The following is a 55028-nucleotide window of genomic DNA, read 5'->3' on the forward strand; positions in this document are numbered from 1 at the left end:
AAGGCGGCTCGCTGACGATCATCGCCACCGCGCTGATCGAAACCGGCTCGCGCATGGATGACGTGATCTACGAGGAATTCAAGGGCACCGGCAACATGGAAGTGCACCTGGAGCGCCGCCTGGCCGAGAAGCGCGTCTACCCGGCGATCAACCTGAACAAATCCGGCACCCGCCGCGAGGAACTGCTGATCAAGCCGAACGAGCTGCAGAAGATCTGGATCCTGCGCAAGCTGCTGTACTCGATGGACGAGATCGAAGCGATGGAGTTCATCCTCGACAAGATGCGCGCCACGAAGACCAATACCGAGTTCTTCGACATGATGAGGCGCGGCGGCTAACGCCCCCCGAAACCGGAGCCTGGCGCTCCGGTTTTTTTTGCGCATATCCCGTCAGATCCTGGGGTCAGCCCCCCGACACCGCTGGCGGCCGAGCTTGCCGCCAACGGCGTTGGGGGTCTGACCCCGATTCCTGCCTTTGGTTTCTCAACCGCCATTTCCACCCAAGCAAATCCTGGGGTCAGACCCCCGACACCGCTGGCGGCCGAGCTTGCCGCTAACAGCGTTGGGGGTCTGACCCCGGCAACTGTTGCTGGGAAAAACATCTTCGCTAGCCCGCGTCCGCAAAATTCCGGTATAATCCCCGGCTGTTTTTAACCCCGGCAAGTGGGCGGCAATCGGGTCGAGAAGCTGTTGGACCGCCGAAGTGCTGTTTGGCTACCAAACTTTAGAGAGTAAGCACCATGAAACAAGATACCCATCCGGATTACCGCGAAGTCGTCTTCCACGACCTGTCCTGCGACTTCAAGTTCGTGACCCGTTCCACGATCCAGACCCGCGACAAGATCACCCTCGACGGCAAGGAATACCCGCTGGTCAAGATCGAAGTCTCGTCGGAATCGCACCCGTTCTTCACGGGCCAGCACAAGATCGTCGACACCGCCGGTCGCGTGGAAAAGTTCCGCCAGAAGTTCGGCAAGGTCGGTTCCAAGACCGCCGTCTCGCAGGGCTAATCGCCTCGTGCGCGAAAAAAGGCAGCTGCGGCTGCCTTTTTTTATTGTTATCGCCGATACTCCTGTTTCCAACGTCAGCAATACCGATTAATGAAGCCAGTCCGCCTTCCCGCCTCTGCCGTCCTCGCCCTGCCCCGCTGGGCCCTGATCGCCCTGGCCATGCTGTACATCCTGCCGGGCGTGATCGGACGGGAACCGTGGAAGAACGACGATGCCGCCAGCTTCGGCATCATGTGGACGATGGCGCACGGCACCTGGCAGGACTGGCTGTGGCCGAACATCGCCGGCATGTCGATGCCGGAAGAAGGCCCGCTGATGTTCTGGCTGGGCGCGCTGTGCATCAAGCTGTTCGGCGGCCTGTTCGGTGATGTGCTGGCGGCCCGCATCGCCACCATCGGGGTATTCCTGCTGGGCGCGCTGTCGCTGTGGTATGCCACGTTCAACCTGGGCCGGCGCCCCGAGGCGCAGCCGCTGAAGCTGGCCTTCGGCGGCCAGCCCGAGCCGGACGACTTCGGCCGCACGCTGGCCGATGCCGCGCTGCTGATCTATCTCGGCTGCCTGGGCTTCCTGCAGCACGGCCATGAAACCACGGCCGAGCCGCTGCTGACGGCGCTGCTCGCACTCACGCTGTACCGCTCGATACGCTACATGGAAAAGCCGTGCTGGCGCAATGCCGCGCTGATCGGCCTGGCGCTGGGCCTGATGACGCTGGCCCGCGGCTGGGTGCCGCCCGCCTTCGTGCTGGTGGCCCTGTTCATCTGCACGCGCTTCCTGGCGATCCCGGCCGGCAAGGCGCTGCCGCACTTGCTGGCTTCGCTCGGCGTGGCGTGCGCCGTCACGCTGCCGTGGCTGGTGCCGGCGTTTGCTGCGCGGCCGTATGGCCAGGCGCCGCTGGTGGCCTGGAATACGTGGAACATGGCGCAGCTGGCGCTGCCGAGCCTGCGCCCGCTGCAGATCTTCTTCCGCGACGGCGTGTGGTTCTTCTGGCCCGCCTGGCCGTTCGCCCTGTGGGCCGCCTACGCGTGGCGCCGGCAGAACGACCTGCTGCACATCGTGGTGCCGACCACCTTCGTCACCGTGTCGATGATCATGCTGCTGATGCACCCGGCGCCGGAACATGCCCAATTGCTGATGCTGGTGCCGCCGCTGGCCATCATGGCCGCGTTCGGCCTGCTGACGGTGCAGCGTGGCGCGATCAACGCGATCGACTGGTTTTCCGTGATGGTGCTGACGCTGTGCGCGGCCATGCTGTGGCTGTTCTGGTATGCCCAGCTGACGGGCTGGCCGCCGAAACCCGCCCGCAACGTGCTGCGCCTGGTGCCGGGCTATGTGCCGGAAGTGAACTGGCTGGCGCTGATCGTGGCGGCCGCCGCCACCCTGGGGTGGTTCCTGCTGGTGCACTGGCGCGTGTCGCGCCGGCCGTCGGTGCTGTGGCGCGCCGTGGTGCTGTCCTCGGGCGGCGTGATCCTGATCTGGATCCTGTGGATGACGCTGTTCCTGCCGCTCACCAACTACAACAAGAGCTATGCCACGGTGGCACGCCAGGCCGCGGCCGTACTGCCGCCCGATACCGATTGCGTGACCAGCAACGCCGGCCCGGCCCAGCGCGCCTCGTTCGCCTACTTCGGCAAGCTGCCGTTCAACAGCGTAGATCACGCGCAGTGCCGCGTGCTGCTGTGGCAGGACTACACGCGCGGCGTGCGGCGCGACCCGCCCGGCAACTGGACGCTGCTGTGGGAAGGCCGCCGCGTCAGCGAGCGCAGCGAGCGTTTCCGGCTGTTCCGCCGCGACACGCCGTGACCGGCATGCGCACCACGCTGGCAGGTGCCGCGCTGGCCGTTGCCGGCACCTTCGGCCTCGCCCTTGCCCTTGGCGCCGGCCAGCCGGCCATGGCGGCCGCCACGTCCGCCACGTCCTCCGCCGCCGCACCGGTTGCCTGGCCGCGCCTCGCCATCACGGGCGAACATACGCCGCCCACCAGCATGCTGGTCGACGGCAAACCCGCCGGGCGCCAGACCGACAAGGTGCGCGAAATGCTCGAGCGGGTCGGCGTGCCGCACACCATCGACTTGCTGCCCTGGAAACGCGCCTACATGAAGGCGCAGCGCAATCCGCTGACCTGCGTGTATTCCACCACCCGCACCGCCGAGCGCGAAGCCGGCTTCAAGTGGGTGGGCCCGATCGTGCAATCGGACTGGGTGCTGATGGCGCGCGCCGACCGCCCCTTGCGGCTGCGCACGCTGGAAGATGCGCGCCCCCTGCGCATCGGCACCTACGCCGGCGACGCGCGCGACGAATTCCTGCGCAGCCGCGGCTTCACTGTCGAGGCCGTGCAGGACGATGCCGTCAATCCGGAAAAGCTGCTGCTGAACCGGATCGACCTGTGGGCCGTGGCATCGCGGCCGGAACTGGACACCATGCGGCGGCTGGGCCGCGATGGCCAGCTGGTGCCGGTACTGGTGTTCAACCGCGTGGGCCTGTACCTGGCCTGCCATCCCAGCGTGCCGGACCGGCTGGTGGCGCGCATGAACGCCATGCTCGACACGATGCGCCGGGACGGTTCGCTGGACCGCATCGACCGCCGCTACGATGGACGGATCAACAACGGCATGCGCACGGGTAAAAACAGCGGACAAAACACAGAAAAAAACGCAGAAAAAAACGCTGGGAAACAGCCTTTGTAAATCAGGCTAGACAGACCGGAATCAGCCGTTGCCTTGCTGTTGCATCTGGGGATTTTTTCTTCAGGAAACTAAAGACAAAGCTTGTGGAGCCCGGTATAGTCCACATATACGCTACGTTGCCGCTCGGCATTAAAGACCGTCCACAGGTCATCAGATACAAGCTGCCGCCCAGGCAGCGCCCGTGCCCCGCCCAACGACACCTCCGGCAGTGCCCCATTCGCGTGCCGGATTTCCAGCTGGTGCTGATGTGCCCCACAACCGCATATCGAGCCCCGGTGAACGACAATCATCCGTGTATCAGTAACAGTCGAGTCTGCCTACATGTTCAATCTCTACAAACTTCAGCTTGCGCTCAAGAACACCTGGGTGCGCCTCGCCCTCGTCGTGCTGGCTGTCGCGGCCGTCGTTTTCGCCGTTATCCGGACCGAAGTCGCGCAAGACACGAGCCCGGTCGTCCGTTCGCAGAACATCTCGGAAATCACGGCCCTGGTTGGCCAGCGTGCGCGGCTCGATTACCTGCTGATCGCCCGTCCGCTGTCGGATTCGCCGCGTTATATCTACAAGTTCAAGGATTCTTCGCAGTTGCACGTGGTGAAGGTGCCCAGCACTTCCCACCTGAGCCTGGAGCGCGAAGTGCTGCTGCGTAATGGCCTGCCGTACGCGATCGCCAAGGAAGACTACCTGTCCAAGCACAAGGCCGTGCTGCTGGACGATGGCGGCACGATGGCGGGCGTGACGGCTTTCGTGCAACGCCACGCATTCGACATCTTCCTCGTGGTACTGCTGCTGTTCGTGCTGAAGTTCGGCATCCCCGGCATGGGCGGCGCTTCCGCTTCCGTGATCACCCCGGACAAGCTGAAGGGTTCGATGGACGACCTGATCGGCATGGAAGACATCAAGCAGGAAGTGCTGCACCTGGAAGACATGATCCGCAACCGCGCCGTCTACAAGCAGCACAACATCGACAAGCCGTTCAACGTGATGCTGACGGGCCCTGCCGGTACCGGCAAGACCAAGCTGGCCGGCTACCTGGCCAAGCGCCTGGGCTACCCGCTGATCTCGGCTTCCGGCTCGGCGCTGGAGTCGGGCTACATCGGTGGCGGCTCCAAGTCGCTGAACGCGCTGTACCGCAAGGCTGCCGCCCGCGGCAACTGCATCATCTTCCTCGACGAAGCGCAGGCGCTGTTCATGCCCCGCGGCCGCGGCGAGAAGAAGTGGGAAGACGATACCGCCAATACCCTGCTGGGCCTGCTGGACGGCGTGAAAAGCGACGAAGGCAAGGGCGTGATCTGGGTGGTGGCATCGAACTTCGACGACAACAATTCGCAGATGGATGAAGCGATGCTGCGCCGCTTCTCCGTGAAGATCAACTTCCGCCTGCCGAACAAGCAGGAACGCAAGGAACTGCTGAGCTCGTTCCTGAAGCGCAAGGAAGACGGCCTGGTGGACTGGAACGACATGAACCTGGACCAGATCGCTGAAATCACCCAGAACCTGTCGCCGGCCCTGCTGGAAACCGTGGTCGACCGCGCTTCACTGCTGTCGATCCAGGACAAGACGGTGATCAATACCGACCTGATGTTCCGCGCCTTCGAGCGTGCCACGATCGGCCTGACCGACCGCGCCACCACGGCCGAGAAGACCCGCCAGCGCGAGCGGATTGCCTTGCACGAACTGGGCCACTTCTTCATGCAGATCGATCCCTACCTGCGTGCCGGCCTGACGCTGGACGAAGTGAAGGAAAAATCGCACCTGCTGAAAATCAGCACGGAATCGGTCTCGAAGCTGAACGCCCTGGGCTATGTATTGTCCGCCGGTGACGACATGTCGCTGCGCACGCTGGAAGAACTGGAACGCGACGTGATGCAGCTGTACGGCGGCGTTGCGGCGGAAGAGCTGTTCTACGGCGCCCGCGGCATCTCGGTGGGCAGCCAGAACGATATCCAGAAAGCGACCTCGATGCTGCACACGATGGTCAACAGCCTGTCGATGTATTCCCGTTCCAAGCTGGACTACAGCCAGTTCAAGAACGAGATGAGCGGCGAGCACACGCTGGTGCAGGTGGAAGCCAAGGCCGACGAGCTGTACAGCGAGACGCTGAAATCGATCGGCGATTACCGCGACGTGATGGAATCGCTGAAGGACGTGCTGATGGAACGCTACGTGCTCACCAAGGACGACGTGTTCAAGCTGCTGCATGAACGCCTCGATCCGGTACCGCTGCGCCTGGCAGCCTGAGACCGGCACCTCCCCCAATGACAAAAGGCCCGCTGATGCGGGCCTTTTTCCGTTGATGCTCATCGCATCAGCGGCGCGCGATCATCTGCACATTGGTCAGGTTGGCGGCCACGCGGGCAGCCGGCAGCCGCTCGAAACCGTTGATGGTGACTTCGTCGCCATGGTCGCGGAAGCTCAGCTCGGCACCGCTGTCGGTCACGAAGGCGCCGGGGCCAATCGCACGCAGCCGGGTGGACACCATGCGCTGGGCGGTACCGTCGGCACGTTGCTGCGAGCGATACGAGTCTTTCAATTGCACGAAATAGTGATTGCCGCGCTGGGTGAACTGGGCCACCTGGCCATTGCTCAGGACGTAGGTATTGGCGAACTCGTCGAACTCGCCGATTCCCAGCGTGTACGACTGGCGCGGCGCGGTGACGGCGACGCTGGCCTGGTCCGGCTGGGCCGGCGCTTGTGCCTGGGCCGAGAATGGTGCCAGGATGCTGAGGGCGAGTGCTGCTGCGCCGATAAACGATTTGTTCATGTGAATCTCCGAAGTGGTTTGCCAGGTGGTCACCGCCTCTTCTGTAATGTGCGGCGACCTATGCAAGGTAACAAAGACAACTTCGGGAGGGCAGCGAGAAGCGATGAAACGTCGAATATGCGGGATGAAACGCATTCGCCCCCGTCTGGAACGGCTTTCATCCGGGCACCATGTCGGGCTAACTTGACGCGAACTGCGCAGTTGCCATTCCGCTCCGCCGCGCGGTCGGGATCGCGCACCGGGTCGCTGCAAAGCGGCTCGGATCGTGCGTAGAACTGCCTTTTGCGGCTCCGCGGCGGTCCATGCCCACCTGCTCTACAGCGGCGCCCTCGCGCTCCCCGCACAAAAATGACTCTTGGTAAGTTTTGTTTTGGTAGCGTGACAATTGGCGAGAATGATTGCATTAATTACATGTTATTCTGCCAACTTACCCATCCACTAATTACTCAGGAAGAGTCATGTTGAACAAGAATAAGGTTGCGCTGGCGTTGGCATCGGCAATGTTTGCAGGCAGTGCATTCGCAGCACCCGTGGTACTGGATTTCGAAGGTATCGGCACTCAGGCGCAGATCCTGGATTTCTACAATGGTGGCACGGATAGCGAAGGGAACAGCGGCACCAATTACGGCATTTCCTTCGGTCCCGACGCGCTGGGCCTGATCGACGAGGACGCGGGCGGCACCGGCAATATCGCCAACGAACCTTCCGGCGAAACCGTGATGTTCTTCCTGACCGGCAGCGCCATCCTGAACAATGCCGCAGGATTCGACACCGGCTTCTCGTTCTATTATTCGGCGGCATATGCCGCCAGCGTGGACGTGTATTCCGGCTTGAACGCGACCGGCACCCTGCTGGGCACGATCCACCTGTCGGCGCAGCACACCAGCAATTGCGTGGGCGATCCGTACGGCCAGTATTGCAACTACACGGCGGCTGGCTTGAGCTTCGAGGGCGAAGCCCGTTCGATCGATTTTTCCGGTACCGCCAATTACGTCGTCTTCGACAACATCACCTTCGGCGCGGCCACTCCGCCTCCTCCGGTACCTGAACCCGGCACGTACGCCATGCTGGGCCTGGGCCTGGCCGGCATGGCCGCGTACCGCCGCCTGGCGAATCGCAAGGCTTGATCGTCCATCCAGCGCCGCGCAGGCGGTGCCGCTACTGACGGCACCGCCTGCCAACGGGAAGTCTCGTTTCCCGAACGGGGATCCAGTCCATGCGACTGGACACCCCGGAAAAACCTGATACCTTCCTCTGCAGGATCACCATCTGCAACCCTTTCAGGTGCAGCCGCCGCGCAGCCAGCGATGCCTGTCGTGCAGCATGCGGCTGAGCCCGTTGTCTCTTCACCCAGCCAGCTCACCTCTTCCACCAAACCGGTACCGAAGTCCTGGCGAGTAATGGCGGATGCAGCTTGCCAAAATATAGTTAATGAGATTCATTCTCATCTATAATAAGCAACCAACTTCGCTCACCGCCAACACCGACGACACCCATGCCGGCCGCTTCTTCCACCCACGCGCCTGCCGGACTGCCCGCACAGGTGCAGCAGCTGTATGCCGGGCACCACCAGTGGCTGCTCGGCTGGCTGTCGCGCAAGCTCGGCTGCACCTTCCATGCCGCCGACCTGGCCCACGACACGTTCGTGCGCCTGCTGTCCAGCGAGCGAGCGGTGGCGATCGACGAGCCGCGCGCCTTCCTCACCACGGTGGCGAAGCGGCTGCTGCTGAACCACTACCGCCGTGAACAGATCGAACGGGCTTACCTGGAGACCCTGGCCGCCCTGCCCGAAGCGCTCGCCCCGTCGCCGGAAGAGCGCGCGATGGTGCTGGAAGCGCTGTGCGCGATCGACCGGTTGCTGGACGGCCTGCCGGCACCGGTCCGGCAGGCGTTCCTGTATGCGCAGCTGGAGGGCATGCCCCAGGCCGAGATCGCCCAGCGCCTGAATGTGTCGCAGACAACGGTCAAGCGCTACCTGGTGCGCGCGATGACGCAGTGCTACTTCGCCGGCGCGGCCAACTGATGGCGCTGGACATTCCCGTTCCGCCCCAGGTGGCGCCGGCGATCGCCCGCCGTGCGGTCGAGTGGCTGGTCGAACTGCAGGCCGGCACGCCCAGCACGGACCTGCGCAACGCATGGCAACGCTGGCGCGCCGCCCACCCCGACCATGAGCGGGCATGGCGCCATGTCGAGAGCGCCCATGCGCACTGGCAAGGCGTGGCATCGCCGATGGCGTCCGCGACGGCCCAGGCAGTGCTGGCCAAGCCCGGCTCGCCTGGGCGCAGGCACGCTGTCAAGACGCTCGCGCTGCTGGTGTTCACAGGCAGCGGGCTGGCCACCGGCGCGGCGACGGCACCGTGGGATAACTGGCTGGCGGACGAGCGAACCGGCATCGGCGAACGCCGCACGCTGCGGCTGGCGGAGGGCAGCACGGTCATCATGAACGGCGACAGTGCGCTCGACATCGACGGCCACCTGCATCGCCTGCGCCTGGCCGCCGGCGAAATCCTGGCATCCATGCCCAGTGCGCGCACGCTGCCGCTCACCGTGGAAACCGCGCATGGCACGCTGCGCGCCCTCGGCGCCCGTTTCGCGGTGCGCCTGCTGGCCAACGCCTCGCGCATCGCGGTGTTCGATGGCACGGTCGACCTGTTCGCGGCGGACGGAGCGCACATGCGGCTGCATGCCGGCCAGGGCACCAGGATCGGCCACGGCGGCATCGCACGGCCCGTCGCGGCGGACGAAGCCCTGACCGCATGGGCCGACGGCATGCTGATCGGCGGCCACATGCGGCTGGATGAATTCCTTGCCGAGCTGGCGCGCTACCGGCGCGGCACCATCCATTGCGACCCGGCCGTGGCAGGCCTGCGCGTGGCCGGCACCTTTCCACTGGCCAACACGGACCGGGTGCTGCGCGCCATCGCCGGGGTACTGCCCATCGAGGTCGTTCATTTCACGCGCTACTACGTGGTGGTGCGTCCGCGCCAATGATGTCCGGCGCCGCCGCGAAAAAATAACTCCCGCAAGGTGGTCTGTCTGGCCGGCTCGCGTGTCAAGGGTATGAATACCCCTGTTTACTTCGACCCGAGAACACCATGCATGACTATTCCCCGCTGGCGCGCGCGCGCCTGCACCTGACCACGCTGGCGCATGCGCTGGCCCTTGCCTTGCTTGCACCCGCTTGTGGCGCGCTGGCCGCCGGGGCGCCCGCCACCGCGGAAACGCGGCGGCAATACGACTTGCCCGCCGGCCCGCTCGATCCCGCGCTGAACCGCCTTGGCCGCGAGACGGGCATCCTGCTTGCCTACCCCGCCAACCTGACCACCGGCCTGCACACCGAGGGCGTGCGCGGCGCCTACACCGTGGCCGAGGCACTGGCCAGGCTGCTGCGCGGTACCGGCATCGTGGCGGTGGCGGGAGCGGACGGCGGCTACACGCTGACCCGGCAGTCTCCTGCCGGCAGCGTCCAGGAAAGCGGCGCGTCGCGCGTCATGCCCAGCGTGATCGTCGACGGCCTGCGCGAAACGGCGGACGGCCCCGGCACCGGCTATGTGGCGCGGCGCAGTGCCGGCGCCACCAAGTTCGACGTGCCCGTCACCGAAATCCCGCAATCGATCTCGATCGTCACGGCTGACCAGCTGGCCACGCTGAAGCCGGTCAGCCTCGGCGAAGCGATGGCGTACACGCCGGGCATCGTCGTCGATCCCGGCTACACCAATTCCTTCGACGTGTTCTACAGCCGCGGCTTTCGCCTGTCCGACACCAGCGGCGGGATCTATCGGGACGGCCTGAAATTCGGCGGCGCCGGCTGGGCCTCGGGCCAGCAGGAAGTGTATGGCCTGGAGCGGCTGGAACTGATCAAGGGCGCCGCGTCGGTGCTGTATGGCGCGGCCGCCCCGGGCGGCGTGCTCAATACCGTGACCAAGCGGCCCACGGCCGGCATGGTCAACGAAGTGCGCGCCTCGGCTGGCTCGCGGGGCCGGCGCGAGGCGGCCGCCGATCTCGGTGGCGCGATCGGCCCGGCATGGAACTGGCGCGTCACGGCGCTGGCACGCAACGACGAGACACAGGTCGACCATGTGCCCAACAACGGCCGCTACTTCGCGCCGGCCGTGAAGTGGCAGCCGTCGGCCGCCACCTCGCTGACGCTGCTGGCCCATGTACACGACCGCCGCACCGCCTACCAGTATTCGCTGCCCGCCGAGGGCACCCTGATCGCCTCGCCGTACGGCAGGCTGCCGCGCGGCCGCTTCGTCGGCGAGCCGGAGTTCGACCGCCAGGATGCGCGGCAGTACGGCGCCGCCCTGCTGTTCGAGCACGCCTTTTCGGACAGTACGCGGCTGCGCCACGCCACGCGCTACCTGAAATCGGAGAACCACGTGCAGTTCATCGGCCTGGACGGCGCTCTGGCCGACGATCCACGCCGGCAGGCACGCACCGCCTACGACGAGTGGGAGCGCACGCGCGGCATTTCCAGCGACACCTCGATCGAACAGCGCTGGCAGGGCCTCGGCATGACACACACGCTGCTCGCCGGCTTCGACTACGCGCGCCACAAGCCGGAGAGCCAGTGGTCGCTGGCGGCGGTGGCACCGCTCGACCTGTTCGCGCCGGTATATGGCGCGCGGCCGGAAGCCATGACGCTGGTGCCTTCCTACAGCACGCGCGCCATCGCCACCCGCAAGGGCATCTACGTGCAGGACCAGGCCAAGCTGGGCGAGCGCTGGGTATTCCTGCTGGGTGCGCGGCACGACTGGGCCAGCGATGCCCGCTCCCCGCTCGGCGGCACGCCAAGCTGGTCGACTGAACGCACCGAGGCAACCACGGGCCGAGCGGGCGCGGTGTACCAGGCCGGCAACGGCTTCGCGCCGTTCGCCAGTTTCAGCCAGTCGTTCGAGCCGCAGGCAGGCGTCGACGTCGTGGGCAACCGTTTCAAGCCGACCCGCGGCGAACAGGCGGAGCTGGGGCTGCGGTGGGAAGTGCCGTCCACCGGCGTGCTGCTGTCGGCCACGGTCTATACGCTCACGCAGCAGAACGTGATGACCAGCGATCCGCGCATGCCGGCGGTCCGCATGCAGACCGGCGAAGTGAAGTCCGAGGGCGCGGAGTTCGAGGCGAAAGGCCGCGTCGCCAGGCACGTCGACCTGATCGCTTCCTATGCCTATACGAACGCCCGCACCACGCGCAGCCTGCGGCCCACCGATATCGGCCTGCGCCAGCCTTCGGTGCCGCGCCAGCAGGCTGCCCTGTGGAGCGACGTGGCACTCGCCGCATTCGGCTGGCCGAAGTTGCGGGCCGGCCTGGGCGTGCGCCATACCGGATCGATGAGCGATGTGCAGGGCACCAATGCGCGCGTGCCATCCACCACCACGGTCGATGCGCTGCTCGCGTGGGAAACCGGCCAGTGGCGCACCGCCCTCAATTTCTCCAACCTGACCGACCGCGACTCGCTCACCTGCAGCTACGCAAGCTGCCTGTACGGTGAAGGACGCCGCGTCACGGCCACCATCGGCTACCTCTGGTGATGCGCGCCGCGCTGGTCCTCGCCCACCGCTACGTGGGCCTCCTGCTGGCGGGCTTCCTGCTGCTGGCGGGCGTGACCGGCAGCGTGCTGGCCTGGTACGAAGAGCTGGACGCGGCGGTCAATCCCCGCCTGTCCCACGTGGCGCCGCCAGGCGATGGCGCGGTGCCGCCCGATCCGCTGCGGCTGCGCGAACTGGTCGCCGAAGCCCTGCCGGCGGCCCGCGTGGATTTCGTGCCGCTGCTGCGCAGGCCGGGCGAGGCGGTGTTCTTCCTCGTCGCGCCGAAGCCTGGCGCGCTACTGGAGAACGACCAGGTCTTCGTGAATCCCCATTCAGGCGAACTGCTGGGCGGCAGGCGCTGGGGCGATATCGGCCAGGGCAGCACGAACCTGCTGCCTTTCATCTACCGGCTGCATTATTCGCTGGCCCTGGATACGGCAGGCACCACGCTGCTGGGCATCGTCGCGCTGCTGTGGGCGATCGATTGCTGGGTCGGTGCCGTGCTGACGTTTCCGGCCCGCCGGCACCGTTCAGGCAAGCCCTGGCTGGCGCGCTGGTGGCCGGCCTGGCAGGTGCGCCGCGGCACCAGCGCCTACAAGCTGCAGGTCGACCTGCACCGCGCCGGCGGCCTCTGGCCCTGGGCGATGCTGTTCATCATCGCCTGGAGCAGTGTCGGGTTCAACCTCCAGGTCGTCTACGACCCGGTCATGCGCGCCATGTTCGCGCACCAGCCGGCGGAAGACCTGCTGCCGCGCCGCGCCACGCCGCAGGCGCAACCGGGCATGAGCTGGGAAGCCGCCTTGGCCAATGGCCGCCGCCTGATGCGCGACGCGGCGGCCGCGCGCGGTGCCACGGTGCTGGAAGAAACGCTGCTGCGCTACGACCCGGGAACCGCCACGTTCCGCTACGTGGTGAAGAGCAGTGCCGATATCCGCGACCGCTATGGCAGCACCGCCGTGGTGTTCGATGCGAACACCGGCGAGCCCCGCTTCCACTGGTGGCCGACAGGCGGCGCCGCCGGCGATACCATCAGGACATGGATCACCAGCCTGCATCTCGCGGCGCTGTGGGGCATGCCGTTCAAGGCGTTCATGTGCGTGCTGGGCCTCGCTGTGGCGGTGCTCTCCGTAACCGGCGTGGTCATCTGGCAGCGCAAACGGCAGGGGCGGCGCGCCACGCAGGCCAAGCCCTCGCCAGCGGGCATCAGCAATGCGCGCTAGTTGCGCCGCTCGTTATCACATCGGCAAGATACCGGCGGCGGCGTGCAGGGTGTCGGCGGCGTGCAGGGCGGCGTGCAGGGTTGCTCCTGCTGGGCAAATCAGTGATAATGCACGGCGCGTTGCCGGGATGGCGGAATAGGTAGACGCACGGGACTCAAAATCCCGCGCCGCAAGGCGTACCGGTTCGATTCCGGTTCCCGGCACCAAGAACGAATACAAGAAAGTCCAGCAGCATCCAGAACCCGCATGCCTACCAGGTATCGCGGGTTTTTTGTTGTCCAGCAGTATCCAAGGCGGTAGCATGACAGCCAGCACAAATACCGTCATTTTTGACGGTATCTGGCGATACCGACATTTGAGATACCGACAGAAGACAAGATGGCACTTACCGACACATTCGTCCGACAGGTGAAAGCAAGCAGCGAGGCCGGGAACAAGCACGCCGATGGCGGCGGTATGTACTTGTTCGTCAAGGGCGGCGGGAAATACTGGCGCATGGACTACCGCTTCCTCGACAAGCGTAAAACGCTGGCGCTGGGCGTCTATCCCGACGTCTCCCTCGCCAAGGCCCGCAAACGGCGGGACGAAGCGCGCGAACTGCTGGCGGACGGAATCGACCCCGGCCAGCACAAGCGTGACAAGAAGCTCGAACAGGTCATTGCGGCAACCAACACTTTCGAGACGGTGGCCCGTCAGTGGCTCGCCAAGACTGCGGCGAACCGGGCAGCGATCACCCAAGAGAAAGTAACGGCTTGGTTGGAGCACAACGTATTCCCGTTCATCGGCAGCAAACCTATCAGCACCATCGGCCCGCGCGACGTGCTTGCCGCCGTCCGGCTTATTGAGGAGCGCGGCGCGTTCGATTCGGCGCACCGGGTCAAGCAGATTTGCGGCCAGGTTTTCCGGTTCGCCGTTGCCGAGGGCGTCGCCGAGCGCGACGTCACCGCAGACCTGCGCGGCGCACTGGCGGCTGTCCCGAAAGGCCACTATGCCGCCATCACCGAACCGCGAGAGTTAGGCGAATTGATGCGTTCGATCCATGGCTATGCGGGCCATCCGTACACCGTTGCGGCACTCAAGCTGTCGCCCCTGCTGTTCGTTCGGCCTGGGGAACTGCGCGCGGCGGAGTGGGCCGAGATCGACCTCGACGCGGCCGAATGGCGGATTCCCGGCGCCAAGATGAAGATGCGGATCGATCACATCGTACCGCTCGCAACGCAAGCGGTAGAGCTGCTACGTGCCGTTCACAAGCTGAGCGGCCACGGACGCTACGTCTTCCCCAGTATCCGAACCGGTGAGCGATGCATGAGCGAGAACACGATTAATGCCGCGTTGCGCGGCTTGGGCTACAGCAAAGAGGTAATGACGGCACACGGCTTCCGTGCGACCGCGCGAACCATACTTGACGAAGTGCTGAGTGAACGGGTTGACCTGATCGAGCACCAGCTCGCCCACGCGGTACGTGACCCTAACGGCCGCGCCTATAACCGGACCTCGCATCTTCCTGCCCGGCGGGAGATGATGCAGCGCTGGGCCGACTACCTTGACGTGCTCAGGCAAGGCGGAGACGTCGTGCCCGCTGTATTTGGCAGAAAAGCAGCATGAAGATTGACCTCAAAAAAATGGCCGTGGAAATGGCACTTGCGAAACGGCGCCATAAGCACCAAGAAGAGTTGGAGGCCATCAGAGATGCGCACTTGGCGGAGGTGCGAACGATAAAATTCTCAGCACTGGCAAAATCGAAGAAAAAGCCGAGGAAAACTAGCCGGGACGAGGTGTATTTAGCAGCAATTAGAACCGCTAGAACGGCAGATGACCCGCACAGTATTCTTGACGCACTTCGCAAACTAGCGCGCGAGCCACGCCCTTACCCACAATTGCTGGATCATGTCGCCGATGAAAAGCTATTCAAGTGGGAAGCCGGTGCAGATCAACCACCGGATATGCAGTCCGAAAAGGATGCGTTAGCTTCCATAAGGCGGCATCTAACCAAACGATCGCAATAAGGCGCATTAAGAAGCGTCAAGGTGCAATATATGGCGGTATTCATTTGACTCTCGTATCGTTCGCATCGATCCACAGCACACCGCAGTGGAAACTAGCGAAAGACTCCAGACCATGTATACAACCCTTTCTTCCCTCCCGTCTGTAACGGGTGACAGCATCCTCCGGCTTCCCCAAATTAAGGCGCGTTGTGGCCTTTCTCGCGCCAGCATCTACGCTGGCGTGAAAAACGGCACCTTTCCAGCTCCCGTCAAGCTGGGCGAGCGCGCCGTAGGTTGGCTTGCTTCTTCTATCGACGCGTGGATTCAATCGCGGGCGCAATCCGTCCGTCCGGGAGCATCGGCATGAACGCGAAGCACGTCCATAATCCGCTAAGCGCAGAGCATTTCCATGCCGTCGATTCTGCCACCTGCAAACAGACGATTGCCGAGTCGCAGCTCGAATACTCCATCGACATGGGAAGCATGACGGTGCATCATGGCACACGCTACGGCTCGCCGATTGTTATCGTGGAACACCATAATCAACGAGCTGACGAACTGTCCGGCATCTGGTTCGACGAGGGGCAGCAATGATCCATCGTATTGACCTTGATGACGACACCTCCGAACTGTTGCAAGCGCATTCCAACCTGACCGGACTGACCGTCAGCGGCCTGATCGACCGGCTGTTGAGTATTCACCTCCCTGAACTGCATGAGGTGCTGGCGCTGGCCGCCACATGCCCGGAATTGCGTGACGAAGCCGCAAATCTTATCGTCAGCTTCGGCCCAGAGCCGTTGGAGGCAGGAATCAAGCGCATCGCTCCCGCCGACTACCGCACGCTGGGCGAACAGTTCGAACGCGAGATGAGGGCGCCCGGTACCGCACGGGTTACGCATTGATGGCAGGCCAAAGCCTCGTAGCAGATGCTGCGCAGGGCTTTGCGCCACTCGGCCCACTGCTGCGTGCTGTCGGACCTTCAAAGCTTTACGAAGCGCGGCGGCGAGTGCTGAGTTTGCGCCGCGACGAACTGCTCGATCACTACCGCCTGGCGTTCGCGGCGGGCCAGCGCATGCGCGCATTCTTGATGGCGGAAGGGCTGGCGCTGCGAGGCGTGCCGCCGTTTGTAATACATGATGGCTTGACGTCGGGTAGCCTGGACGTCAATCAGCGTTACGGCTTGTTTCTGATCGATCTAGTGTGGCTTCGCCACCAGTACCCGGAACATGCTGACGTGGTGCGATATCAGCGCGGGAAGGCGATGTTGACCGGCGCCGAGGCAGTGTTCCATAGGGAGGCGGAGTTTGCGTTCTATCGAGGCATTCGCCCAGCTTGGAAGCTGGTTGGCTCCCTCTCGCTCACCGAGCGTCAGCAGTGGGATTGCGCGTGGCTGCGTTCTGCTCCGATCAAGAGGCGCGCGGCGGCGACCAATGCGGCGAGCGGCAGCGTGCGCGAGGCATTGCAGCGTGAGCTGCGCAAAGTGCGGCGGACAGCCACGTTCGGCGAAGCCGAAGCAGAGGCCGCGATACATCGCCGTCATGCGTTGTGGCTCTGCTCCCGTATTGGCAGCACTGTTGGCCCAACGGAAGTGGCAGAGCGTTACGAGCAATTGACGGGTCTGTCGATCACTCGCCAAGCGGCAGCGCAACAGCTAGAAAAAGTACGCGCGGCTGTGGGGAAAATCGAGATGAGTTCGGGCCTGCAAGCGAGATGACTAAGGGGGGCATAGACCCTTTTCGAGAACGTAGTTCTCGATTGGCTCTGTCACCCCTCAACGCGCGTGCTATGCCCCGAGAAATACATCCTCTGACCCATGACGGATAGAGATGGCTTTTCCGGAAATCGACCCATGACGCCGTCATGGGTCAACTCTTCACCGCTGTCACGGGTGTTTTCACACCGAGAGAGAGAAAACGCGCAAGCAAAGCGCAAACGAAATCGATCCTAATTCCAATCAACACTCCTTCGCAATAACTCACAACACTCTATGGACTTTTCACTTCTATCTCGGCACGGCAGCCGGGTAGGGTATATCTAAAGGAATTCACAGCAATATGCAACACGTTTCACTTGAACAAGCAACTGACCTTCTCAGCGTTATGACCGTCAACCAAACCGTAGACAGTGGCTTCGCTATTTCCCATTACGGCAACATCGGAGGGCGCCCGACGATCATCATCTACCCATGCTGGAATAACGGCGACTGTTACGTCGTCCAGTAACCGCGAAAGCAGGGCCACAGGAAAGCGGACACCCGTCTTCCTTCGCGCTTGCGTGGTCAGTTACTAGTAATTGATCTTACCAAAAGACGAAGTCCTAGATATAAGCGCAGTCCGCTATGCGTTACCGTTCATCGTTTGGGGCGTGTAAACGCGAAACCTTATAGGGCCTTTGAAAAACCTCCATAAAATCATTTACTTTCACCGCCACGGGAAGAACCTTGAAAGCCTAAGTTTGCACATTCGACGTTTTTTAAGCGCGTTAACCGACAGCGCGCATTACGAATTTACTTCTGGACATTGCAGCGACAAAAGTTACACGCAACAGCCGGAGCAGGGATATAAAACACGCCTACTTCGCTTCTTGCGAATTTATCCGAAGCTTCGCATCAAGTTCATTCCATTTTTTTTCTACTTTTTCATAGTGTACAGCTGGAATGTTCGGGAAGGCACTTCTAATGAAAACGTCAACCATCCATTCGTTATATTGCTCGCTATTTTTTTTCATAAAGAATTCTTCTATTCCTGTAGCGCTGAGCACGGCCACCATTTCCTCAAATTCCTGGCATGACACGACCGTTATAGGGGAAGATACCATTATGGCCTTTTCAAGCCCCTCCCTCTCCAACAGCGCTTCCAACTCGGCATTAAACTTATCTTTGATCGGCGGCCCGAAAAGAATCCAATCCTCCAAAGTAACGATTACTGGGTAGGATTTCCTATCGTTTTTATCCCAGTGAGGCAGGCCGTTCTGAGCCTCGATCATATTCTTGTATAATTGCACTCCAGCCTGTGCGAGCACATTCAGTTGTCTTCGCAATGCATCTTCAGCAGAAAGCTGTATAGCATCGAGAGTCATTCTCTTTGTCTTGCACTCGATAAATATATTAGAAAAACCATCAGTCACAATCCAGTCAGTTCCGTGCTTTAGATTTCCGTCCATGTGGTAAGGTGTTTCACCAACAATCGTAAATCGGCCTTCCTGCAAAGTAGACTCCAACAGCTCACCAATATATCCTTCAAATGCAGAACCGTAGTGATTTCCGAAATTCTTGAAATCTTTCAAATCATAAAATAGACCATGCCCTAATCTTCCCCAAATAAAAGATGGCATTGGGCAATATAGCCGCTCCGGATGAGCATGCTCAAGAATAATGAATGGTGTTGCTGAAACTGCGTTCCAAGTGTACTCCCAATTATCGTCGTACCGCTCTAACGCCTTTAGTTTCTCTTTAATTTCTCTGATTGGAGATGACAGCTTTCGGAAGAATTGGCCAGACTGCTCAGATGATATCCCAAAGGTTTCCAGTTCTTGGGTAGCGAGGAATCCTGGCTGTGACTGCAAACTGGCAGTAGCATAAAGAGCTAGATAATAGCACTCAACAATGGGCACCCCAAACTCTTCCACGATGAATTTATTAAGCTCTTCTTTTCCATATATTTGAGCATATCGCAGGATATAGGAGGCTCGTTCGTTCCTTCTATTCAAAGACCATTGAGTGTGTACTAGGGGATGCAAGTCATCCACAACCTGGTCCGGATTCCCTCTATCTATCCTGCCCTGAGCAATGAAGCCCTGGATATCTCTAATCGCATTCATGCTCGAAGCCAGAGTCCCATAGGTAAATTCAACTCCCCCAAACTCCTGGCAGTTAAGAATTACTTCGCGGGTAAGTGTGGAAAGCTGGTGTAGATGGACAAACTTCTTTATGTTTTGCCCGCCATGCAGCTGGGGACTTAACGGCCGCTTGTTCATGATATTCTGGGAATACGCCCATATTGCCATCAACGCACTGCGCAAGTTAACTTTTGATAACAGGTTTCTTAATGGCTTATATTTATGGTACATTGTTTCTTTTCAATTCTGATATTTCAGATTTATAGTCAACATGTAGCGATGCAGCACATCCAGATATCTCTATGTACGCGTCACGCGAAGAGCTTGGCGATGGCATTGGGTCGATGAAAGCGCATTTGAGTGGATACACTGCTGCTGCAGATTGCTCATCCGTTATGAACGACTGGCCGCATACAGAGCTGTTCCTCACTTATGTTCACCCATCTATCGAAGACCCGTCGAGAGTTTTTGTTCCGTACTGTTAGTTCAGTCACCGGTGACTGAACTAAAACAACAGTGGAGGCATAACGCTTGACGGGCGGAGGGTGAAGTCTTAGTAATTTCACCGCCCGCTGATGGCCCTGCCTTCCTCAACTTCCGACCGGAAAAGACCCCTCCTTATAGAATCCGGGGTGGCCGCAAATGCTCATCCTTACACATAGCTGTAGCTGGAACGCACCATTCCTGTTCTTCCATCTTTCCCCGGAGACGGCTTGAGGTTAATCTGAGGGGACGAGGTTCCTCGGGAGGGCGCTGTAATGGAAAGCATTCTGCACTGGTGGCCATGGATAGTGATAGTCGCAGGCATATCGCTGCTTTTCTGGACATATCATCGTCAACGAAAGCTGGCGGCGCTAGAAGAGGAATTCCGAGCTACCTTGGAGTACCCGCTTCCTACTGAATGCCGTGGGTATCTGCCATTCGGGGAAGACGATGTAGAGGCGCCAGCCGCAAGCCAGATCTCCCCACCCGAAGAAGGCCCTCATCGTTACGCGCCAAGCGTGTCTCATCAAGTGGTCATGTCGATAATAGTCACGCTGGCAATACTTGCAGCTGCTCTGTACGTGGTGCTTGCGCAGCAGGCATATTCTGATGCTCATCAGAAATGGGCATTTGGCGCCATTGGAACCATCGTCGGATATTGGCTGAAGAAGTGACCAGTACGTTCCTGCCCTAATTTCCGACCGGACAGATCCATCTATCTGCTTAGCGTAAGCTCATCCTCAACACCAAAGTTTTCCTTCATAAACGCTTGGGCCTCTTCCCGCGTAGCGACGACATGCTCGTAAGTGTGGGCCACGGTCTCCAACTTGATGACGACTTTCTGGCTGAACGTTGCAAGGCTACAAGTGACTGAGCGCACGTGATCACGGTTGAGAAAGAAAGTCGCTCGTCCACCTGGAACGGGCAAATTGATCAGCTTCATCGTTGGTGGACTCCTGAAAGCGGCTGAGTGTAACCCACGGGGTGTCTTTTGACCATGTCGATGGACTGCGTTTGCCCGATTGCAAACGCGTGATTGCAAACGCTCCATCAAAAACTTGATGTCGTTGATTCGGCGCGCCGCGCAGGCTACTATCTTTTCTCGCCAGCGCAGCTGGCTCAACAAGGATATGCAATGCGAGACCCAAGGGACGTTGGCAACAAAGTGTACACAGTGATCGGCGACCTCATGCTTAAGTATGCAGGAGAGCACCATCCACACATGGTCATGTGCGGGCAATGCGCGGAAGAGAAATCGAAGGACATCGTCGCCACCGGACCGTGGGCAACAGCCGAATGTGAAATTTGCGACTATCATTCCGAAGCTTAAAATCATGAAGATCGAGATCGAAATTCCAGACACTCCAGAACTGGAGGGCATTCCTGACGATGATATGGCGCGCATTATCGACGAGGCAGTTCGTGGCTTGCACCTGTACGAGTACAGTGGTGAAGATGTGGATCTGACCGACGCCCGCGCTCGCGTTACCGAAAGCGCGTGGACGCGGAAGCCAGCCGGATCATTCCGTCAATGGCTGAGGACGCAGAAAAACCGGGATGACATCGTCGGTGATCTGGCGAGGGATGTTCTTGACGACAGCAAGGCGCCGTCTGGCCGACTCTCGAAAGGAGAGTGGCGTGATTACCTTGGAGGCCGGGACCACCTTGTCAACGCGTTGGATGAAGCTTGGGCGCAATTTGCCGCTCTCACTGCCAAAAACCCTAACCCCAAGCTCTGACAGCTCGCAAAATTTCGACAATATCGGTTGATCTCAACGTGCTTGCTCAGGCCTGCGCGCCGAGATCAATGGTACACACCCGATATCGACACGTATAAATCATGAAATCTTTCGTTTGGCCGAAAGACGGTGCATCGCGTTACACTGGCCGCGCTGCAATATTGTGAACTACGTTGTCGGTGACTTGATATGGAACACGCATAAGTTTTACGTCCCTAAAGTCGCCTGGATTGCGGGTGATCAAAGTGCGCCCGGTCACGTTCGCGGTCGCCATGATAATGGCATCAGGTGTTTTCAGCTTGTCGCCTGTGCCAGCCTTCTTTCTGGTAATGCTCATCTTCCGAAGTCTAACGCTCTCCTTAATGATACTGTCGTCAGTATGGAGGATATAGATCGGCAAGTTGCTGACAACCTCTTCAAATTCCACGAGCTGTGACGAGGTTAAACCCACTGCCACCTCTGCCCATGTGATGGCGCTAATGGCGATGTTTGCGTGATAAGCGATCTCAACTTCAGCTACCCCGATACCGTTAAAAAGGTCAATGAGAATATTACTATCCAGTAACACTAATCCCATTCAGCACGTTCCCTGAGCTGATATTCCACGCCGTCCGTAATTTCCCCTCCATCCCTTTTCAACATTCCACGGACCTTTTTCAACACCTGTCTACGACGTTCTTCATCTGGATCAACCGAGTACGACAGTGAGTGAGCCTTAGCATAAGAAGGTTCTGATGAGTGAGCTTTAGCATAAGAGGGTGCTGACTTAACTGCATGGCAGAACTTCGACACTGCCGAATTTAAAATAGCGTCGTATGAACTTGACAAATAGTTCAAACGCAAAATATCGACTTTCTTCGCAAATTGCGGCTCGATTCGGCACAACGCTTGATTAGAGAAAGACGCCTCAATTGCTTTAGTAAGGGCGAACTCGTCGAACTTGTACCCCGAAGCGATAGCCTCCAGCGAGCTCGCTTGGCTCACCAATTGTTGAAGCGATAGAAGGCGCTTGAACTTCTCAAGTTCAGCCAAGTCCCACCCATGACCGCCGTTTTGGTGACTCTTGAGGATCGGTTTGTAAGCTTTCATGGTCGTTCTCCCGGCTCGCGGCACTTTACTCAAGTTTGATACATCAGTTTAACGCAAGTAGGCGGGCGTGTCGCTGGATGCATGAGTGTTGCTAACTGGAAAGCCAATTCAGTTGCCTTAAATATAATATCTTGTCGGCAAAATGTATTGCCTCAAAATCGCATTCAAGGGAAAACATGGCCGTCGTTGGACTGCTCAATCAGAAGGGCGGCGTCGGCAAGACCACGCTCGCCATCGCACTCACCGCATGCTTCGCCCAGCTCGGATTCCGCGTGCTGCTCGTTGATATGGACCTGCAGGGCAGCGCCTTGGACTGGGCTGCCGCGCACCAAGGCGACCCGCTGTTCACCGTCGTGGGCTTGCCGCGGGCGTCCGTCCACAAGGACATCGCCCAGATCGGCGCTGGGGCGTTGCAAGAGCACCACAGGGTAGTCCCTTTGTAAATTCACGGCACTTTTGTCGGTATCTTTCTATACCGGAATCGCAGAACGTAGCATCTATGCGGCTTACAGACCAGCTTTTGATTCCGGTTCCCGCACCACCCTTTGGTATCACTCGGCATTAAAAAACTCTGAACCCGCATGTTTTCAAGACATTGCGGGTTTTTTGTTGCCTCACGCTGTCTTTCCAGCTGGGCACCAAGAGGCGATCCTCAATCCCTGCCTCCCGCGGCGCACCGGCGGTACAAGGCCGGGATCGATCACCCTACCGCTCGGCGCGCATCCGCTTGAAGGCCCCCGTCGGCACTTCCCGCGGCACGTCCCGCGTATCGATGTCGAGCTGCGTGACGGTGCCGGCGCCCGTGGCCGGGTTCAGCAGGTGCACGCCGCCGAGGTAGTGCTTGCCCTGCTCCAAGCCGGTCCAGCTGACGCCCACCTGGTACGAGCCGCCCTGTGCCACGGCGGCCGGCAGCGCCAGCTTGACGCTGCCCCTGGTATCCCTGGGAATCGCCGTGGCATACGACAGCGTGAAGCTGGTGCTGCTGCCGTTCTTGAGCTGGTAACCCAGCACGCAGATCTTCGCCACGCCCATGCCGGGCTTGACCAGCGTGACGCTCTCGTTCGAATCGGCGTGGCCGCTGTAGCCGACCAGCTGGTTGTACTGGTCCAGCACGGCCAGGTCCAGGTCGTTGTCGGCGCCGCCTTCGGTGTCCCGGTTGGCGATCTCGAACCGCGCGATGACGGTATTGTTCGGGATGCCGATCGACACCGCCTTCACGCCCGCGCCGCGCGCCTTGCAGGCATTCACCACATCGTCCATCGATTCGATCGAGCCGGCGGGCGCCTGGGTCACGGTCTGCGCCAGGCGGGTGTATTCGCGCATCCCGCCCCGCTCCGCCGTCATGACACCATCGAAGCCCGCCTGCACGTCGATCTGGCGGGTGCCGCTGGTGCTGGTGGCGGAGACCACCGCCGGGGCTTCCACGCCGCTGTTATAGCGCGCCTGCAATGGGCTGCGCACCTTGCGCTCGCCATCCTCCCACACCAGTTCGCCCAGCTTCCATGCGCCGTGCGCGGCATCGGTGCGCGCCAGGCTGACGGAGTAGCTGCCGGTCTCGCCCGGCGCAAGCTGCAGCGTGGCCGGCGTGACCGTCACATCGAAACCATCGAGGCTGGTGCTGGCGTTGTAGAGCGCGGTCGTGTCGCCGACGTTGGTGACACGGCGGGTGACGGTCTGGTTGCCGACGACGCCGGGCAGCGCGATGGAGGCCAGGTTCAGCGCATGGCCGGGCAGGCTGCCTTGCCCGCAATCGACGGTTTCGCCGCTGGCGCCGCATACATAGCGCTGGTAGTCGGCGGGGGTGATGTCGTACACCAGGCCGGGATCGGCGGAGACATTCGGCACCACCAGGCCGGCGCCCTGGCCCCACGGCAGCGTGCCGTCCATGTCGCCTTCGAGCGATGTCGGCAGCACGGTGCGGGCGCTGGTCATCAGCGCCGACTTGATGGCGGCCGGCGACCAGCCGGCATGCCGCTGCTTCAGCAGCGCGGCGATGCCGGCCACGTGCGGCGTGGCCATCGAGGTGCCGGACATGTACATCGACAGGCTGTGGGCCCGCCCGGTGCCCGTCACGACGGCGCCGCGCTGCGCGGGGCTCAGGCTGGGCGAGATGCCGGCCAGGATATCGACGCCCGGGGCGGTCATGTCGGGTTTCATCACGCCGGGATCGAAAACGTTCGGGCCGCGCGAGGAAAAGTCGGCCAGCGCAGGGCCGTACATCTGCGTCAGCTCGCTGGCCGACAGCGCGGCGCGGGCGCCGGCCGTGCCCGCGTAGGCGTAGATCGCTTCGCCGTCCGCCTGGCCGACATAGATGGTGGGCAGGCTGTACAGGCTGAGCGTGGGACCGGAACCGTTGTCCAGCAAGATCACGCCCGCGCCGCCGGCGGCCTTCACCACGTCGACCTGCCGGGCCGGTTCGATGAAGCCGCGCGAGCACGCCACGATCTTGCCGGCCACCTTGGCGGGGTCGAGCTGCACGGCACCGGCTTCCTCCGCGCCGAAACACTGCTGCGCAAACGAGCTGTCGCCGCCCGCCACCACGGCGGCGCCAGCGCGGATCACCGGCGTCGCGGGCAGCACCTTCGCGTTGAGCGAGCTGCCGTGGAAGACCTGGCCGCTGGCCAGCGTGACCGCGGCGGTGTGCGTCCGGTCATGGGTGGCGGCGGCCACCGTGGCGAGCCACGGCCCCATGTGGTTCACAGTGTTGCCGGGACCGTAGTTACCGCCGGCGGCAGCCACGAACACGCCGGCCGTCACCGCATGGCGGAACGCCTGTTCAACGGGCTCCAGCGGGCTCAGGCCGCCCGTGATCGAGTAGTTCAGCACGTCGACGCCGTCGGTCACCGCGGCCTCGATGGCGGCGATGCTGTCGCTGTCGTAGCACGTGTTGCCCACCTCGGCGTTGGTCGGCCGGAAGCTCCAGCACACCTTGTACGCGGCGATGCGCGCACGCGGCGCGATGCCGCTGCGCAGGGCCAGCATGTCCCCGTTCGGTGCGAGGGCCGGCACGTTGGCGTTGCCGGCCGCCGTGGTCGACGTGTGGGTGCCATGCCCGCCCATGCCGGCCGGTCCGCCCAGCGAATCGCGCGGCGACTGGAATTCGGTCCAGTGCAGCGCGTTGCCGCTGGCCCGGAACCCACCGTCGAAGTAACGCGCACCGATCAGCTTGTTATTGCACTGCGCTTCCGTGAAGCCTTCGCCAGCCTGGCAGGCGCCTTTCCAGCGCGCGGGCGGCGCACCGTATGCCAGGGTGGCGCCGCCGTCGAAGGTGGGCCGGCCCTTGCTGTCGACCCGGTCGGCGTACGACAGGTTTTCCGGCCACACTCCGGTGTCGATCACGCCGACGATGATGTCTTCGCCGGCCTGCTCGCTGCCGCCGAGCTGCTCCCACAGGCCGCCCGGCTGGTCGAGGCCGAGGAAGGCCGGCGTGTAGTTGGTAATCACGCGCTGGCGCTGGTCGGGCACGATGCGCAGCGTCTTGCCGCTGGCTTTCAGCGTGCGCACTTCGGCATCGGTGAGGCGCGCGGCAAAGCCGTTGAACACCACCTGGTACTGGTGCGTGATCGCGGCGGCCGGCAGGAGGGCCTTGACCTGGTCCTGCCTGCCGCTGAGGTAACCCTGGTATTGGCGCGCAGGCGTGCTGGAGACATCGAGCCGCTGGCCGGTGGCGACCATGGTCGCGCGCAGCCCGGTGATGTCGCCCCGATAGCTGGCGACCGGCGGTTCGGCCAGCTGGACGATGTAGGCCCGGCGCAGCTCGGCGGCATGGGCCACATGGACGCATGCCAACGCTGGTAGCGCTCCCATCAACAGCCGTAAAAATCGGTGTTTCCGAACCCTGGATTTCGTCATTGCAGCACCCTCCCCGTGTGGTTTGCGTTACTTCCTGACCAATAGTCGACAGGCGAATATAGCAACCTCGCCGGCAACAAGGTATGGAATTTTCGGCAAAAAAATGCTTCCGTTAACAAATTCCAACGGAATAAGGGAAACGTTCCCATCGCGTTCCGATCAATATCCCGGCGATAAAATGCGGCTTCGACGATGCAATTTCATTCTGCAGAGCTGGCTGGAACGGCGGCAAAAAACGCGGCTTTTTTACCCGCTGTAAAAATAAAAAAAATGCACCGGGTGATGGACAAGCCGCAAGATCCTCAGCATATTTGACTTCATGACAACCCGAGGAGGTTCAATGAAATTTGTCGCTTCCCATGCGGCGGCGGCCGTTTGCCTTGCAGTTGCAGCCGGTCCCGCGCTTGCTGACGCGTTCAGCACCCTGGCAGTCAACCACGTCACCGTGACGGTGATCGACCTCGATCCGAACGATGGCATCGCAGCCGGTATCTCGTTCCTGCCCGACCCGGCAATGTACATGGGAGGCGCCCTCGTGCGTGGCGAGGCGCTGAACTATCGCGACAGCATCAACGAGCCGGGGGCCCAGTACAAATCGTATTTCAACCGTGGCGCCTGGCCGGCCACCAATGTGGCGGGCAACGTGCATACCGACCTGGCGACGCAGGCCGGCAGCGTGACCGGCTCCAGCGAAGGGGTCGGGTTCACCGCTGCGGACATGTCTGGTAGCGCTCACAGCGGCGCCGGCCAGCGCTCGCATTTCTGGGGCTATGCCAGCCTGCCCGGCAGCCCGAGCGGCCTGCTCGACTTCACGCTGACCGCCAACACGAAAGTGGTGTTTTCACTGGATGCGTCGATGAGCGCCAGCACCACCATCGCCGCGCCATGGCAGGGCAACAGCGAAAGCGCCTCGGCCATGCTGAAGCTGTTCGCCGGCGGCCTGGCGGCGGATGGCGTGACGCCGCTGGAAGACCTGGCCGAGCAAGGCATCAGCGTGCTGGCGGGCGAATCGGACAGCTGGAGCGGCGTACTGTCGGCAAGCTTCAGCAACCTGGGCGACGCGAGTACCCAGGGCGTGTTCGGCGCCAACGCCACGATCCAGGGCGACGCCGTGCTGGCAGCCGTGCCGGAACCGTCGACCTACGGGATGCTGCTGGGCGGGCTGGGGCTGATCGGCGTGCTGGCTCGCCGCCGCCACCGTGCCGGATGAAGCCTGCTCACCGGAGCTCACGGACCATGCTCCACTGAACGCAGCTCACTGAACGCAGCTCACTGAACGCAGCTCACTACGGAGAACCCATGAAGCGCTTTGCAATACATACGCTGGCCCTGGCCTGCATGGCGGCGGTGGCCGGCCCCGCGCTGGCGGATGCCAGCAGCAGTGCGACTTTCGGCAACCTGGTCATCACGCTGACCGACCTGGATACCGGCGACGGCATCGCACCGTCGCTCACCTTCAACCTGAACGGTCCCTCGTTCATCGACAGCCGGGCCGAGGGCTTCGGCGAAGTGTCGGAGAGCTACCAGTTCCAGAACTACGCGCCGCAGCAGGGCGGCCTGTTCACGGGCGAGACGCACTCCGCGTGGTCGTCTTCCGTGGGCAGCATCATGACCGCGAATAACGTGGCGGGGTTCACGTGGATGTCCGCGGAAGGCGCGGCGCACAGTGCCCTCGATGCCTACGGCACGTATCGCGCCGCGTCCATCGGCGCGACGCCCGAGAATACCTTTACGCTGTCCGCCAACACGGCGGTCACCTTCAGCGTCGTCGCGGACATGCACGCCCGCACCTCCATGGGCTACAACCTGGAAGCCGACATGGCCGAGTATGCGACATCCCATGCCCTGCTGAACGTGGGCGGGATGGTAAATGGCACGTTCGTGACGGATGCGCAGGAACGCTATATCGATGCCGGCTTCGACGTCCTCGACGACAACACCGTGGTCGGTGTCAGCAACAGCTGGGACGGCGTGCTGTCGGCCAGCTTCGCCAACACGGGTGGCGCCGAGACCAGCGGATTTCTCCAGACCTTCGTCATCGTGGAAGGCTATTCGTCGGTGTGGGATGGCGTGACGCCGGTACCGGAACCCGGCACCTATGCCATGCTGCTGGGCGGTCTCGCCTTGCTGGGCGTGGCGGCACGCCGCCGCAAGGCATGACAGGCCGCGCCTGCGTGCTCCGCCGGCACACTCGAGGCGCAAGACGACGGTCCAGCCACAGCATGCTCTGGTAAGCTGCCGCGTCATCGATCTCAGGGAGAACCACATGAAAACCTGTTCGCTTGCACTGGCATTGCTGGCGATGTGCTCCGGCGTTGCCGCGCAGGAGGCGCCGAGCGGCGAGGCTTTGGGCAATCCGGAAATGGAAGGGCTGGTGGCGGCGTGCGCCAAGGCGGTGGAGCAGCGGGCCGCGGCCTATCGCGCGCTGCTCGATGAGCCGCTCAGCTGCGGCACCCGCCTGGCCAAAGGTCCCCTGCTGGCACGTTCGTCCGAACAGTACCGGGCGCGCGTGGACCAGGCATCGCGGCGGATCGTGCAGGAGTCGCGCGCCGATCACCAGGGAATCCGCGGCGCATGCGAATCCATGGCGCTCGCCTGCATCGACCGGCATCCCGGCCTGTCGCCCGCACAGAAGATGACGGCGATGCAGGCCATCGCAGTCGATGGCGCCAACTAGGCAGCCGCTGGTTCATCTCATCGAGCGGCCCGGCCGGAGGAGCATATCGATGCTTCCTCAGGGAGCCAGCAGCGAGAACGCCGTCTGCCGCGCGAACTCCTCTTCCCGCCGGCGGAGGTAGCCAAGGAGGTTGTCCCAGTCCCTGCCCGGCACGTGCTCGACGAAGCGGCGCGGCCGGGCCGTTGCGAAGCTGTCGCCTTTGTCCCAGTGGTATTCGAGCGATAGCTGGTGTCCCTCCGGTATCCACCGCATCCGGCCATTCACCCGCTTCGGCGCGTGCAGCGGCCGCGCCACGAGGAATGCCAGCTCGGCGCGCTGCCAGATGCCGAGAAAGGCGTTGCGCGCATCGACGATGTACAGCGCGCCATCCACCAGCTCCGCGATCGGCAGCCAGTGCACGGGTGCATCCGGAAACTGGTAGTACGGGCGGGCTTTTGCTTCGTTCATGCCATCCGCTTGCATGGCGCTCAATCGGCCTGCCTGCGCAGGAAAGCTGGAATGCCGTTGCCGGCCAGGGGATCGCCAGCGTGGTACGCGTCCGTGGCGATGCGCTGCACCAGCTTGCCGACCGCGCGGCGCCGCCCCCAGCCGAACAGCCTGCGGCGCCAGCGCCGCGCGAACCGCTCCGTTCCCATGAGCGCTTGCAGTGCCTCGATGAAGGCCCGGACGATGTCCGCCTCGCCATTTCCTTGCGCAGCAATGCGCCGCAGCTTTGCAAGCACTTCGCCGGGCAGCCCGCCAGCAATATCGTCCAGGGAAGCGGGATATCCGCGTGTGCCGGCATGCGCGCTTGCAAACGCCTTGAGCGTGTCGCGGTGGGTGTACGTGAAGTCGAGCATGGCCTTCACCTGCTCGCTTGCCGACTCGCGCCGCCACACGGCAGGCGAATGCCGGGCTGCCTTGGAACCGGAAGAATCGCGCTCGGCACGTGCTTGCGCCGCACGCTGGATGCCGCCCGGGTCTTGCTGCCAGCCGTCGTCAGCCTGCTTGCGCAGGAAAGCCGGCATGTCGTAGGTCTCCGAACCATCCTTCCTGGCAGTACCGGCACGTTTCGCCGGTTGTCCCACGCCCGCGAATCCGGCAGGCGCCATCTGCGGCACGACCCGCAGCTCCGGCAGCTCCGTGGCACGCTGCGCGGCCTCGCGCCGGTGCGCCACGACCAGGCTGGTCTTCTCCGTCACCAGCTGGTATTTCAACGCCAGCTGGAGCTGCGCAGCATCGTCGGCGCCGCGCAGGCGCGCCGCGGCAGCCACGCGCGCAAGCGTATCGCCCATGCCATCCGCGAGCGCACCGATGCCGACGCTTTCGCGATGGCGGACGCCATCCTGGTTCCAGCTGATCTCCGCCTCGGCGGGTACGCCGGTGCCGAAGCCGGCAAAGACGTGAACGGTGCCGCCGCTGAAGACCGCGCCATCCGGATCGACCTGCCATGCGTGCGGGGCATCCCAGCCGACGGCAAGATCCTGCACGCCGGGCTGGCGCATGCGGTGGACCATGCGCACGATGGCGGCTTCGATCTCGCTGGCCGTCGCAACCAGCTCGCAGGCGCCGCCCGTGCGCGTGGCCAGTTCATGGAGCAGGCTGGAAGCGGGTGCGGCGCCGATGCCGATCGCGAAGATGCGCTGGCCCGCCAGGTGCGCGCGCTGGATCAGTTTCCCGGCATCCCACACATGGCCATCGGTGATGAGCAGCACGTCCGCATCGCCAGGCTGGGCCAATGCAAAAGTCGACTCGAGCGCATCGCCGATTGCCGTTCCACCCAGGTTCGCATGGGTGCGCGCGATCCACGCCGCCGCATGCCGCAGGGCCTGTGCTGTCGCCGGTGTCAGCACTTCCGTCTCATGGACCACCGTGCCACCGAACCTGCTGAAGGAAAACCGGTCGTCCGGCTCCAGGTGCGAGAGAATCTCGTGCAGCGCCCGGCGCGCACTGGCGATGCTGTCGCCGTTCATCGATGCGGAGCAGTCGACCAGGATCTTCATCGATAGCGGCCGGCGCGCGGCCCGGTCCTCCAGCGCGGGACAGAAGCTCGCCAGGATGACGGTGCCATCGCCGTCACGGCCAACCGCCGACAGCGGCCTGCCTTGCAGTTCGTCGGCGACGAAGACTACATCGCGGTCGAGGAAAGCGCTGGAAGCCAGGCTGATCTCGGCGTAGCCCTCGCCCCGGCGCATGGCGACCGGATGGGTGGGCGACTGCAGGCGCCCTTCGCCCACCGCGCCATGAAGCCTGACCTGGACGGACAGGACATGCCCGGCCAGCACGTCATGCACGGGAACCTGGTGATGCCGCAGTCCTGCCGCGGCGGGACTTCCGTAGCGTGGCGCAATCACCGACGGCACCACGATCCGCACCTGCCCCTGCTCGAAGGACAGCAGCACCGCATAGCGCAAACGCACAGTCGCCGTTTCGCCAGGAAGCATGTTGCCGGCATTGACGGTGTACAGCCCTTCGCTGCCGCGCTCCAGCATGAACGCGGCGTCGCCCTGCTCGATCGCTGCTTCATACTGCTGCCCGGCAGACGCCTTCGGCGCGACTTCCGCATGCAGCACCCTGTCGCCGATCGCCACTTCCATGCCCAGGATGACGGCGCGCCACGGCACGGGGAACGTATACACCGCCTCGATGGCGGACTTGCCGGGGTTCTCATAGTGCTGCTCGACGCGCATTTCAAGCAACAGGCCGTGCAGGTCGCCGGTCACCGCGACGGACTTCAGCACGGGGTGAAGGGAATTCGCCATCAGTCGTTCTCCGATCGGTTCAGTTTTTCAAACGCGGCCATCACCTCGGCAAGGAAGGTGCGTACCTGTTCGGGCCGCAGATTCGCCCGCTCCGGATTGAGCGTGACCTCGACGCCATCGGCCACCACGATGTGGCTCCACACTTCCAGCGTGCCCGGCCCTCGCGGCCGGGCCGGCACCGGCTGGTCGCCGCTCGCGAACAGTTCGCGCACCCGTTCCAGCGACAGCCCCGCTTGCGTCCATTTGCGGATCTTCAGGCACTGGTCGAGGTGGCGCGGGCCATAGCGTGCCGCGCGGGTTTCACCTTCGGGCCGGTCGACCAGGCCGATCTGCATGTAGTAGCGCACGGTGCGCTTGTTCAGGTCGGTGAGCGAACAGAGCTCGTCGAGGGTGTAGGTGGAGTCTTCCATGGTGTCGGCGTGGCGGTCCGCGATTTATTGACACCATATTAGCACACTAGCACTGACAATATAAATGACGGAACTTGTACCAAGCGAGGATCGATCAGTGGACAGCCAACGCACCGACACCTAGAATGGATATTTTTAAATCGCAATTTAAGTTGCAAAGAAGAAACTATGAGCAGCCTAAAACGACTCTTGAAAGCAGCCGTCCTTCTTACAATCCTGGGCTTGGGCATGGCTTATTTTTACCGGTCCCATATGAACTCAAATGAAGCCGCTGAGAAGATGAGACGGGCAACCTTGGAAACCGATGAGGCAATAAAGAAATTTGTCCTTCAGGACGGTGCCGACAGCGAATGGTTTACCGAGCTAGTCAAGGATAACCGGGCTTTCGATACTGTTCTGACCGCGGAGCTTCAGGAGTACTGGCTGGCCCAAAGGCCCATTCTTTTCGAAGGAAAGATCATTGACGTATCGCGCAACTTGGACGGCTCGTATGAGCTATTCGTGGAATACACATCGGACAACAGGCGGCCCGACTTTTTCGCCAACGTATTTCAACTGAAAATTCAATGTCCACGATCAAAGATCGATAAATTGCTTGAATGGCGCTCGAAGAATCCAGGAAACATGCACGGCAGACTAGCGGTAACTGCTAGCATCCAGTCAATCGATTCAAATGTCGCCAGAGAAATCCATGTCGATAGTGAAAGCGGCAGCAGTTACAATGTTTCGCCCCTTGTCCAGTTAGGGCGCGGTGTATGTCTGAGCCTGTTGCCCATCCCCGATGAGATACGCAACTAAATGAGCATCAGGGAACTGCGGAGTTAACAAGGACGCCGGGCCTGCCGTGAGAATTTGAAGTGTACAGTGGGCGCGTTTTCTCAGGGCTTAGATCATCTCCATGAGAACAGATTTTCCCGGTTAGGCGCCTCATTTGGCCGAGCGACGTTTCATGCACATTCGGGCGAGGCACCTGCATCCTGCTGCATGCGCGGCATACACTGGATTACACTCCGATATGCGTTGCAAGTTCAGCCGATCGGCGCGACGCCTGAAGTTCTGTTCGAATCCATCGTCCACCCCTGCTTGAATCTCATTCATTCCGCCGACATGATTAAATCCCTCTTCGATAAACAAGACAACTCTTCCCAATATTCGTCTTCGCTGAACGAGAACTGGACAGCCCTGGAAGCCTGGCTGGGTAAAAACTGGCCGGAAGGCCTGCAAGACCTCAATCCGCCAGCGAGCGCGGAGGAAATCGAAGCGCTCGAGGCTGCGCTCGGCGTTCGCCTTCCCGGCGATTTTGTCGATTTCCTGAAGGTGCACAACGGCCAGAAAGGAAATGCCGGCGGCCTGTTCGACAACTCGGAATTCCTTTCCACCGGCGCCATACTCGAGCAATGGACGGTGTGGAAGGATCTTCTCGATTCCGGCGAATTCCAGGGCATCGAATCGGAACCGGAGAGCGGTATCCGGAATGACTGGTGGCACGCCAGGTGGATACCATTTACCCACAATGGCGGCGGCGATCATTACTGCCTGGATCTTGCCCCCGCCCCCGGCGGGGTCGACGGGCAGGTCATCACCATGTGGCACGACATGGGTACCAGGCAAGTGGAAGCAGCGGGAATCCGGCCTTGGTTCGCAAGATATGTCGATGCGGTGCTGGCCGGGAAATATGCGTACTCGGAAGATTTCGACGGGCTCGTGGACATCGACTTCGCATGATCATCACACTGGCCATCCCGGGGGTTCCCACTGGATAGCCCTCCATGGGGCCCATGGATCATGCCATTTACCATTTCCTCCTGTTTCCGATGCCCCACCTGTTTCCACGTTTCGCCCCTGACATCCGTCACCTCGACCTGCCGCTCATCGACGGCCACGCCCGCATTCCGCCTGCCTTCCTGCTGGACCGGGACGGGCCGTTCGAGGTCAACTACATTCCGTTCGAGTCGGTCAACCTTGCCGCGCGCGTCGTGCTCGTCGGCCTGACACCCGGCTTCGTCCAATGGCGCAATGCGGTCGCCGAGGCCCAGGTCCAGCTACGCGGTGGTGCCAGTGCCGACGAGGCGCTATCCTCTGCGAAGCGGGCCGGCGCCTTCAGCGGCCCCATCCGCCCTAACCTGGTTGCCCTGCTCGACCGCATCGGCCTGCACCGCTGGCTGGGCTTGCCCGGCTGCGCCACGCTGTTCGGCCAGCATGCCCATCTGCTGCACCTCACTTCGCTGCTGCGCCACCCGGTGAGCAGGGGTGGCAAGGACTACAGCGGCACGCCGGCGCCGATCGCGCACCGCTTCCTGCGGCGGCAGATCACCGAATACTTCGCGCAGGAAGCGGCCCTGTTTCCCGATGCCGTCTTTATCCCGCTCGGCCCGGCAGTCGCCAATGGCCTGCACTGGCTGGCCAAGGAGGGCGTGCTCCAGCCCGCGCAGATCCTCGATGGCTTGCCCCACCCTTCCGGTGCCAATGCCGAGCGGATCGCTTATTTCCTTGGCCGAAAAGAGCGGAGCACGCTGTCCGCCAGGACCGATCCGGTGCGGCTCGACAGCGCCCGCGAAGCGCTTGCACAAAAGCTCGAGCGGCTGTGCCAGGGAGCTGGCCCGGTCGCTTGAAGCGGCCGTGGCCGACTACCGTCGAAAAGCTCGCATGGCGCTCACGCCGCGCCGGCGAAAACCACTGTCCTCGCCGCCGGGAACTGGTGTTCGCTCACCAGTGCCGCGATGCCCGCGGCGATTTTCCGGCCGCCTTCGGACGACGGCTCGATCGGCGACGATGCGGCGTAATCGCCGGGCATCGCGCAGATCAGGCGCAGGTCGAGCACGGGGATGCCGCGCAGCACGGCTTCGCGCAGGATGACGTCGTTGAACAGCGCGAGTGCGCCGCGCAATCCCGGCGACAGCCCGGGTACCCCGTCGTAGATGGTGGACACGGCATATGGGATGCCGCACGCCGACACCAGATCGAGCATCGCACGGTAATCGCGCCGGAAGCCGGCCTGCCATGCGGCAAGCAGTTCGGCGGCTTCCAGCACGGTCGCTGCCGGGGTCTGCATGGCGCCGACCAGGCCAAGCACGTCGTTGCCACCGCAACTGATCACCAGGTGGGTGGGCGCCCTTTCCTTCCGCAAGGTGGCAATCCGCCCGACCTGCGCCGGCATGTCCGCCAGCACGCTGCCATCCTGCGCGCACAGTGACGCCTCATGCCCGGCACCGAGCCGGCGCCGCAATTGCTCGATGACCTGCGTACCCGGCGGAACATACGAGCCGTTATCGAAAATCGAATCTCCCAACAATACGACGTGTGCCATGTTCGTGAACCCTGGTTCGTGAAAACCACGATATTGCCACCGCGGCGCGACAGGCCACGCCGCATTGCGGCCACGTGCATGGAGAGTGCCGTCAGCCCTGGGGGGCCATCCACACCAGGTTCCACAAGTGCCCATCGATATCCTCGAAGCCCTGGTCGTACATGAAACCGTGGTCCTCGGGCGGATGCGGCGTGCGCCCGCCCGCCGCGACAGCCCTGGCGATCAGGCTGTCCACTTCCTCGCGGCTCTCGCAGCTCAGGCAGATGATGACCTCGTTGGCCTCCTTCGCCTGCACAAGCGGCTTGTCGATCAGCGACCTGAAGAAGGCTTCGGTCATCAGCATGGCGTGGATGCTGCCGTCGACGATGTTCATGAACGCCGCCTGGTCGCTGGAATACTGCGCATTGAAGGAAAAGCCCAGGCCGGAAAAGAAGGCTTTGGATTTGTCGAGGTCCTTGACCGCCAGGTTGAAGATGATCTGTCTGTTCATGACGACTCCCATGGGAATGTGGATCGGATGGTGGGTCCTGCATGCTGACGACGAATCATGGCGCCTGGAATCGACAGGCGCGCCGATTATTTTTTATGGCGCTGTTCGCGTTGAGTAGCTTTGCCGTTGAGCACGAAACTTTCTTGCATGCCGAGCGCGACAAAAGAGCTGATCAGCTAGTCTGACGCCACGGCAATGTGCAACCATTGGCGCGGCGCCGTCAGCTCGGCGGCATCGAGCACGCGCTGCCAGCCGGTGTAATTGGCGAGATAGCGGCTGGCAATACCATTGAATCGCCGCAGCCAGGTCTTGTAGCGGCTATGCCATCCGTTGACACCCTGGATATGGAGTGCGCCGCGCACCCGGATGCCGGCACGCACATTGATCGCTTCGTGCGTGATGCCGGCCTGCTTCGCAAATGCCTGGTACGCCTTGGCCGCATCGGTCACGAGCAACACATCGGGCGCCAGCACAGGCTTCAGGTGTTTCATCAGCTGGCTGGCGCTGACCGGGCCGCGGCCTGTGACGAAGTCACAGGTTTGCCGGTTGCGGTCACGGGCAACGAGGATGCAGTCCAGCTCGCTGCTGATGCCGCGCCGGCTGGCCTTCCCGCCGCGTTTGCGGGGCGGGCGATCCAGGTGGCGCGAGCCCTTCTGTGATTCCAGATGGTAGGTTTCATCGGCCTCGACGATGCCAGACAGCTGCGGACGGGGCGCCCGGAGCATGGCGGCGATGAAACGGTGACGCCATCGAAAACTAGTCGACTTGGCCACCGCGACGCGGCTGGCCGCCGAGCGCACAGGGGTCGACTCGATCAGGCATTGAAAGTATTGCAGCCACTTGTCGCGCAGGCGCAGACGGGCAAGCGGTGTGCCGGTCAGGGCGTTATAGCTGCGCCGGCATGCCACGCAGCGATAGCGCTGCAAGCCACTAGCCTGCCCGCAACGGTGAGACTTCTCGCGGCCGCAATGCGGACACGGCGGCTTTCCGGCGGCTTCCTCGATGAGGCGATGACACTGCCCTGGTTGCTCGACGCAGGCAAGAAAGCCCTGCAGCAATGCGACCTGATCTTCTGAAAGCTGTTGCTGCATCAACGCTTCGATCAGTACTCGAACCTCCGCCGTGCCCATGTCGCCTCCTGATATACATGAAGTATCTCAACAGGAAGTCAGACCGTGATTCCGGCGGGAAGTTCTCTTAATTACCGCTCACAGCGCCTTTTTTATCGCCGGCAGCATGAAATACATGGACAGGCGCCGCATCTGCCGCCACAGGCGCGCTGGGGCAGGCGCCAGCGCAAACGCCCCGCCCCAGGGCATCGTCGATGACTGGGGCGTGCGCTGCTTGCCGGATGCGTGGGCGGGTCCTGGACAGGAACCCGCGCCCCCACGGCAAGCTCAGTCGATCATGCCCAGCCGATCATGCCCAGCCGATCAGGAACGGCGGCGTGCTGCCGCGCCGAGCATCAGCAGGCCAACGCCCAGCATGGCATAAGTCGACGGTTCCGGAACCGGCAGGGGCCCGGCGAAAGCCTGGCCGGCAGCTTGCACCGTCAGGGTCCCGGTCCAGTCGGTGCCGTAGATATTACTGAAGGAAACCGATGCGGTGCCGGCCTTGTCGGGCACGCTGTAGGTCGCGGCTTCGATCCAGCTGCTGTCGAAGTGATCGTGGGATGTGCCACTGTCAAACAACTCCATTCGGGTGGTGGAACTTGCATACGTGCCTTCGCCCGGTTCCGTTCTGCCCGTGTGCAACTCATAGTCCGAATAGAACGTGACGGCGGTTCCGGCGGACACCGTAAAGTCGAAATAGGACAAGGCATACGCCGCGTTCGCCTGGCCGACAGCGTCGTCGGCGCCGTCGGCGTGCACCGTTGCCGACAGTACCGTGTTCCCGAACGACGTGCCTGGCTCGAAGCTGGCGGCCGTGTTGTCCGCACCGTCGGTCCAGCTTCCCGCCACCGGTGCCGATCCATCGCCGAAATGCCGGAATACGATGCCATCGTGGTACCCCATTACATCGACGAATCCCGATGTCCAGGTCAGGTTGGCAGCGATACCGTCATCCGGTGTCAGGTCGGTCAGGGTGTAGCGCAGGTTCGAGACGGTGGCCAAAGAAAATGACGTATCGGCGGCCAGCGTGGAAGACGCGGCGGACAGCAAGGCGATGGCGCCGAGCAGGCGGACACTGCGCAGCGCCCGGGGGACAACGGTGTAGTGACGGTTCATGGCATCTCCGATGGGTCAGGGAATGCCACTCTAGCAAAGAACACGAATTATTGTCTTATAAACAATCACTTGCGAGTTGAAAGCCATCGCTTTCCCGCGCCCCGCGGCAAGAATGAAGCTCACATTGCAACCAGGCGTGCTTGGGGGTATCGGTACGCCCAGGCCCTCAGGCATCCGCGCATCTTGCCAGGGCGTGCGGGATAAGCGGTGTGTATCAGTATGTATCCATCAACGGCCGGGATACGAACGGCCATGTTTCGCATACGCGCCGACATGCCCCATACACATGGCGGTGGCCTACTGGGAGTACGCCAACTCACCCAGAAAAGGAAACGCCATGAAAACCATCCACTCCCTGATTTCCAGCCTCGTCCTGGTAGCCGCCGCCTCGATGGCGGCCACCGCCCACGCCCAGGTCGCCGGCCTTGGCCGGGTCGACCTGCTGAAAGAAGACATCGTCGTGCCGGGCAAGGAACTGGTGCAGGTACGGGTGGACTTCGCCCCGGGTGTCAAGGCGCCGCGCCACTCGCATCCCGGCGAGGAAATCGCCTATGTACTGGAAGGTACGCTGGAATACCAGATCGATGGCCAGCCGCCGGTGACGCTGAAGGCGGGGCAGACGCTGTTCATCCCGGCCGGCGCCGTGCACTCGGCGCACAACGTGGGCAGCGGCGAATCGAAGGAACTGGCCACGTACATCGTGGAGAAAAGCAAGCCGCTGGTGACGCTGGCGAAATAAGGCGGGGCAGTCGAGGCTACGCCGGCTTTCCTCCGCGTGCTCCCGGCTGGCATATGGCGGGGTTGTTCCAGCCTGGCCTTTGACGGTAGAGTATCGACTCGCCGTGCCGGCCATCCCGGGCCATGATCCCAGCCCATGATTCCGGCCCATGATCCAGGCCCATGCACCGCGCCACAAGCACAGGCAGCATCCACCCGGAGGAGCGCACTTGACGTACTTGACGCAGATGACGCACATGACGGAAACGACGCACACGGCGCCGATGCCGCAATCGGGCACGACGCTGGAGTTCGTTACCAGGAAAAACTTCGAAGCGGTGATGAATATCGAGTTGCCGCCGCACCAGGCCCAGTTCGTCGCCAGCAATGCCTTTTCGCTCGCGCAGGCCAGTTTTTATCCGAACTCGCGGCCCAGGGCGATCCATCACGACGGGCAGCTCGCCGGCTTTCTTCTTTACGGCATCAATACCAACGACGAACCCGGCTGCTACGGCATCTTCCGCCTGATGGTCGACCCGAAGTTCCAGAGCCGGGGCGTTGGCCGCCGCGCGATGGAACTGCTGCTGCAAGAGCTGCGCGCGCAGCCGGACTTGCGCCGCATTACGATCTGCTACATGCCCGGCAATGAAGTAGGCAAACGTTTCTATGCCTCGCTGGGCTTCGTGGAAGTGGGCCTGGACGACGAGGGCGAAATGATCGCGGAGATCAGGCCGGCTGTTCGCGGTTCCCGGGGTTCCCCTTGATCAGCGCATAACCTGCTTCGCGGTCGGGCAGCACGCCGGCATGCACCAGCCGGGCCACGATGCCGCCATCGGTGCGCCCCAGCCGCGCGGCGATCTGGCCGATCGGCATGCCCGCTTCGAATTGCTGCAGGAGGATGTCGGCATCGTCGGCCGACCATTTCTTGCCCACGTTCGGCAGCACCACGCCATTGCGCATCACCGGTGCGCGGCGTGCCGGGCGGGAAAGTTCCGCGGCAAGCACGCCTTGCAAGGCCTGGCGTGCGATGAACAGCGCGCGGATCACTTCCGGTGCGGCGCAGGCATCGCCTTCGCGCAGGGATTCGCCGGTGCGGGGATCGGTACCCAGCGCCAGCTGTTCGAGGATGGTGGATGCCTGTTCCGGGCTCATGATGTGCCTTTCTCCAAGAGGTTCATGGGCCATCTTAGCCGTGGGGACGCGCGCCGGCGGGCCATCGGAACCAACACCTGGAACGGCTCAACGGCAGGCGGTTTTACCGGAACTTGCGGTACAGGCGGGCTGATGGGGCGACAGGCACACTATGAGGGCACAGGCAGGCTCTGAAGGCACAGGCAGGCCGATGACGCCAAGCCGGCCCATGAGACGGCAATTCAGCGCGCGCCCTCCGCCTGCCTGACCACCGCCCGCGCATTGAACGCGATCACCGCCCCGGCCAGCGACAGCCCGCCCAGTGCCACCGCGATGTTCGTGTGGGCGGCCACCCAGCCGATCACGGGCGGCCCCATCAGGAAACCCGTGTAGCCGACGGTGGCCGCCGTGGCTACGCCGCCGCCGGCGGACATGCCCGGCGTGCGTGCAGCGGCCGCGAAGATGAGCGGCACCACGTTGGCGGCGCCGAGCCCGACCAGCGCGAAGCCGACCGCCGCCACCGCGTAATGCGTGCCGAGCACGGCGATCAACAGGCCCAGCAGGATGGCCACGCCGCCGGACACCATCACGTTGGCGGCGCCGAAGCGCACTGTGAGCCGGTCGCCGGCGAAGCGGCACGCGGCCATCGCGATCGAGAAGGCCGAATAGCCGATGGCTGCCGAGGCCGGCGTGGCACCGGTGCGTTCCGTCAGCAGCAGCGCGCTCCAGTCGACCAGCGCGCCCTCCACCGCCATGCACAGCAGCGCCAGCAACCCCAGGAACAGGGCCGGGCCGCGCGGCAACGCAAAGTGGGACGTGTGCGCGGCCGACGCGGGCCCCGTCATCACCCGCCGCATCACCACCAGCGTGGCCGCAACGATGACGGCGCTGGTTGCCAGGGCGCCGGAACCGTCGCCGAAACCGCCCTGTATCAGCAGCCCGCCCAGCGCGGCGCCCACCAGGCCACCCAGGCTGAAGAAGGCGTGGAACGACGACATGGTGGGAACGCCGCGGGCGATTTCCACCTCGCTGGCGTTGGCGTTCATCGCCACGTCCAGCGCGCCGTTGCTGGCGCCAAAGGCGAATGCCGCGAAAAACACGCCGACGGGGTGGCTGGCGCAGATCAGCACGGCCGTCATCACGGCAAACGCGAACGCGGAGGCCAGCGTGGCGCGCCGCGAGCCCCAGCGCGTGGACAGCCAGCCGGCCAGCGGCATCGATGCCATGGCGCCGGCGGCGATGGTCAGCAGCAGCATGCCCAGCACGCCGGTGTCGAGCCCGGCGCGGGCCTGGACCACGGGCACGTGCGCCGCCCACAGGCCGATGCCGGTGCCGTTCAGCAGGAAAATCGTCGAGATGGCCCAGCGTGCCGCGGTAACGGTACGGTCGGTGCGGTCGGTCATGGCTTACCTTTCAGCGAGGAGGAGATCGGGGCCGCCTTCGCGGCGCAGCGTGGCGAGCAGATCGGCGGGAGCATCGGCTTCGAGGACGACATGGTCCAGGTCGGCCGCGGTGCCGATGGTGAATGGCGCCGACGCGGTCAGGCGGTCGTTCAGCACCGCCGCGGCACGGCGCGCGCTGCCGGCCAGCATGGCGCGTTTCAGTACCGCCTCCTCGTCGTTGGTGGCGCCCAGCCGGTCGGGCGCCAGGCTGCACAGGCCCACGATGCACAGGTCGGCACACAGCGCCTGGATGTCGGCCAGCGTGCGGGCACCGAGCACGGCGCCACAGTGGGCGGAATATGTCCCGCCCAGCAAGATCACGCGGGTGCGGCGGAATTCGCCCAGGGCCAGGGCGATCTGCGGGCTGTTGGTGACGATCGCCGCCGCACAGCCATCGTCGAGCTGCCGGGCCAATGCCAGGTTGGTCGAGCCGGCGTCGATCAGCACCGTGTCGAGCGGCTTCAGCAATGGCCGCAAGGCTTGCCCCAGCAATGCCTTGCGCTGCTGGTCGGTGCCTTCGCGCTGGGTAAAGCTGGCTTCGCCGCCGCGCCGCACCGCGCCGCCATGCACGCGCCGCAGCAGGCCGGCCAGGTCGAGATCGCGCAGGTCGCGCCGCACCGTGTCTTCGGAGATATCGAAACGGCGCGCCAGTTCGGCCGCCAGGACTTTCCCTTCCTCGTCGACAGCTTCCAGTATCAGGCGCCGCCGTTCTTCCGCTAATTGCATGAATCCTCCGTGTTTTGCGCAATCTTAAATCAAAAACGCAAAAACACGTAAACAAACGCAGAAACATGCATCCGCGATTGTTCAGCGATCTTTATAGGGGGCCGCACGCAAGGTATCAGGGCGGGGATCGGGCGAGCTGGTGTCGATCTCGCACAGCCACGATTGCGCGTATTCGACCGTTTCACCGTGGCGGTTTCGGATGCGTTCGAAGCCTGTCAGCGTGAAGCGGTTATCGCCGCACCACAGGATGCGGGGGTCGATGAGGGTTTCGCGGATCACCTGGGAATCGTGCTCCATCAGGCGGGCCAGCTTGACGGGACGGCGCAGGCCCTGGTCATCCGTATCGAGGATGCGCAGGTCGCCGAAGCGCGGCGCGGCACGGTCGCCCAGCACGCGGCTCGGCAGCGACACGCCGCCCATGCGCAATTTCACCATCTTGATTCTCATACTTGCCCACCAGAAAAATACTGTGTTTTTATACAGTATATCAGGGGCGGGCCGGGACGCCGTTTTTTTGGCCGTCCCGTTTGGAATCCTGCTGGCGGGCGGCTTACGGAGGCAGCACCGTACCGCCGCCCAGCCGTTGCACTTCTTCCACGGCCTTCTGCGCGTTTTCCTTCGACAGGATCACGCGCTTGCCGTCGCGGTCGGCGTTCTTGCGGGGAATCAGGCTGCCGGTCGGCGTGTAGGCGTCTTCGAAGACGGGTTCCTCGCCACCCTGCCCTGGCGCCGCGCAGGCGGACAGCAATACGGCGGCCGCCAGCAGTGCGATTCTCATGGCGCCTCGCTCAATCACGGCCGCTGCCCGCGGCATTGCCCATCGCCTGTGCATCGTGGACCATCCTGCCCGCATCGTCGCGCGACAATACGAGGGTCTTGCCGTCCCGGTCGACCTTCTTGCGCGGAATATTGCTGCCGGTGGGGACGTAGCTGGTTTCTTCGCTGAACGTGTTGACTTGGTCGCCAGGCTGGGGAGCGGCGCATGCCGCCAGCAGGACGGCAGCGCTCAGGATGGCATATCGCATGGAATCCTCCTTGTGTCGAATCGTCCAGCGTAGCACCGCATCCCACGGCTGTGCCGGCTTGAAATATGCAAAAGACAATTTCCCGACAATTCGAGACACGTTGCAAAGTCATCATACAACCGGCCGGGCGCCAGGCGCGTGCTGGTATAATCGGCACTTCTCGAGGACACCCATGCGCATGACCGATACCACCGCCACTCCCGCCGCGCCGAAGAAGCGCCACCGCAATCTCGCCCAGGGCGTGGTGGAAAGCATTGGCGCAAGCATCCGGGAAGGCATCCTCAAGACGGGCGAAAAACTGCCGACGGAATCGGTGATCATGGAGCTGCATGGCGTCAGCCGGACCGTGGTGCGCGAAGCGATCTCGCACCTGCAGGCGGCCGGACTGGTGGAAACACGCCACGGCATCGGCACCTTCGTGCTGGAACCGCCGGCACAGCCACTGCTGATCTCGCCCGATACGATCCAGACCATCGAAGACGTGCTGGCCATCCTGGAACTGCGCATCAGCCTGGAAACCGAGGCGGCCTGGCTGGCGGCCGCGCGGCGCACCGATGCGCAAGTGCGCGACATGGCCGAAGCGCTGCAGCGCATCCTGCAGGGCGGCTCGATCGAGGCGGACATGCAGTTCCACATGCTGATCGCACAAGCCACCGGCAACCGCTATTTCGTCGACATCCTCACGCACCTGGGCACCACGATCATCCCGCGCGCGCGCCTCAACTCGGCGCAGCTGTCGCACGACGAACCGTCGGCCTACCTGCAGCGCGTGAACCGCGAGCACGAAGACATCTTCCATGCCATCGAGCGCAAGGATCCGGAAGGCGCCCGTGCCGCCATGCGCACCCACCTGTCCAACAGCCGCGAACGGCTGCGCAAGGCGCAGGAAGAAAGCACCGCAGGCTGAGCATAGCCAGCGGAACGCTTGCATAAAACCGGTGTCAGGCTCCTCCCGCAAGCCGGGAAGTGCCTGACACCCAACCCCACGCAACAACCCTTTCAAAACGCTTGCCCCGCTTTCGATATGGTTGTACGATGTCATACAACGATGGCGAGCCATCAGAACCCCTTACCTGTTGTTCCACTCATCAAAGAAGCGAGACACTCATGCAACCGTTAGAACTCCAAAAAATCCTGAACCATGGCCTGCTGTCGTTCCCGGTCACGGACTTCGACCAGGAAGGCAACTTCCGCGCGGATACGTACGCGAAGCGCCTGGAGTGGCTGGCTCCGTACGGCGCATCGGCGCTGTTCGCCGCCGGCGGCACGGGTGAGTTCTTCTCGCTGACCCCGAACGAATATGGCGACGTGATCAAGACCGCCGTCGATACCTGCCGCGGCGTGGTGCCGATCCTGGCCGGTGCCGGTGGCCCGACCCGCCAGGCGATCGCCTACGCACAGGAAGCGGAAAAAATCGGCGCGCAAGGCATCCTGCTGCTGCCGCACTACCTGACCGAAGCCAGCCAGGACGGCCTGGTGCGTCACGTGGAAGAAGTCTGCAAATCCGTCGATTTCGGCGTGGTCGTGTACAACCGCGGCGCCTGCCGCCTGACCGCCGACTCGCTGGAAAAGCTGGCCGACCGTAACCCGAACCTGATCGGCTTCAAGGATGGCATCGGCGACATCGAACTGATGATGTCGATCTGGCGCCGCCTGGGCGACCGCTTCAGCTACCTGGGCGGCCTGCCGACCGCGGAGATTTATGCGGCCGCGTACAAAGCGCTCGGAGTCCCTGTATACTCGTCGGCTGTCTTCAACTTCATGCCGAAGCTGGCGATGGACTTCTATCACGCAGTCGCCAACGATGACCGCGCGACCCAGAACCGTCTGATCGACGAATTCTTCCTGCCTTACCTGGCCATCCGCAACCGCAAGGCCGGCTATGCAGTGTCGATCGTCAAGGCCGGCGCGAAGATTGCAGGCTACGACGCCGGTCCGGTGCGCGCACCGCTGACCGACCTGAACGAAGAAGAATTCGCGATGCTGGAAAAACTGATGCGAGCACAAGGCCCGCAGTAAAAGGAGAGCACATGCAGCAGATTAAAGGTGAAATGATCATTGGCCGCTCGACCGTGAGCGGCAAGGAAGGCTCCGTCAAGGCCATCGATCCGTCGCGCAACGAACAGATCGAACCGGCTTTCGGCCTGGCTTCCCAAGCCGAGCTGGACCTGGCTTGCAAGCTGGCGTGGGAGGCGTTCGATCGCTACCGCGAAACGACGCCGGAACAGCGTGCCAAGTTCCTGGAAACGATCGCTGACCGCATCATGGACCTGGGCGCGACCCTGGTCGAACGTGCGATGCAGGAAACGGGTCTGCCGCAGGCCCGCCTGGAAGGCGAGCGTGGCCGCACCTGCAATCAGCTGCGCCTGTTCGCAAAAGTCGTGCGTGACGGCCGCTACCTGAGCGCCACGCTGGACTCCGCCCTGCCGGACCGTGCCCCGGCACCGCGCCCGGACATCCGCCTGCGCAAGATCGGCCTGGGCCCGGTTGCCGTGTTCGGCGCCAGCAACTTCCCGCTGGCCTTCTCCGTGGCCGGTGGCGACACCGCGTCCGCGCTGGCAGCGGGTTGCCCGGTCATCGTCAAGGCGCACTCGGCTCACCTGGGTACCTCCGAACTGGTGGCAAAAGCCGTGCAGCAAGCCGCCATCGACTGCGACATGCCGGAAGGCGTGTTCTCGATGCTGATCGGCTCGGGCCAGACCATCGGCCAGAACCTGGTCAGCAACCCTGTCATCAAGGCCGTGGGCTTCACCGGTTCGCGCGCCGGCGGCGTGGCACTGATGAAGACCGCCGCTGCCCGTGAAGAGCCGATCCCAGTGTATGCGGAGATGAGCTCGATCAACCCGGTGTTCATCCTGGAAGGCGCGCTGAACGCCAACGAAAAGCTGCCGCAGCAATTCGCCGATTCGCTGACCCTGGGCGCAGGCCAGTTCTGCACCAACCCGGGCCTGCTGATCGCGATCGACTCGCCGGCACTGGACAAGTTCCTGGAAGGCGTGAAAGTCGCGCTGGCCGCCAAGGGTGCCGCCACGATGCTGACTCCTGGCATCCACTCCGCCTACAACAAGGGCGTGGCGCAACTGGCCGGCATCGAAGGCGTGAAGCTGGTTGGCCAGGGCAAGACGAGCGAAGTGCCGTGCGGCGCCGTTGCTGCACTGTACGAAACCTCGGGCGAACACTTCCTGGCCAAGCCGGAACTGGAAGGCGAGATCTTTGGCCCGACGTCGCTGCTGATCCGGGTCAAGGACGAAGCCCAACTGGTAGCGGTAGCAGAGCACGTGGAAGGTCAGCTGACCGCCGCCGTGCACGCCAACGGCGCCGACATCGCCGTGGCGAAGAAACTGCTGCCGACGCTGGAGCGCAAGGCTGGCCGTATCCTGTTCAACGGCTTCGGCACCGGCGTGGAAGTGTCGCACGCCATGGTGCACGGCGGCCCGTTCCCGTCCACGTCCGACAGCCGCTCCACCTCGGTGGGCGCATCCGCGATCGATCGCTTCCTGCGCCCGGTCTCGTACCAGGACGTGCCGGCCGAGCTGCTGCCGGCCGCGCTGGACAGCGCCAATTCGCTGGGCATCCCGCGCGTCGTTGACGGCGAGCTGGTGCTGAAGTAATGGCGAACCCGTCGATCGAACGTATCGACGGCGTGCATTGCACGACGGGCGAAAGCCCGGCGTGGGATGCCGCTGCCCGGGCGTGGTACTGGGTCGACATTCCCGCGAAACGCGTCTGGCGGCTCGCTGCCGCCGGCAAGGCGCGCTCGTGGGACCTGCCCGAGATGGCTGGCTGCGTGGCACCCCGTGCCCGTGGCGGCCTGATCGCCGGCATGGAAACCGGCATGTATGACGTCGACCTGTTCGACAACGGCACGGTGGCCACCACGCTGCTGGGCAAGCCGGCCGATCTCGGCGCGGGCATGCGCTTCAACGATGGCCGTACCGACCGCCAGGGCCGCTTCTGGAGCGGCACCATGTTCATGGACATGGCTGCCGCGAAGGACATCGGGCAGCTGTACCGCTACGATGGCAACGGCCTGTCGCAACCGGTGGTGTCGGGCCTGCTGACGCAGAACGGCCTGTCGTGGTCGCCGGATGGCAAGACGATGTACCTGTCCGATTCGCATCCGAAGAGCCGCCTGATCTGGGCCTTCGACTACGACACCGCCACGGGGATCCCGTCGAACCGCCGCGTGTTCGCCAACCTGGCCGATCATGTGGGCCGTCCCGATGGCGCAGTGGTCGATGCCGATGGCTGCTACTGGATCTGCGCGAACGATGCCGGCGCCCTGCTCCGCTTCACGCCTGCCGGCAAGCTGGACCGCCGCATCGACGTGCCGTTCGCGAAACCGTCGATGTGCACGTTCGGCGGCGCCGATTTGCGGACGATGATCGTGACTTCGATCGTTTCCGGCAAGCCGGAAGATGCCGAATGGGGTGGCAGTGTCATCCTGCTGAATCCCGGTGTGCAGGGGTTGGCGGACGCTTCGTGCGCGTTCTGATGTAATTCGTTTCAACCGTTGTAAAGAAGGGCCCGTGTCCATGGACTGGACACGGGCCCTTTTGTTTTTTTGGTTCCACTGCACCGGAATGCCAGCATTGCCTGGTGCTTGCAGTTGTAATGGTGATGAGCTTCGATGCCGCCCTGTTGCAATGGTGACCGGACGGGCCCGGGACTATTCCTGCACACCCGATTTTCTCCGCTCGCGACGTCGCGCATAGCTGATCAATGCTACGCAAATAACGCCGTGTACGCCACTGCTGGCAGCAGCAACCAGCAGGCAACTCCAGATATCCTTTACGGGCGGAACGAGAAGAATGAAGAGCGCAATCGACAAGAAGAACGACAGGAATGTGATGACAAAAATCTTGCGGCCACTCCACGGGTATCGCGCCGCACACTCACTCAGGACACCGCCGAGAAAACCTCCGAATTCCACCATGAGACTCATCTTTCCCTCCAGTAAAGTTACTCCGCGTTAGCGATTGGCTAAAGCGGTCATCTTTACTGTCTGGCTGAACTCCGTATTGCGATAGGCCATCACGCGGTGCCGGCGCGGCCGATGGCTCTTCGTGCGGGCTGCTGCGAACTGCACTGTCATTGGCGAATGCTGTTAAGTTAAGGCGACGTGACTATTCGAGTCGGCGTTAGGGTACTTGGTGTCGGACATTTTTCCGGGCGCCTCATCCGGAAAATGTGTCGGACACCGGTTTTTAGCTCAGGAATCGGCAACATCTTGCGCAAACCAGTGTCCGCCCAGAAGCCGGTGGCCGTAAAGGAGCGATGGCATATATGCCAATACTGCTTGGCAGGCGCAAAGCATGCTTCGCGAAGCACCTGCCAAGCCACCGATACGGCAGCGCCGCGAACCGCATCGAATTCCGCTAACTTAATGGCATTCACGTCATTCGCTGTTTTTCCATTTCTCAGCAAAAATTTCCCAATATACTTATTTCGCAGGATTATTACGCCTGAACCATCGGCAATCACCTGCAAAAATAAATACTTCGGGTATCAATCCGATAAAAACAATCCGTGTTATTCTGCCGGCCGCCACACCCGCAGGACCGTTTCCATCGCAGTTTTCCTCGCATCACTTTCAGTAACCAATATCAACTGAGGATTCCATGTCGAAAAAAAACCTGATTGCCGCAATACTCTTCCCGCTCGCTTTTGCTTCCTCCGCCAGCGCGGCGGAACGCACGTTCGAGCTGACTTACCAGGGCTTCTTCGCAGAACACGACAATGCGTTCGATGCGGAGAAGATCCTGGAAGTGGAAATCACGGTCGACGACCGCAATGGCGACGGCAGCTATTCGCATGACGAGCTGGTCGCCTTATTGTCCGGCAACATCCAGAATCACGATGGGTTTTGCGGGTTCATGAGCTGTGTCACCGCATTCAGCTGGACGCCCGGCAGCGAGCCCAGCTATTTCGCTAGCTACGCCTGGAATAACACTGTCGATTTCACGCAGAGCACCATCCACAGCGGTGTGGAATTCACGGAATTCTTTACCAGCAATTTCGGCCTGAACTACGACTACACATGGAAATGGACGGATGCCACGCAGAGCACCGTCACGGAAATCACGGCCGTGCCGGAGCCGGCGACCTGCGGCATGCTGCTGATCGGCCTGGCGGGCATCGCTGTTGCCGCGCGGCGCCGGCGGCGCTGAGATTCGCACGCAGGAAATCGCGAAGCCAAGGTGACGCTTTGCAGCCCTTGGCAATGTTCTCGCCCTCTATTCATCCATCCCCGTCGAGGATTCCATGCTGAAAAAAATGATGACGGCCGCGGCATTGGCCGCCTGCGCCCATGCCGGCGCGGCCGAACGGGTTTTTGAAGTGGTCTATCAAGGTTTTTATGCGGAGCATGACGCGGTATTCGAGGCCGACACCACGCTCGAAGTACTGATCACGGTAAATGACCTCGACGGCGACGGTAGCTATTCGCACGAGGAACTGGTATCGCTGGAATCCGGTAACATCAATTACTACGGCTTTTGCGGCGCAATCACGTGCGTTACCGCTTTCGGCTGGGACGCTGGTGGCGAGCCCCGTTATTTCGCCAGCTATACCAACCAGAATGGCTTAGACTATACGTCCAGCACCATTTATGCGGGCAAGAGCTTTACCGATTTCTACCAGAGCAGCTTCGGCTTTCGCTACGATTACGAGTGGACCTGGACCGATGCCACGACCACGACGATCACCGACGTGACGCCAGTCCCGGAACCCGCGCAATACGGGATGCTGGCCGCCGGCCTGGCTGGCATGCTGGCACTGGGGCGACGCCGACGCGGCTGAGCATGCTTTCGCCGGCGCCAGCCGTGTCGCCCGGCCGGGCAATCAGGCCGACGCCCACTTCCCTTCATACACGGGCCGGCCCTCGTCGAACTGCAAGGTGGCCCGGATCGAGCGCAAGGCGGTGATCGGTGCCAGCGTGCAGTCGAGCTGCGCCAGCAGCGCCTTGCCGACGGCATCCAGCAAGGCTTGCGGTCGGCCGGGGGCGATCCGCAGCACCAGGTAGAGGAAGGCGCGGTCGGGGGCGCCGTCGGCCACGGCGGCGTACGGCGCGGGATAGGCCAGCACGCGGGTGCCGGTCAGCGGGAAGACGGAATTGCCGGTCTCGTCCTGGAATTGCGTCAGCGTGCGGCACAGCACGTTGCACAGCGCCTGCATGTCGACGTGGCCGTCGAGATTGCCGGTGTATTCGATTCTCAAGTGTGGCATGCGGTGATTCTTCTGGTCAGAAAAACGCCATCGTAAACGGTTCTTCGTCCGCGCATTGCAAGTTCACCGGACGCTCCAACGGCCAGTCATTCCGGCAGCCAATAAATCTTTCAAAAGAATCGGAGCCTGTCACCGGTTTTCAAAAGAATCGGAGCCTGTCACCGGTTTTCGGGAATCTCTGCAATAAAAATGGTGACTGTCACCGTTTTTCGGGGAATGTTGCTGGTGGCAGTGCGGTGCTTAATTTCTGCTGGTGGTGGAGCCGCGCAGGATCAGTTGCGGTTCGATCAGCGTGAACGGTTCGGTCGGACGGCCGGCGATCGTGTCGAGCAGCTTTTCCATGGCCGCCACGCCCATCCGCTCGCTGTGCAGGTCCACCGTGGTCAGTGGTGGCGAGGTGTAGTTGCCGTAGACGATATTGTCGACACCGGCCACGGAGATATCGGCCGGAATGCGGAAGCCCAGCGTCTGCGCCGCCTTCATGAAGCCGAGCGCCATCAGGTCGTTGTAGCACACCAGCGCATCCGGGTGCTCGGCGCCCAGCATCATTTCCGCGCACAGCCGCTCGCCTTCGTGCGCGGACGGCGTGGCGGCATCGTAGACCGCCAGTTCCAGCCCGTGCGCGGCCAGGCATTCCTTCACGCCGCCCATGCGCTCCTCGTCGCGGCGCGAGCGGGAAAAGCCCATGTAGGCAAAGCGCTTGTGCCCCAGCGTGACGAGGTGGCGCGTCATCATGTAGGCGCCGCGGTGGTCGTCGCTGGCCACCGTCGGCAGCGTGAGGCGCGGCAGCCGGCCGAAGAATACCAGCGGCTTGTCGAGGCCGGCCAGCCATTCCAGCTCGGCATCCGGCATGCGCGAAAAGATGATCAGGCCGTCCACGCGGCGCGACAGCGCTTCCAGCAACGGCCGCTCGCGGTCCGGGTTTTCTTCCGTATCCACCAGCAGCACCGTGTAGCCGTGCGCCTGCGCCACCCGGTTGGCGCCCTTGACGATGCTGGTGAAGTGGGGGTTGCTGACGTCCAGCACGGACAGCCCGACGGTTTTCGTCTTCCCCGTGATCATCGACTGCGCCAGCGGGTTCGAGCGGTAGCCCAGCTGGCCGATCACGTCAGCGATGCGGGCTTCCACCGGCGGCGAAAAGCGCTGCGTGCCGTTGATGAACTTGGAAATGGTGGCGGTTGAAACGCCGGCGGCGGCAGCCACGTCGCGAATGGTCGGGATGGGTTTTTTCATGATGGGGTCGCCAGGGGTGCCGGCGATCTTAACCCGGCGCCCGGCAGGAAAGCAATCGGCGGAAATGCGTTTGTAAAACGTTTAACTTCTTTCGCATGATAACGCGTTCCAGCGCACGGCAGTACTCCCGGTCGGCAGAAAGCGGCGTCAGCCAGGATTTCCGGATGCATCAGCCAGGAATCCTGGCCGATGCCGGCACATCATTGGCTGCTGGCCGGCATGCAGGCGCCCGGCGCGGCACCCGCCGCGACCGCCGAGAAGCGGAACGTCGTCACCGACTTGAATTCCTGCCCCGGATACAGCGCCGTGCTCGGGAACGAAGGATGGTTCGGGCTGTCGGGCAGGTGCTGGGTCTCGAAGGCGAAACCGTCATGCTGGCGGTAAGGACGGCCGCTGCTGCCCCGCTCCGTGCCGTTGAAGCCATTGCCCGTGTAGAACTGGGCAGAGGGTTCGGTGGTGAGGATTTCCAGGCGCCGCCCGCTGGCCGTCTCGTCGATCACGGCGACCCGTGCCAGCGTGCCGGCCGGCTGGTCGAATACATAGCTGTGATCGAACCCGCGCGGCGGTGCCAGCGTGCCGGCGGGCTGCGCCAGCAAGGGTGTGATGTCGGTGGGCCGGCGCAGGTCCAGCGGGGTGCCGGCCACCGGCGCCAGTTCGCCGCTCGGCAGCCGCTGGTCGTCCGTCACCGCGTAGCGCTGCGCGGCGATGCAGAAGCGGTGCGTCTGCAAGCCGCCGCTGCCGGCGCCGGCCAGGTTGAAATAGCCGTGGTTGGTGAGGTTGAGGACGGTAGGCTTGTCGGTGCGCGCCGCGTACTCGATCGAGAATTCGTCGCTTGCCCGCTGCAACCGGTAAGTGACGTCGATCGTCAGCGTGCCGGGGAAGCGCTGGTCGCCGTCCGGGCTGACCAGCGTGTAGACGGAACCGAGCGAGTCCTGGTCGGCGAAATCGCGCCGTTTCCACACCCGCTTCTCGTAGCCGTCGGGGCCGCCGTGGATGGTCATGCCGCGGGCGTTCGGGATCAGTTCGACGGTCTTGCCATCGAGCGTATAGCGGGCATTGGCGATGCGGCCGGCATAGCGCCCGATGACGGCCGCATGCTTGGTTTTCGAGCGTTCGTAGGTGGCGAGGTCGGGCTGGTCGAGGATCACGTTGGCGCGGCGGCCAGTGCGGTCGGCCACCGTGGCGCCGGTGATCGTGGCGCCGTAGTCGATAGTCGACAGCGTCATGCCGCGCTTGTTGGTTAGCGTGACCTGTTCGATGGCCTGGCCGGTGGCCAGCGTGCCGAAGGGCCGCACCTGGATACCGGAGGGCGTGGCGGGTCGGCCTTCGCCTGCCGCGGCGCCGGCCCATGCCAGCGCCAGTGCGGCCATCGTGATGGATGGACGGATCATGGGTCCCTTGTTACAGGTCGGTGATTTCCTTGTGGTGCGGCACCAGCGCCTTCATCAGGAACCAGGCCAGCAGGTAAGCCACCGCGCACAGCGTGAACATGATCATGTAGCCGGTGGACAGGCTGCCCTGCGCGCCGTAGTAGTCGAACAGCCAGCCGCCCAGCTTGGACACGGCCACGCCGCCCAGGCCGCCGGCCATGCCGCCGATGCCCACCACGGAAGCCACGGTCCGCTGCGGGAACATGTCGGACACGGTGGTGAACAGGTTGGCCGACCAGGCCTGGTGCGCCGAGGCGCCGATGCCGATCAGGATGACGGGGACCCAGAAGCTGATCGAGCCCAGCGGCTGTGCGGCCAGCACCACCAGCGGGAACAGCGCGATCACCAGCATCGCCTTCATGCGGCCGTCATACGGCGAATAGCCGCGGTTCATGAAGTAGGCAGGGAAATAACCGCCGCCGATACTGCCGAACATCGTCATGCTGTACAGCACGGCCAGCGGGACCACGATATCGCCGGGACCCATCTGGTATTCGGCAGCCAGGTATTTCGGCAGCCAGAACAGGAAGAACCACCAGATGCCGTCGGTCAGGAACTTGCCGCCGGCGAACGCCCAGGTCTGGCGATACGTCAGCAGCTTGGTCCAGGGCACCTTCTTGGCACCGACCGGTGCCGCCGCGGTGGCGCCGGTGCCGGAATCGCTGCGCACATAGGCCAGTTCGTCCTCCGACAGTTTCTTCTCCGGCGAGTCGAACATCAGGTGCCAGAAGATCATCCAGACGAAGCCGATGGCGCCGATGGCGATGAACGCCGCCTGCCAGCCCCAGTAGATGGCGATCGGCGGCACCGTCAGCGGTGCCAGGATCGCGCCCACGTTGGCCCCGGAGTTGAAGATGCCGGTCGCGAAGGCACGTTCCTTTTTCGGGAAGAACTCAGCGGTGGCCTTGATCGCGGCCGGGAAGTTGCCCGCCTCGCCGACCGCCAGCACGGCGCGCGAGATGATGAAGCCGACGATGGAAGCCGGTGCGGCCACCATGCCCAGCGCACCCATCGCGGTGCCGACCGCATTGCCCATCGGTACCGAGTAGGCGTGCAGGATGGCGCCGCCGGACCAGATGGCGATCGCCCACAGGTAGGCTTTCTTGGTGCCGAGCTTGTCCACGATCGGGCCGGCGAACACCATCGACAGCGCGTAGACGAACTGGAAAGCGGCGGTGATATTGGCGTAGTCCGAGTTGGACCAGTTGAATTCCTTCGAGAGCTGCGGCGCCAGCAGGGAGAGTACCTGGCGGTCAAGATAGTTGACGGTGGTGGCAAAGAACAGCAGCGCGCAGATGGTCCAACGGTATTTACCGGCGGGTGCGGCGGCGCGCTGGCCAGCGCCTTGCTGGCTTACGGGCTCGTTCAGCTTCATAGGGATCACTTGTGTAGGTTATCGTTTGATCTCTCTCGGTCTCCAGCGAGATCAGCAGCACCAGGCGCGGGGCCTTAGTTGTATGTCATCGTACAACCTAACAAGGCGTTAAGCAAGCAAAAGTCCCCGCATTTTCACTCATTGGCCTGACCACTTTCGTCATGCTTGCCACCGGGTTTGCCGTCTGGTCTGGAACCCATCGACGGCCGGGACCGGCCCTGAGGATTCCGGAATGCGCCGGCTGGCCATTACTTCTTTGCAAGCGAACCGGTAACAATAAAACACGGGTCCCGATAGAAGCAAGGCAACGCTGTCGCCACCACGCAACATCACTCCCCGGCGCGGCGCGCTGGAACCACATCTGACCCGCGCAAGTCCTTAATTTCCAAAGGGAAATTGTGCTACTGTACGGAAACTTCCAGTTAGCCTGCCACCATGAATCTATCCGCGCTGATCACCCTGTTCTCGCCGTCGGCCGACCCGTCGCTGCTGCAGTACGGCATCTATGACGCACGGCTGGTCGCGCTGTCGGTCCTGATCGCCATCTTCGCTTCATGGATGGGCCTGTACATTGCCGGCCACCAAGGCGCCACGCAGACCAGGGGCCTGCGCACCGCCGCACTGCTGTCCGGCAGCCTGGCGCTCGGCGCCGGCATCTGGGCCATGCACTTCATCGGCATGCTGGCGT

The 55028-nt window shown here is 62.8% G+C and carries 61 protein-coding genes and 1 tRNA gene (2 of these 62 only partly in view); 38 read left to right on the forward strand and 24 right to left on the reverse strand.

Going from position 1 to position 55028, the window contains the following annotated elements; genetic code table 11:
* The 5 genes from rho to OU994_RS29670 form a co-directional block, all read left to right on the forward strand.
* Positions 1 to 338, forward strand: partial view of a transcription termination factor Rho gene (rho, locus tag OU994_RS29650; protein WP_130187463.1) — the 3' portion only. It extends 925 nt beyond the left edge of the window; the window shows 338 of its 1263 coding nt (coding positions 926-1263); its start codon lies beyond the left edge, outside the window; it ends in the stop codon at positions 336 to 338.
* A 401-nt stretch (positions 339 to 739) separates the two neighbouring features.
* Positions 740 to 1009: a type B 50S ribosomal protein L31 gene (locus tag OU994_RS29655; RefSeq protein WP_131143808.1), complete on the forward strand. Its 270-nt coding sequence runs from the start codon at positions 740 to 742 to the stop codon at positions 1007 to 1009.
* 90 nt (positions 1010 to 1099) lie between these two features.
* A complete protein-coding gene (locus OU994_RS29660) occupies positions 1100 to 2809 on the forward strand; it encodes a glycosyltransferase family 39 protein (RefSeq protein WP_281608815.1) in 1710 nt (569 codons plus the stop codon).
* A 5-nt stretch (positions 2810 to 2814) separates the two neighbouring features.
* On the forward strand, positions 2815 to 3693 hold the full coding sequence (locus OU994_RS29665) for an ABC transporter substrate-binding protein (protein WP_281611754.1): 879 nt from the start codon (positions 2815 to 2817) through the stop codon (positions 3691 to 3693).
* Positions 3694 to 4014: 321 nt separating this feature from the next.
* Complete coding sequence (locus OU994_RS29670; RefSeq protein WP_281608816.1) at positions 4015 to 5931, forward strand: AAA family ATPase; 1917 nt, start codon at positions 4015 to 4017, stop codon at positions 5929 to 5931.
* A gap of 67 nt (positions 5932 to 5998) precedes the next feature.
* On the opposite strand, the gene OU994_RS29675 is transcribed toward OU994_RS29670, so the two are convergent.
* On the reverse strand, positions 5999 to 6454 hold the full coding sequence (locus OU994_RS29675) for a hypothetical protein (RefSeq protein WP_131143805.1): 456 nt from the start codon (positions 6452 to 6454) through the stop codon (positions 5999 to 6001).
* 458 nt (positions 6455 to 6912) lie between these two features.
* Here OU994_RS29675 and OU994_RS29680 point away from each other — a divergent pair, with 458 nt between their 5' ends.
* From OU994_RS29680 to OU994_RS29735, 12 genes are all read left to right on the forward strand, one after another.
* Entirely contained in the window at positions 6913 to 7581 is a 669-nt protein-coding gene (locus OU994_RS29680) for a PEP-CTERM sorting domain-containing protein (RefSeq protein WP_281608817.1), read from the forward strand.
* Positions 7582 to 7949: 368 nt separating this feature from the next.
* Positions 7950 to 8477: a sigma-70 family RNA polymerase sigma factor gene (locus OU994_RS29685; protein ID WP_281608818.1), complete on the forward strand. Its 528-nt coding sequence runs from the start codon at positions 7950 to 7952 to the stop codon at positions 8475 to 8477.
* Entirely contained in the window at positions 8477 to 9445 is a 969-nt protein-coding gene (locus OU994_RS29690) for a FecR domain-containing protein (protein ID WP_281608819.1), read from the forward strand. The genes OU994_RS29685 and OU994_RS29690 overlap by 1 nt, the downstream gene beginning before the upstream one ends.
* Before the next feature lie 104 nt (positions 9446 to 9549).
* On the forward strand, positions 9550 to 11979 hold the full coding sequence (locus OU994_RS29695; RefSeq protein WP_281608820.1) for a TonB-dependent siderophore receptor: 2430 nt from the start codon (positions 9550 to 9552) through the stop codon (positions 11977 to 11979).
* Complete coding sequence (locus OU994_RS29700) at positions 11979 to 13196, forward strand: PepSY domain-containing protein (RefSeq protein ID WP_281611755.1); 1218 nt, start codon at positions 11979 to 11981, stop codon at positions 13194 to 13196. The genes OU994_RS29695 and OU994_RS29700 overlap by 1 nt, the downstream gene beginning before the upstream one ends.
* 121 nt (positions 13197 to 13317) lie before the next feature.
* Positions 13318 to 13402, forward strand: a tRNA-Leu gene (locus tag OU994_RS29705).
* A 172-nt stretch (positions 13403 to 13574) separates the two neighbouring features.
* The gene (locus OU994_RS29710; protein WP_281608821.1) at positions 13575 to 14801 is read left to right on the forward strand and encodes an integrase arm-type DNA-binding domain-containing protein; all 1227 of its coding nucleotides are present in this window, start codon (positions 13575 to 13577) and stop codon (positions 14799 to 14801) included.
* Positions 14798 to 15202: a hypothetical protein gene (locus OU994_RS29715; protein WP_281608822.1), complete on the forward strand. Its 405-nt coding sequence runs from the start codon at positions 14798 to 14800 to the stop codon at positions 15200 to 15202. Before OU994_RS29710 ends, OU994_RS29715 begins: the two co-directional genes overlap by 4 nt.
* A 112-nt stretch (positions 15203 to 15314) precedes the next feature.
* Entirely contained in the window at positions 15315 to 15548 is a 234-nt protein-coding gene (locus OU994_RS29720) for an AlpA family transcriptional regulator (protein ID WP_281608823.1), read from the forward strand.
* Entirely contained in the window at positions 15545 to 15775 is a 231-nt protein-coding gene (locus OU994_RS29725; RefSeq protein WP_281608824.1) for a hypothetical protein, read from the forward strand. The genes OU994_RS29720 and OU994_RS29725 overlap by 4 nt, the downstream gene beginning before the upstream one ends.
* The gene (locus tag OU994_RS29730; protein ID WP_281608825.1) at positions 15772 to 16083 is read left to right on the forward strand and encodes a hypothetical protein; all 312 of its coding nucleotides are present in this window, start codon (positions 15772 to 15774) and stop codon (positions 16081 to 16083) included. Before OU994_RS29725 ends, OU994_RS29730 begins: the two co-directional genes overlap by 4 nt.
* Positions 16083 to 16895 (forward strand): hypothetical protein, encoded by an 813-nt coding sequence (locus OU994_RS29735; RefSeq protein WP_281608826.1) that lies wholly within the window; start codon positions 16083 to 16085, stop codon positions 16893 to 16895. The genes OU994_RS29730 and OU994_RS29735 overlap by 1 nt, the downstream gene beginning before the upstream one ends.
* 857 nt (positions 16896 to 17752) lie before the next feature.
* Here OU994_RS29735 and OU994_RS29740 read toward each other — a convergent pair.
* Positions 17753 to 19156: a hypothetical protein gene (locus OU994_RS29740; RefSeq protein WP_281608827.1), complete on the reverse strand. Its 1404-nt coding sequence runs from the start codon at positions 19154 to 19156 to the stop codon at positions 17753 to 17755.
* Positions 19157 to 19776: 620 nt separating this feature from the next.
* Here OU994_RS29740 and OU994_RS29745 point away from each other — a divergent pair.
* Positions 19777 to 20175: a hypothetical protein gene (locus tag OU994_RS29745; protein ID WP_281608828.1), complete on the forward strand. Its 399-nt coding sequence runs from the start codon at positions 19777 to 19779 to the stop codon at positions 20173 to 20175.
* A 41-nt stretch (positions 20176 to 20216) separates the two neighbouring features.
* Here the strand turns inward: OU994_RS29745 and OU994_RS29750 are convergent, their stop codons facing one another.
* Positions 20217 to 20444, reverse strand: a complete 228-nt coding sequence (locus OU994_RS29750; RefSeq protein WP_281608829.1) for a hypothetical protein — start codon at positions 20442 to 20444, stop codon at positions 20217 to 20219.
* 93 nt (positions 20445 to 20537) lie between these two features.
* On the opposite strand from OU994_RS29750, the gene OU994_RS29755 reads away from it, so the two are divergent.
* Positions 20538 to 20831, forward strand: a complete 294-nt coding sequence (locus tag OU994_RS29755; protein ID WP_281608830.1) for a hypothetical protein — start codon at positions 20538 to 20540, stop codon at positions 20829 to 20831.
* Between the two features lie 4 nt (positions 20832 to 20835).
* Positions 20836 to 21240, forward strand: coding sequence for a YozE family protein (locus OU994_RS29760; RefSeq protein ID WP_281608831.1), 405 nt, complete (start codon positions 20836 to 20838; stop codon positions 21238 to 21240).
* A 139-nt stretch (positions 21241 to 21379) separates the two neighbouring features.
* Here the strand turns inward: OU994_RS29760 and OU994_RS29765 are convergent, their stop codons facing one another.
* Both OU994_RS29765 and OU994_RS29770 read right to left on the reverse strand, forming a co-directional pair.
* A complete protein-coding gene (locus OU994_RS29765) occupies positions 21380 to 21817 on the reverse strand; it encodes a PIN domain-containing protein (RefSeq protein ID WP_281608832.1) in 438 nt (145 codons plus the stop codon).
* The gene (locus OU994_RS29770; RefSeq protein ID WP_281608833.1) at positions 21808 to 22329 is read right to left on the reverse strand and encodes a hypothetical protein; all 522 of its coding nucleotides are present in this window, start codon (positions 22327 to 22329) and stop codon (positions 21808 to 21810) included. Before OU994_RS29770 ends, OU994_RS29765 begins: the two co-directional genes overlap by 10 nt.
* 176 nt (positions 22330 to 22505) lie before the next feature.
* Between OU994_RS29770 and OU994_RS29775 the strand changes: the two genes are divergently transcribed.
* Entirely contained in the window at positions 22506 to 22772 is a 267-nt protein-coding gene (locus OU994_RS29775) for a ParA family protein (RefSeq protein WP_281608834.1), read from the forward strand.
* Positions 22773 to 23034: 262 nt separating this feature from the next.
* Here OU994_RS29775 and OU994_RS29780 read toward each other — a convergent pair whose 3' ends face one another.
* Positions 23035 to 26118 carry a S8 family serine peptidase gene (locus OU994_RS29780; RefSeq protein WP_281608835.1) on the reverse strand — a complete coding sequence of 1028 codons (3084 nt, stop codon included), beginning with the start codon at positions 26116 to 26118 and terminating at the stop codon, positions 23035 to 23037.
* Between the two features lie 255 nt (positions 26119 to 26373).
* On the opposite strand from OU994_RS29780, the gene OU994_RS29785 reads away from it, so the two are divergent.
* The 4 genes from OU994_RS29785 (at position 26374) to OU994_RS29800 (ending at position 28858) form a co-directional block, all read left to right on the forward strand.
* Positions 26374 to 26496, forward strand: a complete 123-nt coding sequence (locus OU994_RS29785) for a hypothetical protein (RefSeq protein ID WP_281608836.1) — start codon at positions 26374 to 26376, stop codon at positions 26494 to 26496.
* A gap of 25 nt (positions 26497 to 26521) precedes the next feature.
* Positions 26522 to 27391 (forward strand): PEP-CTERM sorting domain-containing protein, encoded by an 870-nt coding sequence (locus OU994_RS29790; RefSeq protein ID WP_281608837.1) that lies wholly within the window; start codon positions 26522 to 26524, stop codon positions 27389 to 27391.
* A gap of 89 nt (positions 27392 to 27480) precedes the next feature.
* The gene (locus OU994_RS29795) at positions 27481 to 28341 is read left to right on the forward strand and encodes a PEP-CTERM sorting domain-containing protein (protein WP_281608838.1); all 861 of its coding nucleotides are present in this window, start codon (positions 27481 to 27483) and stop codon (positions 28339 to 28341) included.
* A 106-nt stretch (positions 28342 to 28447) separates the two neighbouring features.
* On the forward strand, positions 28448 to 28858 hold the full coding sequence (locus tag OU994_RS29800) for a hypothetical protein (RefSeq protein ID WP_281608839.1): 411 nt from the start codon (positions 28448 to 28450) through the stop codon (positions 28856 to 28858).
* Between the two features lie 57 nt (positions 28859 to 28915).
* On the opposite strand, the gene OU994_RS29805 is transcribed toward OU994_RS29800, so the two are convergent.
* The 3 genes from OU994_RS29805 to OU994_RS29815 are packed head-to-tail and all read right to left on the reverse strand — an operon-like array spanning position 28916 to position 32009.
* Positions 28916 to 29305 (reverse strand): hypothetical protein, encoded by a 390-nt coding sequence (locus OU994_RS29805; RefSeq protein WP_281608840.1) that lies wholly within the window; start codon positions 29303 to 29305, stop codon positions 28916 to 28918.
* 20 nt (positions 29306 to 29325) lie between these two features.
* Positions 29326 to 31599, reverse strand: a complete 2274-nt coding sequence (locus tag OU994_RS29810) for a VIT and VWA domain-containing protein (RefSeq protein ID WP_281608841.1) — start codon at positions 31597 to 31599, stop codon at positions 29326 to 29328.
* On the reverse strand, positions 31599 to 32009 hold the full coding sequence (locus OU994_RS29815) for a helix-turn-helix domain-containing protein (RefSeq protein WP_281608842.1): 411 nt from the start codon (positions 32007 to 32009) through the stop codon (positions 31599 to 31601). The genes OU994_RS29810 and OU994_RS29815 overlap by 1 nt, the downstream gene beginning before the upstream one ends.
* A gap of 168 nt (positions 32010 to 32177) precedes the next feature.
* Between OU994_RS29815 and OU994_RS29820 the strand changes: the two genes are divergently transcribed.
* The 3 genes from OU994_RS29820 to OU994_RS29830 all read left to right on the forward strand — a co-directional run bounded on the left by OU994_RS29820 (position 32178) and on the right by OU994_RS29830 (position 34621).
* Positions 32178 to 32807, forward strand: coding sequence for a hypothetical protein (locus OU994_RS29820; protein WP_281608843.1), 630 nt, complete (start codon positions 32178 to 32180; stop codon positions 32805 to 32807).
* A gap of 222 nt (positions 32808 to 33029) precedes the next feature.
* Positions 33030 to 33734: an SMI1/KNR4 family protein gene (locus OU994_RS29825; protein WP_281608844.1), complete on the forward strand. Its 705-nt coding sequence runs from the start codon at positions 33030 to 33032 to the stop codon at positions 33732 to 33734.
* A 53-nt stretch (positions 33735 to 33787) separates the two neighbouring features.
* Positions 33788 to 34621, forward strand: a complete 834-nt coding sequence (locus OU994_RS29830) for a hypothetical protein (RefSeq protein WP_281608845.1) — start codon at positions 33788 to 33790, stop codon at positions 34619 to 34621.
* A 41-nt stretch (positions 34622 to 34662) separates the two neighbouring features.
* Here the strand turns inward: OU994_RS29830 and OU994_RS29835 are convergent, their stop codons facing one another.
* Positions 34663 to 35316: an SGNH/GDSL hydrolase family protein gene (locus tag OU994_RS29835; RefSeq protein WP_281608846.1), complete on the reverse strand. Its 654-nt coding sequence runs from the start codon at positions 35314 to 35316 to the stop codon at positions 34663 to 34665.
* A 91-nt stretch (positions 35317 to 35407) separates the two neighbouring features.
* Complete coding sequence (locus OU994_RS29840; protein ID WP_281608847.1) at positions 35408 to 35806, reverse strand: VOC family protein; 399 nt, start codon at positions 35804 to 35806, stop codon at positions 35408 to 35410.
* A 41-nt stretch (positions 35807 to 35847) separates the two neighbouring features.
* On the opposite strand from OU994_RS29840, the gene OU994_RS29845 reads away from it, so the two are divergent.
* Entirely contained in the window at positions 35848 to 35991 is a 144-nt protein-coding gene (locus OU994_RS29845) for a hypothetical protein (protein WP_281608848.1), read from the forward strand.
* On the opposite strand, the gene OU994_RS29850 is transcribed toward OU994_RS29845, so the two are convergent.
* Positions 35983 to 36936, reverse strand: a complete 954-nt coding sequence (locus tag OU994_RS29850; protein WP_281608849.1) for an IS1595 family transposase — start codon at positions 36934 to 36936, stop codon at positions 35983 to 35985. The genes OU994_RS29845 and OU994_RS29850 overlap by 9 nt on opposite strands.
* A gap of 303 nt (positions 36937 to 37239) precedes the next feature.
* On the reverse strand, positions 37240 to 38034 hold the full coding sequence (locus tag OU994_RS29855) for a PEP-CTERM sorting domain-containing protein (RefSeq protein ID WP_281608850.1): 795 nt from the start codon (positions 38032 to 38034) through the stop codon (positions 37240 to 37242).
* A 337-nt stretch (positions 38035 to 38371) separates the two neighbouring features.
* On the opposite strand from OU994_RS29855, the gene OU994_RS29860 reads away from it, so the two are divergent.
* Together OU994_RS29860 and OU994_RS29865 are read left to right on the forward strand one after the other, a co-directional pair.
* Complete coding sequence (locus OU994_RS29860; protein WP_281608851.1) at positions 38372 to 38773, forward strand: cupin domain-containing protein; 402 nt, start codon at positions 38372 to 38374, stop codon at positions 38771 to 38773.
* A gap of 208 nt (positions 38774 to 38981) precedes the next feature.
* Positions 38982 to 39515, forward strand: coding sequence for a GNAT family N-acetyltransferase (locus OU994_RS29865; protein ID WP_281608852.1), 534 nt, complete (start codon positions 38982 to 38984; stop codon positions 39513 to 39515).
* Here the strand turns inward: OU994_RS29865 and OU994_RS29870 are convergent.
* The 6 genes from OU994_RS29870 to OU994_RS29895 form a co-directional block, all read right to left on the reverse strand.
* Positions 39478 to 39903: a hypothetical protein gene (locus OU994_RS29870; protein ID WP_281608853.1), complete on the reverse strand. Its 426-nt coding sequence runs from the start codon at positions 39901 to 39903 to the stop codon at positions 39478 to 39480. The two genes, OU994_RS29865 and OU994_RS29870, sit on opposite strands and share 38 nt — an antisense overlap.
* Positions 39904 to 40124: 221 nt before the next feature.
* Positions 40125 to 41285, reverse strand: a complete 1161-nt coding sequence (locus tag OU994_RS29875) for an MFS transporter (protein WP_281608854.1) — start codon at positions 41283 to 41285, stop codon at positions 40125 to 40127.
* 3 nt (positions 41286 to 41288) lie between these two features.
* Positions 41289 to 42050, reverse strand: coding sequence for a DeoR/GlpR family DNA-binding transcription regulator (locus OU994_RS29880; protein WP_281608855.1), 762 nt, complete (start codon positions 42048 to 42050; stop codon positions 41289 to 41291).
* A gap of 81 nt (positions 42051 to 42131) precedes the next feature.
* A complete protein-coding gene (locus OU994_RS29885) occupies positions 42132 to 42497 on the reverse strand; it encodes a hypothetical protein (protein ID WP_281608856.1) in 366 nt (121 codons plus the stop codon).
* 103 nt (positions 42498 to 42600) lie between these two features.
* A complete protein-coding gene (locus OU994_RS29890; protein WP_281608857.1) occupies positions 42601 to 42828 on the reverse strand; it encodes a hypothetical protein in 228 nt (75 codons plus the stop codon).
* Positions 42829 to 42838: 10 nt separating this feature from the next.
* Positions 42839 to 43075, reverse strand: a complete 237-nt coding sequence (locus tag OU994_RS29895; RefSeq protein ID WP_281608858.1) for a hypothetical protein — start codon at positions 43073 to 43075, stop codon at positions 42839 to 42841.
* 178 nt (positions 43076 to 43253) lie between these two features.
* On the opposite strand from OU994_RS29895, the gene OU994_RS29900 reads away from it, so the two are divergent.
* The 4 genes from OU994_RS29900 to OU994_RS29915 all read left to right on the forward strand — a co-directional run bounded on the left by OU994_RS29900 (position 43254) and on the right by OU994_RS29915 (position 47570).
* Entirely contained in the window at positions 43254 to 43982 is a 729-nt protein-coding gene (locus OU994_RS29900) for a FadR/GntR family transcriptional regulator (RefSeq protein ID WP_281608859.1), read from the forward strand.
* A gap of 200 nt (positions 43983 to 44182) precedes the next feature.
* Positions 44183 to 45094 carry a 5-dehydro-4-deoxyglucarate dehydratase gene (gene kdgD, locus OU994_RS29905; protein WP_137314812.1) on the forward strand — a complete coding sequence of 304 codons (912 nt, stop codon included), beginning with the start codon at positions 44183 to 44185 and terminating at the stop codon, positions 45092 to 45094.
* A gap of 11 nt (positions 45095 to 45105) precedes the next feature.
* The gene (locus OU994_RS29910; protein WP_281608860.1) at positions 45106 to 46686 is read left to right on the forward strand and encodes an aldehyde dehydrogenase (NADP(+)); all 1581 of its coding nucleotides are present in this window, start codon (positions 45106 to 45108) and stop codon (positions 46684 to 46686) included.
* Positions 46686 to 47570, forward strand: coding sequence for an SMP-30/gluconolactonase/LRE family protein (locus OU994_RS29915; RefSeq protein ID WP_281608861.1), 885 nt, complete (start codon positions 46686 to 46688; stop codon positions 47568 to 47570). Before OU994_RS29910 ends, OU994_RS29915 begins: the two co-directional genes overlap by 1 nt.
* A 174-nt stretch (positions 47571 to 47744) precedes the next feature.
* Here the strand turns inward: OU994_RS29915 and OU994_RS29920 are convergent, their stop codons facing one another.
* Positions 47745 to 48020 (reverse strand): hypothetical protein, encoded by a 276-nt coding sequence (locus tag OU994_RS29920; protein ID WP_281608862.1) that lies wholly within the window; start codon positions 48018 to 48020, stop codon positions 47745 to 47747.
* A gap of 676 nt (positions 48021 to 48696) precedes the next feature.
* Between OU994_RS29920 and OU994_RS29925 the strand changes: the two genes are divergently transcribed.
* Complete coding sequence (locus tag OU994_RS29925) at positions 48697 to 49245, forward strand: PEP-CTERM sorting domain-containing protein (protein ID WP_281608863.1); 549 nt, start codon at positions 48697 to 48699, stop codon at positions 49243 to 49245.
* Between the two features lie 106 nt (positions 49246 to 49351).
* Positions 49352 to 49876: a PEP-CTERM sorting domain-containing protein gene (locus OU994_RS29930; protein WP_281608864.1), complete on the forward strand. Its 525-nt coding sequence runs from the start codon at positions 49352 to 49354 to the stop codon at positions 49874 to 49876.
* Positions 49877 to 49918: 42 nt separating this feature from the next.
* Here OU994_RS29930 and OU994_RS29935 read toward each other — a convergent pair whose 3' ends face one another.
* From OU994_RS29935 to OU994_RS29950, 4 genes are all read right to left on the reverse strand, one after another.
* The gene (locus OU994_RS29935) at positions 49919 to 50302 is read right to left on the reverse strand and encodes a 5-carboxymethyl-2-hydroxymuconate isomerase (protein ID WP_281608865.1); all 384 of its coding nucleotides are present in this window, start codon (positions 50300 to 50302) and stop codon (positions 49919 to 49921) included.
* A 240-nt stretch (positions 50303 to 50542) separates the two neighbouring features.
* Positions 50543 to 51535 carry a LacI family DNA-binding transcriptional regulator gene (locus OU994_RS29940; protein WP_281608866.1) on the reverse strand — a complete coding sequence of 331 codons (993 nt, stop codon included), beginning with the start codon at positions 51533 to 51535 and terminating at the stop codon, positions 50543 to 50545.
* Positions 51536 to 51735: 200 nt separating this feature from the next.
* Positions 51736 to 52926, reverse strand: coding sequence for an aldose epimerase family protein (locus OU994_RS29945; protein ID WP_281608867.1), 1191 nt, complete (start codon positions 52924 to 52926; stop codon positions 51736 to 51738).
* A 10-nt stretch (positions 52927 to 52936) separates the two neighbouring features.
* Positions 52937 to 54340, reverse strand: coding sequence for an MFS transporter (locus tag OU994_RS29950; RefSeq protein ID WP_281608868.1), 1404 nt, complete (start codon positions 54338 to 54340; stop codon positions 52937 to 52939).
* A gap of 435 nt (positions 54341 to 54775) precedes the next feature.
* Here OU994_RS29950 and OU994_RS29955 point away from each other — a divergent pair, with 435 nt between their 5' ends.
* Positions 54776 to 55028: the 5' portion of an MHYT domain-containing protein gene (locus OU994_RS29955; protein WP_281608869.1), read on the forward strand. The gene runs 3140 nt beyond the window's last position; the window shows 253 of its 3393 coding nt (coding positions 1-253); it begins with the start codon at positions 54776 to 54778; its stop codon lies beyond the right edge, outside the window.

The sequence above is a fragment of the Pseudoduganella sp. SL102 genome (assembly GCF_027856995.1).
Lineage (GTDB): Bacteria > Pseudomonadota > Gammaproteobacteria > Burkholderiales > Burkholderiaceae_D > Rugamonas > Rugamonas albidiflava.

Coding starts and splice junctions, on each gene's coding strand:
- OU994_RS29885 (WP_281608856.1), bottom strand. CDS start 42,497: ATGAGAATCAAGATGGTGAAATTGCGCATGGGCGGCGTGTCGCTGCCG.
- OU994_RS29945 (WP_281608867.1), bottom strand. CDS start 52,926: ATGATCCGTCCATCCATCACGATGGCCGCACTGGCGCTGGCATGGGCC.
- OU994_RS29770 (WP_281608833.1), bottom strand. CDS start 22,329: ATGAAAGCTTACAAACCGATCCTCAAGAGTCACCAAAACGGCGGTCAT.
- OU994_RS29655 (WP_131143808.1), top strand. CDS start 740: ATGAAACAAGATACCCATCCGGATTACCGCGAAGTCGTCTTCCACGAC.
- OU994_RS29880 (WP_281608855.1), bottom strand. CDS start 42,050: ATGCAATTAGCGGAAGAACGGCGGCGCCTGATACTGGAAGCTGTCGAC.
- OU994_RS29735 (WP_281608826.1), top strand. CDS start 16,083: ATGGCAGGCCAAAGCCTCGTAGCAGATGCTGCGCAGGGCTTTGCGCCA.
- OU994_RS29715 (WP_281608822.1), top strand. CDS start 14,798: ATGAAGATTGACCTCAAAAAAATGGCCGTGGAAATGGCACTTGCGAAA.
- OU994_RS29660 (WP_281608815.1), top strand. CDS start 1,100: ATGAAGCCAGTCCGCCTTCCCGCCTCTGCCGTCCTCGCCCTGCCCCGC.
- OU994_RS29915 (WP_281608861.1), top strand. CDS start 46,686: ATGGCGAACCCGTCGATCGAACGTATCGACGGCGTGCATTGCACGACG.
- OU994_RS29895 (WP_281608858.1), bottom strand. CDS start 43,075: ATGCGATATGCCATCCTGAGCGCTGCCGTCCTGCTGGCGGCATGCGCC.
- OU994_RS29720 (WP_281608823.1), top strand. CDS start 15,315: ATGTATACAACCCTTTCTTCCCTCCCGTCTGTAACGGGTGACAGCATC.
- OU994_RS29665 (WP_281611754.1), top strand. CDS start 2,815: ATGCGCACCACGCTGGCAGGTGCCGCGCTGGCCGTTGCCGGCACCTTC.
- OU994_RS29840 (WP_281608847.1), bottom strand. CDS start 35,806: ATGAACAGACAGATCATCTTCAACCTGGCGGTCAAGGACCTCGACAAA.
- OU994_RS29685 (WP_281608818.1), top strand. CDS start 7,950: ATGCCGGCCGCTTCTTCCACCCACGCGCCTGCCGGACTGCCCGCACAG.
- OU994_RS29710 (WP_281608821.1), top strand. CDS start 13,575: ATGGCACTTACCGACACATTCGTCCGACAGGTGAAAGCAAGCAGCGAG.
- OU994_RS29695 (WP_281608820.1), top strand. CDS start 9,550: ATGCATGACTATTCCCCGCTGGCGCGCGCGCGCCTGCACCTGACCACG.
- OU994_RS29795 (WP_281608838.1), top strand. CDS start 27,481: ATGAAGCGCTTTGCAATACATACGCTGGCCCTGGCCTGCATGGCGGCG.
- OU994_RS29785 (WP_281608836.1), top strand. CDS start 26,374: ATGCAATTTCATTCTGCAGAGCTGGCTGGAACGGCGGCAAAAAACGCG.
- OU994_RS29890 (WP_281608857.1), bottom strand. CDS start 42,828: ATGAGAATCGCACTGCTGGCGGCCGCCGTATTGCTGTCCGCCTGCGCG.
- OU994_RS29700 (WP_281611755.1), top strand. CDS start 11,979: ATGCGCGCCGCGCTGGTCCTCGCCCACCGCTACGTGGGCCTCCTGCTG.
- OU994_RS29810 (WP_281608841.1), bottom strand. CDS start 31,599: ATGGCGAATTCCCTTCACCCCGTGCTGAAGTCCGTCGCGGTGACCGGC.
- OU994_RS29725 (WP_281608824.1), top strand. CDS start 15,545: ATGAACGCGAAGCACGTCCATAATCCGCTAAGCGCAGAGCATTTCCAT.
- OU994_RS29835 (WP_281608846.1), bottom strand. CDS start 35,316: ATGGCACACGTCGTATTGTTGGGAGATTCGATTTTCGATAACGGCTCG.
- OU994_RS29765 (WP_281608832.1), bottom strand. CDS start 21,817: ATGGGATTAGTGTTACTGGATAGTAATATTCTCATTGACCTTTTTAAC.
- OU994_RS29745 (WP_281608828.1), top strand. CDS start 19,777: ATGGAAAGCATTCTGCACTGGTGGCCATGGATAGTGATAGTCGCAGGC.
- OU994_RS29815 (WP_281608842.1), bottom strand. CDS start 32,009: ATGGAAGACTCCACCTACACCCTCGACGAGCTCTGTTCGCTCACCGAC.
- OU994_RS29910 (WP_281608860.1), top strand. CDS start 45,106: ATGCAGCAGATTAAAGGTGAAATGATCATTGGCCGCTCGACCGTGAGC.
- OU994_RS29935 (WP_281608865.1), bottom strand. CDS start 50,302: ATGCCACACTTGAGAATCGAATACACCGGCAATCTCGACGGCCACGTC.
- OU994_RS29830 (WP_281608845.1), top strand. CDS start 33,788: ATGGATCATGCCATTTACCATTTCCTCCTGTTTCCGATGCCCCACCTG.
- OU994_RS29680 (WP_281608817.1), top strand. CDS start 6,913: ATGTTGAACAAGAATAAGGTTGCGCTGGCGTTGGCATCGGCAATGTTT.
- OU994_RS29900 (WP_281608859.1), top strand. CDS start 43,254: ATGACCGATACCACCGCCACTCCCGCCGCGCCGAAGAAGCGCCACCGC.
- OU994_RS29760 (WP_281608831.1), top strand. CDS start 20,836: ATGAAGATCGAGATCGAAATTCCAGACACTCCAGAACTGGAGGGCATT.
- OU994_RS29690 (WP_281608819.1), top strand. CDS start 8,477: ATGGCGCTGGACATTCCCGTTCCGCCCCAGGTGGCGCCGGCGATCGCC.
- kdgD (WP_137314812.1), top strand. CDS start 44,183: ATGCAACCGTTAGAACTCCAAAAAATCCTGAACCATGGCCTGCTGTCG.
- OU994_RS29870 (WP_281608853.1), bottom strand. CDS start 39,903: ATGAGCCCGGAACAGGCATCCACCATCCTCGAACAGCTGGCGCTGGGT.
- OU994_RS29800 (WP_281608839.1), top strand. CDS start 28,448: ATGAAAACCTGTTCGCTTGCACTGGCATTGCTGGCGATGTGCTCCGGC.
- OU994_RS29730 (WP_281608825.1), top strand. CDS start 15,772: ATGATCCATCGTATTGACCTTGATGACGACACCTCCGAACTGTTGCAA.
- OU994_RS29925 (WP_281608863.1), top strand. CDS start 48,697: ATGTCGAAAAAAAACCTGATTGCCGCAATACTCTTCCCGCTCGCTTTT.
- OU994_RS29805 (WP_281608840.1), bottom strand. CDS start 29,305: ATGAACGAAGCAAAAGCCCGCCCGTACTACCAGTTTCCGGATGCACCC.
- OU994_RS29820 (WP_281608843.1), top strand. CDS start 32,178: ATGAGCAGCCTAAAACGACTCTTGAAAGCAGCCGTCCTTCTTACAATC.
- OU994_RS29855 (WP_281608850.1), bottom strand. CDS start 38,034: ATGAACCGTCACTACACCGTTGTCCCCCGGGCGCTGCGCAGTGTCCGC.
- OU994_RS29750 (WP_281608829.1), bottom strand. CDS start 20,444: ATGAAGCTGATCAATTTGCCCGTTCCAGGTGGACGAGCGACTTTCTTT.
- OU994_RS29940 (WP_281608866.1), bottom strand. CDS start 51,535: ATGAAAAAACCCATCCCGACCATTCGCGACGTGGCTGCCGCCGCCGGC.
- OU994_RS29950 (WP_281608868.1), bottom strand. CDS start 54,340: ATGAAGCTGAACGAGCCCGTAAGCCAGCAAGGCGCTGGCCAGCGCGCC.
- OU994_RS29875 (WP_281608854.1), bottom strand. CDS start 41,285: ATGACCGACCGCACCGACCGTACCGTTACCGCGGCACGCTGGGCCATC.
- OU994_RS29850 (WP_281608849.1), bottom strand. CDS start 36,936: ATGGGCACGGCGGAGGTTCGAGTACTGATCGAAGCGTTGATGCAGCAA.
- OU994_RS29775 (WP_281608834.1), top strand. CDS start 22,506: ATGGCCGTCGTTGGACTGCTCAATCAGAAGGGCGGCGTCGGCAAGACC.
- OU994_RS29920 (WP_281608862.1), bottom strand. CDS start 48,020: ATGAGTCTCATGGTGGAATTCGGAGGTTTTCTCGGCGGTGTCCTGAGT.
- OU994_RS29845 (WP_281608848.1), top strand. CDS start 35,848: ATGCTGACGACGAATCATGGCGCCTGGAATCGACAGGCGCGCCGATTA.
- OU994_RS29740 (WP_281608827.1), bottom strand. CDS start 19,156: ATGAACAAGCGGCCGTTAAGTCCCCAGCTGCATGGCGGGCAAAACATA.
- OU994_RS29790 (WP_281608837.1), top strand. CDS start 26,522: ATGAAATTTGTCGCTTCCCATGCGGCGGCGGCCGTTTGCCTTGCAGTT.
- OU994_RS29860 (WP_281608851.1), top strand. CDS start 38,372: ATGAAAACCATCCACTCCCTGATTTCCAGCCTCGTCCTGGTAGCCGCC.
- OU994_RS29675 (WP_131143805.1), bottom strand. CDS start 6,454: ATGAACAAATCGTTTATCGGCGCAGCAGCACTCGCCCTCAGCATCCTG.
- OU994_RS29930 (WP_281608864.1), top strand. CDS start 49,352: ATGATGACGGCCGCGGCATTGGCCGCCTGCGCCCATGCCGGCGCGGCC.
- OU994_RS29670 (WP_281608816.1), top strand. CDS start 4,015: ATGTTCAATCTCTACAAACTTCAGCTTGCGCTCAAGAACACCTGGGTG.